Origin of the sequence: Streptomyces sp. NPDC057623 (assembly GCF_042800355.1) — a bacterium.
GTDB lineage: Bacteria > Actinomycetota > Actinomycetes > Streptomycetales > Streptomycetaceae > Streptomyces.
This window is the reverse complement of sequence record NZ_JBHVGZ010000055.1, coordinates 1-56,551: the sequence shown is the minus strand read 5'-3', so window position 1 is coordinate 56,551 and position 56,551 is coordinate 1. Positions and strand designations below refer to the sequence as shown.

At 71.1% G+C, this 56,551-nt stretch carries 54 protein-coding genes and 1 rRNA gene (1 of these 55 cut by a window edge); 19 read left to right on the top strand and 36 right to left on the bottom strand.

Translation table 11 applies throughout. The features are described 5' to 3' along the window. On the top strand, nt 1–461 hold the 3' portion of the coding sequence (locus tag ACFU95_RS37455; protein ID WP_383837713.1) for a TetR/AcrR family transcriptional regulator. It extends 142 nt beyond the left edge of the window; 461 of the gene's 603 nt are visible here — the last part of the coding sequence; its start codon lies off the left edge, out of view; the stop codon is at nt 459–461. On the opposite strand, the gene ACFU95_RS37450 is transcribed toward ACFU95_RS37455, so the two are convergent. The 7 genes from ACFU95_RS37450 to ACFU95_RS37420 form a co-directional block, all read right to left on the bottom strand. Further along, entirely contained in the window at nt 451–882 is a 432-nt protein-coding gene (locus ACFU95_RS37450; RefSeq protein WP_383837710.1) for an NAD(P)-dependent oxidoreductase, read from the bottom strand. The genes ACFU95_RS37455 and ACFU95_RS37450 overlap by 11 nt on opposite strands. Then, nucleotides 879–1,076 (bottom strand): NAD(P)H-binding protein, encoded by a 198-nt coding sequence (locus tag ACFU95_RS37445; protein ID WP_383837707.1) that lies wholly within the window; start codon nt 1,074–1,076, stop codon nt 879–881. The genes ACFU95_RS37450 and ACFU95_RS37445 overlap by 4 nt, the downstream gene beginning before the upstream one ends. A 121-nt stretch (nt 1,077–1,197) precedes the next feature. Beyond that, nucleotides 1,198–1,779: a TetR/AcrR family transcriptional regulator gene (locus ACFU95_RS37440; protein ID WP_383837704.1), complete on the bottom strand. Its 582-nt coding sequence runs from the start codon at nt 1,777–1,779 to the stop codon at nt 1,198–1,200. 71 nt (nt 1,780–1,850) lie between these two features. Next, nucleotides 1,851–2,327: a 4-oxalocrotonate tautomerase family protein gene (locus tag ACFU95_RS37435; protein ID WP_383837701.1), complete on the bottom strand. Its 477-nt coding sequence runs from the start codon at nt 2,325–2,327 to the stop codon at nt 1,851–1,853. A 344-nt stretch (nt 2,328–2,671) separates the two neighbouring features. Next, nucleotides 2,672–3,511: an FHA domain-containing protein gene (locus ACFU95_RS37430; RefSeq protein ID WP_383837698.1), complete on the bottom strand. Its 840-nt coding sequence runs from the start codon at nt 3,509–3,511 to the stop codon at nt 2,672–2,674. Continuing rightward, nucleotides 3,508–5,451 (bottom strand): protein kinase, encoded by a 1,944-nt coding sequence (locus ACFU95_RS37425; RefSeq protein ID WP_383837695.1) that lies wholly within the window; start codon nt 5,449–5,451, stop codon nt 3,508–3,510. The genes ACFU95_RS37430 and ACFU95_RS37425 overlap by 4 nt, the downstream gene beginning before the upstream one ends. Nucleotides 5,452–5,528: 77 nt before the next feature. After that, nucleotides 5,529–9,611, bottom strand: coding sequence for a hypothetical protein (locus tag ACFU95_RS37420; RefSeq protein ID WP_383837692.1), 4,083 nt, complete (start codon nt 9,609–9,611; stop codon nt 5,529–5,531). A 262-nt stretch (nt 9,612–9,873) separates the two neighbouring features. Here ACFU95_RS37420 and ACFU95_RS37415 point away from each other — a divergent pair, with 262 nt between their 5' ends. Then, nucleotides 9,874–10,029, top strand: a complete 156-nt coding sequence (locus ACFU95_RS37415) for a hypothetical protein (RefSeq protein ID WP_383837689.1) — start codon at nt 9,874–9,876, stop codon at nt 10,027–10,029. Between the two features lie 169 nt (nt 10,030–10,198). Next, a complete protein-coding gene (locus ACFU95_RS37410) occupies nt 10,199–10,369 on the top strand; it encodes a hypothetical protein (protein ID WP_383837686.1) in 171 nt (56 codons plus the stop codon). Between the two features lie 23 nt (nt 10,370–10,392). Here the strand turns inward: ACFU95_RS37410 and ACFU95_RS37405 are convergent, their stop codons facing one another. The 6 genes from ACFU95_RS37405 to ACFU95_RS37380 all read right to left on the bottom strand — a co-directional run bounded on the left by ACFU95_RS37405 (nt 10,393) and on the right by ACFU95_RS37380 (nt 16,603). After that, nucleotides 10,393–11,658 carry an ArgE/DapE family deacylase gene (locus ACFU95_RS37405; protein WP_383837758.1) on the bottom strand — a complete coding sequence of 422 codons (1,266 nt, stop codon included), beginning with the start codon at nt 11,656–11,658 and terminating at the stop codon, nt 10,393–10,395. Between the two features lie 96 nt (nt 11,659–11,754). Continuing rightward, a complete protein-coding gene (locus ACFU95_RS37400; protein WP_383837683.1) occupies nt 11,755–13,203 on the bottom strand; it encodes an ATP-binding protein in 1,449 nt (482 codons plus the stop codon). Next, nucleotides 13,204–13,929 (bottom strand): response regulator transcription factor, encoded by a 726-nt coding sequence (locus tag ACFU95_RS37395; RefSeq protein WP_383837680.1) that lies wholly within the window; start codon nt 13,927–13,929, stop codon nt 13,204–13,206. It abuts the gene before it with no gap. Between the two features lie 141 nt (nt 13,930–14,070). Continuing rightward, nucleotides 14,071–14,670, bottom strand: a complete 600-nt coding sequence (locus ACFU95_RS37390) for an FMN reductase (RefSeq protein WP_383837677.1) — start codon at nt 14,668–14,670, stop codon at nt 14,071–14,073. Next, nucleotides 14,667–15,752, bottom strand: a complete 1,086-nt coding sequence (locus ACFU95_RS37385) for an LLM class flavin-dependent oxidoreductase (RefSeq protein ID WP_383837674.1) — start codon at nt 15,750–15,752, stop codon at nt 14,667–14,669. The genes ACFU95_RS37390 and ACFU95_RS37385 overlap by 4 nt, the downstream gene beginning before the upstream one ends. Before the next feature lie 257 nt (nt 15,753–16,009). Next, a complete protein-coding gene (locus ACFU95_RS37380) occupies nt 16,010–16,603 on the bottom strand; it encodes a TIGR03086 family metal-binding protein (RefSeq protein WP_383837671.1) in 594 nt (197 codons plus the stop codon). 62 nt (nt 16,604–16,665) lie between these two features. On the opposite strand from ACFU95_RS37380, the gene ACFU95_RS37375 reads away from it, so the two are divergent. Continuing rightward, the gene (locus tag ACFU95_RS37375; RefSeq protein WP_383837668.1) at nt 16,666–17,484 is read left to right on the top strand and encodes a DUF6597 domain-containing transcriptional factor; all 819 of its coding nucleotides are present in this window, start codon (nt 16,666–16,668) and stop codon (nt 17,482–17,484) included. A 49-nt stretch (nt 17,485–17,533) separates the two neighbouring features. Here the strand turns inward: ACFU95_RS37375 and ACFU95_RS37370 are convergent, their stop codons facing one another. Then, nucleotides 17,534–18,424, bottom strand: a complete 891-nt coding sequence (locus ACFU95_RS37370; RefSeq protein ID WP_383837665.1) for an NADP-dependent oxidoreductase — start codon at nt 18,422–18,424, stop codon at nt 17,534–17,536. Nucleotides 18,425–18,549: 125 nt separating this feature from the next. Here ACFU95_RS37370 and ACFU95_RS37365 point away from each other — a divergent pair, with 125 nt between their 5' ends. Next, complete coding sequence (locus ACFU95_RS37365; RefSeq protein WP_383837662.1) at nt 18,550–18,957, top strand: winged helix-turn-helix transcriptional regulator; 408 nt, start codon at nt 18,550–18,552, stop codon at nt 18,955–18,957. Between the two features lie 22 nt (nt 18,958–18,979). On the opposite strand, the gene ACFU95_RS37360 is transcribed toward ACFU95_RS37365, so the two are convergent. Then, entirely contained in the window at nt 18,980–19,465 is a 486-nt protein-coding gene (locus tag ACFU95_RS37360; RefSeq protein WP_383837659.1) for a hypothetical protein, read from the bottom strand. Nucleotides 19,466–19,613: 148 nt separating this feature from the next. Here ACFU95_RS37360 and ACFU95_RS37355 point away from each other — a divergent pair, with 148 nt between their 5' ends. After that, complete coding sequence (locus ACFU95_RS37355) at nt 19,614–19,949, top strand: YnfA family protein (protein ID WP_383837656.1); 336 nt, start codon at nt 19,614–19,616, stop codon at nt 19,947–19,949. A gap of 19 nt (nt 19,950–19,968) precedes the next feature. Here ACFU95_RS37355 and ACFU95_RS37350 read toward each other — a convergent pair whose 3' ends face one another. Next, complete coding sequence (locus tag ACFU95_RS37350; RefSeq protein WP_383837653.1) at nt 19,969–20,397, bottom strand: ester cyclase; 429 nt, start codon at nt 20,395–20,397, stop codon at nt 19,969–19,971. 162 nt (nt 20,398–20,559) lie between these two features. Between ACFU95_RS37350 and ACFU95_RS37345 the strand changes: the two genes are divergently transcribed. Then, nucleotides 20,560–21,336, top strand: a complete 777-nt coding sequence (locus ACFU95_RS37345; RefSeq protein ID WP_383837650.1) for an SDR family NAD(P)-dependent oxidoreductase — start codon at nt 20,560–20,562, stop codon at nt 21,334–21,336. A gap of 318 nt (nt 21,337–21,654) precedes the next feature. Here ACFU95_RS37345 and ACFU95_RS37340 read toward each other — a convergent pair whose 3' ends face one another. Continuing rightward, nucleotides 21,655–22,848, bottom strand: a complete 1,194-nt coding sequence (locus ACFU95_RS37340; protein WP_383837647.1) for an RtcB family protein — start codon at nt 22,846–22,848, stop codon at nt 21,655–21,657. A gap of 215 nt (nt 22,849–23,063) precedes the next feature. On the opposite strand from ACFU95_RS37340, the gene ACFU95_RS37335 reads away from it, so the two are divergent. The 3 genes from ACFU95_RS37335 (at nt 23,064) to ACFU95_RS37325 (ending at nt 26,414) form a co-directional block, all read left to right on the top strand. After that, nucleotides 23,064–23,909: a DUF3558 domain-containing protein gene (locus ACFU95_RS37335; RefSeq protein WP_383837645.1), complete on the top strand. Its 846-nt coding sequence runs from the start codon at nt 23,064–23,066 to the stop codon at nt 23,907–23,909. 137 nt (nt 23,910–24,046) lie between these two features. Continuing rightward, nucleotides 24,047–24,946 (top strand): DUF3558 family protein, encoded by a 900-nt coding sequence (locus ACFU95_RS37330; RefSeq protein ID WP_383837642.1) that lies wholly within the window; start codon nt 24,047–24,049, stop codon nt 24,944–24,946. A 166-nt stretch (nt 24,947–25,112) separates the two neighbouring features. Beyond that, nucleotides 25,113–26,414, top strand: a complete 1,302-nt coding sequence (locus tag ACFU95_RS37325; protein ID WP_383837639.1) for a DUF2637 domain-containing protein — start codon at nt 25,113–25,115, stop codon at nt 26,412–26,414. A gap of 82 nt (nt 26,415–26,496) precedes the next feature. Here ACFU95_RS37325 and lysS read toward each other — a convergent pair whose 3' ends face one another. Continuing rightward, nucleotides 26,497–28,239, bottom strand: a complete 1,743-nt coding sequence (gene lysS / locus ACFU95_RS37320; protein ID WP_383837755.1) for a lysine--tRNA ligase — start codon at nt 28,237–28,239, stop codon at nt 26,497–26,499. Nucleotides 28,240–28,451: 212 nt separating this feature from the next. On the opposite strand from lysS, the gene argS reads away from it, so the two are divergent. Beyond that, entirely contained in the window at nt 28,452–30,206 is a 1,755-nt protein-coding gene (argS, locus tag ACFU95_RS37315) for an arginine--tRNA ligase (RefSeq protein WP_383837636.1), read from the top strand. A gap of 67 nt (nt 30,207–30,273) precedes the next feature. On the opposite strand, the gene ACFU95_RS37310 is transcribed toward argS, so the two are convergent. Continuing rightward, the gene (locus ACFU95_RS37310; protein ID WP_383837633.1) at nt 30,274–30,717 is read right to left on the bottom strand and encodes a peptidoglycan-binding protein; all 444 of its coding nucleotides are present in this window, start codon (nt 30,715–30,717) and stop codon (nt 30,274–30,276) included. 324 nt (nt 30,718–31,041) lie between these two features. Between ACFU95_RS37310 and ACFU95_RS37305 the strand changes: the two genes are divergently transcribed. The 3 genes from ACFU95_RS37305 to ACFU95_RS37295 are packed head-to-tail and all read left to right on the top strand — an operon-like array spanning nt 31,042 to nt 33,741. After that, complete coding sequence (locus ACFU95_RS37305) at nt 31,042–31,932, top strand: peptidoglycan-binding protein (protein WP_383837630.1); 891 nt, start codon at nt 31,042–31,044, stop codon at nt 31,930–31,932. Then, on the top strand, nt 31,929–32,921 hold the full coding sequence (locus ACFU95_RS37300; RefSeq protein WP_383837627.1) for a helix-turn-helix domain-containing protein: 993 nt from the start codon (nt 31,929–31,931) through the stop codon (nt 32,919–32,921). Before ACFU95_RS37305 ends, ACFU95_RS37300 begins: the two co-directional genes overlap by 4 nt. A gap of 46 nt (nt 32,922–32,967) precedes the next feature. Next, on the top strand, nt 32,968–33,741 hold the full coding sequence (locus ACFU95_RS37295) for a DUF4253 domain-containing protein (protein WP_383837624.1): 774 nt from the start codon (nt 32,968–32,970) through the stop codon (nt 33,739–33,741). Nucleotides 33,742–33,760: 19 nt separating this feature from the next. Here ACFU95_RS37295 and ACFU95_RS37290 read toward each other — a convergent pair whose 3' ends face one another. Together ACFU95_RS37290 and ACFU95_RS37285 are read right to left on the bottom strand one after the other, a co-directional pair. Continuing rightward, complete coding sequence (locus ACFU95_RS37290; protein ID WP_383837621.1) at nt 33,761–34,594, bottom strand: arylamine N-acetyltransferase; 834 nt, start codon at nt 34,592–34,594, stop codon at nt 33,761–33,763. 9 nt (nt 34,595–34,603) lie between these two features. Further along, nucleotides 34,604–35,923 carry a PLP-dependent aminotransferase family protein gene (locus ACFU95_RS37285; RefSeq protein WP_383837618.1) on the bottom strand — a complete coding sequence of 440 codons (1,320 nt, stop codon included), beginning with the start codon at nt 35,921–35,923 and terminating at the stop codon, nt 34,604–34,606. A gap of 381 nt (nt 35,924–36,304) precedes the next feature. On the opposite strand from ACFU95_RS37285, the gene ACFU95_RS37280 reads away from it, so the two are divergent. Next, nucleotides 36,305–36,499 (top strand): hypothetical protein, encoded by a 195-nt coding sequence (locus ACFU95_RS37280; protein ID WP_383837615.1) that lies wholly within the window; start codon nt 36,305–36,307, stop codon nt 36,497–36,499. A gap of 30 nt (nt 36,500–36,529) precedes the next feature. On the opposite strand, the gene hemB is transcribed toward ACFU95_RS37280, so the two are convergent. Further along, nucleotides 36,530–37,528 carry a porphobilinogen synthase gene (gene hemB / locus ACFU95_RS37275; protein WP_383837613.1) on the bottom strand — a complete coding sequence of 333 codons (999 nt, stop codon included), beginning with the start codon at nt 37,526–37,528 and terminating at the stop codon, nt 36,530–36,532. A gap of 266 nt (nt 37,529–37,794) precedes the next feature. Between hemB and ACFU95_RS37270 the strand changes: the two genes are divergently transcribed. Further along, entirely contained in the window at nt 37,795–39,189 is a 1,395-nt protein-coding gene (locus ACFU95_RS37270; RefSeq protein WP_383837610.1) for an FAD-binding oxidoreductase, read from the top strand. A gap of 195 nt (nt 39,190–39,384) precedes the next feature. Here ACFU95_RS37270 and ACFU95_RS37265 read toward each other — a convergent pair whose 3' ends face one another. The 5 genes from ACFU95_RS37265 to ACFU95_RS37245 all read right to left on the bottom strand — a co-directional run bounded on the left by ACFU95_RS37265 (nt 39,385) and on the right by ACFU95_RS37245 (nt 45,206). After that, nucleotides 39,385–41,112, bottom strand: a complete 1,728-nt coding sequence (locus tag ACFU95_RS37265) for a uroporphyrinogen-III synthase (RefSeq protein ID WP_383837607.1) — start codon at nt 41,110–41,112, stop codon at nt 39,385–39,387. Continuing rightward, entirely contained in the window at nt 41,109–42,104 is a 996-nt protein-coding gene (gene hemC / locus ACFU95_RS37260; protein ID WP_383837604.1) for a hydroxymethylbilane synthase, read from the bottom strand. The genes ACFU95_RS37265 and hemC overlap by 4 nt, the downstream gene beginning before the upstream one ends. Then, on the bottom strand, nt 42,101–43,861 hold the full coding sequence (locus ACFU95_RS37255; RefSeq protein ID WP_383837601.1) for a glutamyl-tRNA reductase: 1,761 nt from the start codon (nt 43,859–43,861) through the stop codon (nt 42,101–42,103). Before ACFU95_RS37255 ends, hemC begins: the two co-directional genes overlap by 4 nt. Beyond that, complete coding sequence (locus tag ACFU95_RS37250) at nt 43,858–44,625, bottom strand: redox-sensing transcriptional repressor Rex (RefSeq protein ID WP_383837598.1); 768 nt, start codon at nt 44,623–44,625, stop codon at nt 43,858–43,860. Before ACFU95_RS37250 ends, ACFU95_RS37255 begins: the two co-directional genes overlap by 4 nt. A 299-nt stretch (nt 44,626–44,924) precedes the next feature. After that, complete coding sequence (locus tag ACFU95_RS37245; protein ID WP_383837595.1) at nt 44,925–45,206, bottom strand: glutaredoxin family protein; 282 nt, start codon at nt 45,204–45,206, stop codon at nt 44,925–44,927. 140 nt (nt 45,207–45,346) lie between these two features. Between ACFU95_RS37245 and ACFU95_RS37240 the strand changes: the two genes are divergently transcribed. From ACFU95_RS37240 to ACFU95_RS37230, 3 genes are all read left to right on the top strand, one after another. Continuing rightward, the gene (locus tag ACFU95_RS37240) at nt 45,347–46,267 is read left to right on the top strand and encodes an HAD family hydrolase (RefSeq protein WP_383837592.1); all 921 of its coding nucleotides are present in this window, start codon (nt 45,347–45,349) and stop codon (nt 46,265–46,267) included. 523 nt (nt 46,268–46,790) lie between these two features. Further along, the gene (locus ACFU95_RS37235) at nt 46,791–47,564 is read left to right on the top strand and encodes an ECF subfamily RNA polymerase sigma factor, BldN family (RefSeq protein WP_383837589.1); all 774 of its coding nucleotides are present in this window, start codon (nt 46,791–46,793) and stop codon (nt 47,562–47,564) included. Between the two features lie 248 nt (nt 47,565–47,812). Further along, nucleotides 47,813–49,060, top strand: coding sequence for a DUF5667 domain-containing protein (locus tag ACFU95_RS37230; protein WP_383837586.1), 1,248 nt, complete (start codon nt 47,813–47,815; stop codon nt 49,058–49,060). Nucleotides 49,061–49,153: 93 nt separating this feature from the next. Here ACFU95_RS37230 and ACFU95_RS37225 read toward each other — a convergent pair whose 3' ends face one another. The 9 genes from ACFU95_RS37225 to rrf form a co-directional block, all read right to left on the bottom strand. Continuing rightward, nucleotides 49,154–50,206, bottom strand: coding sequence for a lysophospholipid acyltransferase family protein (locus ACFU95_RS37225; protein ID WP_383837583.1), 1,053 nt, complete (start codon nt 50,204–50,206; stop codon nt 49,154–49,156). Between the two features lie 14 nt (nt 50,207–50,220). Continuing rightward, complete coding sequence (locus ACFU95_RS37220; RefSeq protein WP_383837580.1) at nt 50,221–51,282, bottom strand: NAD-dependent epimerase/dehydratase family protein; 1,062 nt, start codon at nt 51,280–51,282, stop codon at nt 50,221–50,223. Nucleotides 51,283–51,548: 266 nt separating this feature from the next. After that, complete coding sequence (locus ACFU95_RS37215) at nt 51,549–51,647, bottom strand: 30S ribosomal protein bS22 (RefSeq protein WP_003948845.1); 99 nt, start codon at nt 51,645–51,647, stop codon at nt 51,549–51,551. A 156-nt stretch (nt 51,648–51,803) separates the two neighbouring features. Next, a complete protein-coding gene (locus ACFU95_RS37210) occupies nt 51,804–52,016 on the bottom strand; it encodes a helix-turn-helix domain-containing protein (RefSeq protein WP_004984898.1) in 213 nt (70 codons plus the stop codon). A 129-nt stretch (nt 52,017–52,145) separates the two neighbouring features. After that, the gene (locus ACFU95_RS37205; RefSeq protein WP_383837577.1) at nt 52,146–52,961 is read right to left on the bottom strand and encodes a phosphatase; all 816 of its coding nucleotides are present in this window, start codon (nt 52,959–52,961) and stop codon (nt 52,146–52,148) included. A gap of 334 nt (nt 52,962–53,295) precedes the next feature. Further along, nucleotides 53,296–54,468 carry an acetoin utilization protein AcuC gene (locus tag ACFU95_RS37200; RefSeq protein WP_383837574.1) on the bottom strand — a complete coding sequence of 391 codons (1,173 nt, stop codon included), beginning with the start codon at nt 54,466–54,468 and terminating at the stop codon, nt 53,296–53,298. Continuing rightward, nucleotides 54,419–55,651 (bottom strand): MFS transporter, encoded by a 1,233-nt coding sequence (locus ACFU95_RS37195; RefSeq protein ID WP_383837571.1) that lies wholly within the window; start codon nt 55,649–55,651, stop codon nt 54,419–54,421. Before ACFU95_RS37195 ends, ACFU95_RS37200 begins: the two co-directional genes overlap by 50 nt. A gap of 66 nt (nt 55,652–55,717) precedes the next feature. Continuing rightward, nucleotides 55,718–56,386: an HAD family hydrolase gene (locus ACFU95_RS37190; RefSeq protein WP_383837568.1), complete on the bottom strand. Its 669-nt coding sequence runs from the start codon at nt 56,384–56,386 to the stop codon at nt 55,718–55,720. Nucleotides 56,387–56,463: 77 nt separating this feature from the next. Continuing rightward, nucleotides 56,464–56,551, bottom strand: a 5S ribosomal RNA gene (rrf, locus tag ACFU95_RS37185); the annotation flags it as partial.

Genomic DNA, 56,551 nt, shown 5'->3' with positions numbered 1-56,551 from the left:
TCCCCGACGGCAAGCAGCAGTTGGCCACCGAGGCCGTCCGCTACACGGGTGCGTGGGTCGCCCGCGGCCTGCGCAAGGAACTCGACGCCGGCGGGCCGGTGGCCGGGTTGCGCGCGTTCCTCGACCTGTGGCGCAAGATCGTCGTCGACACCGACTTCCGGGCGGGCTGCCCGGTTCTCGCCGTCTCCATCGAGGAGCCCCCGGCCGACGAGACACCGGCCGCCCTGCTGGCCGCCGCCGAGGTGTTCGAAGAGTGGGAGGGCCTGCTGGCCGGCTCACTGCGCGCGCACGGCGCCGATCCCGGGCAGGCCGCCCAGGTCGCGACACTCGTCGTCGCGGCCGTCGAGGGGACGGTGGCGATGTGCCGGGCGAAGCGCAGCATCGAGCCTCTCGACCGGACCGCCGAGCAGTTGCGGGCGCTGATCCTCACCACGATCAAGGACCCGGCCGTCAGCCGGTGATCACAGGGCTGCGGTGGATCCACTCGTCCCCGTGCGCCGCCCGGAGCATGAAGGCGGCGACGTCCGCCCGGCTGATCGACGGGGCGCCCTTCATCGGCAGCCGGTCGTCCGCGAGGAACGTGCCCTTGGCCGGGCCGTTGGTCAGCTTGGTCGGGAGGACGACGGTCCAGTCCAGCCCGCTGGAGCGGATGCCGTCGTCCGCGATCGCCTTGTCCGCGTAGAGCGAGCGCAGCAGCGTGGTGTAGATCAGCTTCCGCGTCGCGCTCGACCAGTCGAAAGTGTGGCCGACGCCGAAGGACGACAACCACACCAGGCGGGACACCCCCGTCTGCGCCGCCGCCACCAGCACGGCCGCCGAGGCGCGCGTGAAGAGGCCGTCGGCGCGCACCGAGTTGCCCCTACCGAGGGCGGAGACGATCACGTCGCGTCCGGCAGCGGCGGCGGAGACGTCGCCGCGCGCGGTGGCGTCCCCGGTGACCGCGTGACCCGGTCGGCCAGGTCGCCCAGGCCCGCCGGGTTGCGCACGAGGGCCGTGGCGGAGTCGCCGGAACGCAGGGCCAGGTCGACGAGATGGCGACCAGTGGGACCGGTGGCGCCGAGGACGAGCAGCTTCATGGCAGGGGACCTCTTCCGAAGCGCGGGCAGGAAAGCGGATAGTTGTCCGCTACGATCAGGAATCGCATCGGACAACTGTCCGCTTAACAGGATGGTGCCGCCGCCGTCGGCACCGACGCCCTCACTCCCGCCCAGGCGCCCCCGCGCGCAGCCCGTCCATGACGAGGTCCAGCAGCCGGGTCGCCCGGGGCCGCCAGTCCCCCTCGGGGTCGAGCTGCCAGATACCGGCGATGGCGAGGACGAAGTCGTCAGCCGTCACGCCGGGCCGGATGGTGCCCGCCTCGTGGTTGGCGTCGAGCAGGAGGTCGATCGCCGCGACCACCAGCGAGTATCCGGGCCGGTCCGGACCGCCGGTCGCGCTCGTGGCCCGCCGCAGGGCGTCGGCCAGCCCGGACTTGGCCAGGGCGAAGTGGGTGAGAGCGTCCATCCAGGCCCGCAGCGCCTGGTCGGGCTCCCGCGACCTGACCAACTCGGCCGCGCTGTCGGTGAGTTGCCGCACCTCGCGCCAGTGAACCTCCAGGACGAGCGCCTCACGGCTCGGGAAGTTGCGGTAGAACGTGCCCTGCCCGACCCCCGCCTTCTTGGCGATCACGCTCAGCGGGGCGTCCGGCGAGCGCGACAGCTCCGCCAGCGCGACCTCCAGGATGCGCTCACGATTGCGCTGCGCGTCCGAGCGCTGCGGCGTACCGCTCCTCGACCCCACCGGCCCTCCCGCCGCACGCCCCCGATAGCGGACTACTGTCCGCCTGGGCCGGCTTAACGACGGGCGCCCCCTCACCCGCCCAGCGCGGCGCGCACCGCCTCGGCCCGCTCCTCGGTGAACACACCGCTGTCGAGCAGGGACAGGACGGACAGCGCACCGCCGGAGGAACCCCAGCTGCCCTCGTCGATCACACGGAAGTTGACCCACCACGCGGGCGACGGCTTCTCTACCCCGCAGGCCGCCACCAGCGCGGCCAGCACCCTCTCGATGACCTGGGCCCGGACGTCCGGCTGCCAGGCGGCGTCCATGACCGCCAGGTCGATCACCATCACGTCGAGTTCCTGCCCGGCGTCCGCCAGCAGCCGGCCGCCGATGGCCATCATGTCGCGCTCACGCTCGACGAAGTGCACCTGGATCCCGACCCGCGCGGCCGGCGCGAACCGGCCCACCTCGGGCACCAGCACGGCGTCCGTGAGCGTCTCGGCCAGCTCACGGCGCTGTTCGAGGCTCAGGCGTCCCGCGGGCGTGTTCACGGTGATGATCGTCATGGCAGTCCCTTATGACAGTCGTTATAGACAGCACCCACAAGCTACACCGCTCTATAACGACTGTCATACCGGATCCGTGGACTCACCTCGTTCCCGCCGACGTGCGCGGCGGTCGCACCGGGGGCCAGGCCGATGGCGGCGGTGCCGGTCACGGTGTGCTGTTCCGTACGGTGATGTCGTCGCCGGTGATCTCGATGCCGGGCGCATGCGGCGCGTCCACGGTGCAGCCCTCGACGATCACGTGGTGGGCATCGTGGTGGTCGTCGTCATGGCGGGGGAGCGTTGCGACGCGCCCGGGGAAGAGCCCCCGGGGGCCGGTGGCCGATGGGCTGGCGGCCGGGGCGTCACGCCCCGTCGATCAGGGCCAGGTCCATCGGCACGAGCGTCGTCGAGGCCAGCAGGGCGCGGATCAGATGGTCGTTGAGCGCGTTGCCGACCGGCTCGCCCACCTCCTCACGGGTCAGTCCGGGCACCCCGTCGCGGGACAACCGCAGGCGTACGGCGTTGACGAGGTGCTCGACGCGCTTGTCCGTCCAGCCCTCCCCCGGCCGCACCTCGGCGAGCTGCGCGGCCGTCTGCCGCCAGGTCAGGGGCTGCGGGCGCGGTTCGTGCAGCAGGTAGCGCCGGCCGAGGGCGACCAGGACGAGCCGCTCCTGTTCGGTGAACGTCCACACCCGGGGCGGCCGGGTGACGTCCGCGTGCCGTGGTGTCCGGTGCCCGCCCTCGGCATCGGTGACGAAGACCTCCAGCAGATGCTCGCGGCCCCGCGAACCGCCGGCGAACAGCGGGGTGTAGCCGGTGTCGAGAGGCAGCGGTTCCTCGCCCCGGAACAGCAGCCGGCCGGCCGCGCAACGGATCGGCAGCCGCCCGGTGTTGCTCACCCACCAGCGCCCCTCGCGGTGGGTGAGGGTGCCGTGGTGGCGGCTGACCTGGGGGTCGTCCTCGCCCAGACAGACGTGTACCTCGGGCCGGTTGCGCCCGAACAGCACCTCGCGGCCCTCCCCCGGGCCCAGGGTCATGCCGCCGCCGAGCGCGAGGACGAAGAGCGTGCCGGGGACGGGGGCGGCGGCGCCCCGGGCGAGGCTGCCGTGGGTGGGCGGCAGGGCGCGGGAGCCGGGGACGGTCCGTACCCGTCCCTCCTCGACGGGTCGGTGGGGTCGATGGGGTCGGTGGCCTGCGATCATGTCCCCTCCGGCAGCTGCTCGGCGATGTTCTTCAGCGCGGTGGCCGACAGCTCCTCGGCCAGGGCACAAGTCTTCCCGGTCGGCTGCCGCCCCCGCACGGTCAGCCGGAACAGCTCGGTCGTCCGGTCTCCGACGGCGTTGGTGTACGTACGGTGCGGTGCGTGGACCACGCAGCTGCGGTCGCCCTCCTCCTCCGGTGAGACGTAGCTCGTCGTCCCGGCGAGGGACGTCGGCCGCCCGTTGTCCTCCAGCCGGTTGTCCCGGGTGAACGTCAGCTGGACGAAGGCGCTGTCGCCGTCCGCGCTCGACCAGTCGCAGGCCCAGTCGGCGAATCCGTGGTCCGACGGCCGGGTCCGCAGGTCCGGCACCCGCTCCAGCGCGGTGGTGTCGAGCAGTGCGCAGGCGTCGAGCCGGGCGAGGGAGGTGGCGGGCCAGGACGGTGAGCGCCGGGGCACCGGGCCCCGGTCCAGCACCGTGACCGCGTGGTCGGTGGCGGCGTCGGCCAGGGCACAGGGGTCGGGCGCACCGGCGTCCCTCCGCGACCCGATGACCAGGATCCCCCGGTGGTCGGCGGTCGCGATGTACCGCTCGCAGTCGTCGCCGTCGCGCGTCATGCTCGCGACCTCGACGTTGCCGGCCCGCCGCACGGCCACGCTGCCGTCGAACTCCCTGGCCTCACTGGAGAAGTTGACCTCGACGCCGGCCAGCTCGTCCCCGTCGTCGTCCAGGACCAGCACGTCACAGCGGTCCAACTCGCCGTAGTCCGGATCGAGTTCGGTGTCGCCGAAGCGGCTCAGGGAGGTGGCGTCGAGCAGCTTGCAGGGATCTGCCGTGCGGGCGTCGCCGATGGCGCCCGCCCGCACGGTGACCGTGGCGGAGGGCGTCGCGCCGGGCGCCCGGCCCTGGTCGTCGTGGCCGCTGCCCGACGTGAGGAGGAGGATCCCGGCCGTGACCGCGGCCGCCGTCGCCAGCGCCCCCGCCCCGATCGCCAGGGGGCGGCGCCGACGGCGTACGGCACGCGGCAGGCGCAGCGTGAAAGAGACGAGGGGCAGGGTGTGGGTGTGGGTGTCCTGGTCGCGCAGTCTGCCCTGGACGTCCGGGGGCGGCGGGGCGGCCCGCGTCAGCAGCCGGTGCGCCTCGGCGGCGTCGGGGCGGCGCCGGGCGTCCAGCTCCAGCAACGCGGTCAGCAGGGCGGTGAGCCGACCGGCCCGCTCGGCGGGTTCGAGGTGCCCCTCGATGGCCCGGGCGACGTAGGCCATCGGGTGGTCGACCTCGCCGTACGGCGAGTGGCCCTCGACCGACGCGTACAGGCTGGCGCCGAGGGAGAACACGTCGGCCTTCTCGTCGGCGGGCCGCCCCTTGGCCAACTCGGGTGCGAGGTACTTGGGCTTGCCCCGCACCAGGCCCGTCGTCGTGTGCGTCTGGGTGACGTCGCTCCATAGGGCGCGGGCGATGCCGAAGTCGGTCAGCCGGGCGATGCCGTCCTCGGTGACCAGGATGTTCTCCGGCGTGACGTCGCCGTGCACGACGCCCGACGCGTGGGACTTCGCCAGCGCGGCCGCGATCTGGCAGCCGACGGACCCGGCGTCCTCGGGCGGGAGCGTGCCGCCGCTGTCGTCGACGAGCTGGGCGAGGCTGCGGGAGGGGACGTACTCCATGACGATCCAGCAGACGGCCTCACCGCCGGTCCTCCCGTCCGGCTCCTCCACGAAGTCGAAGACCGGCACGATGTTCGGATGGTGCAGCCGCGCCGCGTACTGCGCCTCCTTCTTGAGCCTCCTGGCGGCCTGCTCGTCGTCCGGACGCGCGCACTTGACCGCGACGGTCCGCTTCAGCGTCCCGTCCCACGCCAGCCACACGACCCCCATCCCGCCTCTGCCGATGGGTTCCCTGAGAAGGTAGCGACCGGCGACCTCATGCCCGGCCTGTAGCGTCAACACGGTCACGGAGTGTACGGAGCGGTGGCCCAACAGTGACCGCTTTCACGGGACTTCATACGGACGGACACAGGACCCTTTCACGGGCCCGACGGCTCCTCCGGCGCCATGACCAGACCGGGGACGTGCGGCAGAGCGGCGCGGACGGCTTCGGCCACGCGGGGCAGTTCCACGCCGAGGCGGGTGAGGCGCGACAGAAGGTCGCCCAGGGGGAGGCCGGCGAAGCGGACGATGCTGAGGAAGTCGAGGATCGGGTGGCCCAGCGTCAGGGGGAGGCGCGTGCTGACCCCGCCCTGCGCGTACTCCTCGACGCACAGGCGCCGGTCGGTCGCGTCCAGGCTGCCCAGCTCATGCTCGGGGATGCTCAGGCCGAAAGCGTCCAGCCGGGCAACGGCCTCGTCCTGCTCCATCATCAGCTGGTGCGGCACCGAGACGAGATGGTGGACCGGCACCGGCTTGCCCCATTCGAGCCAGGGCGCGGCGTGACCGAGCCCGGAGCTCAGGAGTTCCGTGTCGTCCCTGCCCGCCTTGGTCGGCAGCACTGTGGCGGGCACGGTGCGCAGGCCGTAACGGACGAGGCGATCCGCTGCGGTTTGCGGCGATATACGCAGTTTCTCCGCAGCCCGGATCACTGCGGGCACGGGCACGGGCTGGTCCCGACACAGCTTCGCCTCTTCCGGCAGGTCGTACCAGATCCGGCGGAGCAACTCGCCGTCATCCGGGGCGGCATGTTCGGGAAGGTCCACATCCGGTGGCAGCACACCGTAGGCGCGGAGCCGCGACGCCACCGCCGCCGGCGACAGTCCGGCCATCCGGGCGACGTCCAGCAGGGAGTGCAGGCCGACCTCCTCGTCGACCTCGTGCCAGTCGGTCTCGCCGTAGGCACTCAGGATCGCGGGATCCGCCGTGTGGACCCGCTCTGGCAGGGGTCCGGTGGCGAAGCCCAGTTCCCCGATGCGCCGGGCGACACCGAGCAGGGGGACGTCCGACACGAGCGACGCGCGAGCGACGAGGCCCGGCGGTACCGCCTCCCCGACTCCGAGGTAAGCGAGCTCGTTCTCGCCCCAGCCCCACTCCGTCGCCTGTCGCAGCAGTTCCTGGACGGACGACGCGTCCAGGGAGCCGAGGGCCGGACGGTACCCGTATGCCCGGAGCCACGCGACAACCTCAGGGAAGGCACGGCCCAGTTTCACGACCCCGCGCAGTATGTGTCCTGCCGTCACGGGCTCGTCGAGGTCCAGCCACGGAGCGGCGGCGTCCATGTCCCGGCTGAGGAGACTCACCACCCAGTCCTCGGGAGTCTCGTTCGGCATGTCCTGTTCGGGCGGTGGGGTGAAGCCGAAGGCCCTCATCCGCTCAACGGCCTCGTCGACCCCGATGTTCAGCGCCAGGCCCGCCTTGAGGAGATGCCCCGGCGGAATGGTCTCTCCGACGTCGCACCAGTCACCGCCCCCCAGTCGCTCGTCGAGCAGCGCCACTCCGGTCGCGTCGACCCTGACGGCGCCGCCGGGCCGCCCCGGGTGGGGAAGACCAAGCTGTTCCATGCGGGAGACAGCCGCCTCGTACGACATCCCACAGGACTCCGCCACGGCAAGGGCATGTCCGGGACGCACCATCAGGGCGGCGCGGTCTTCCGGGTCGGGCCAGCGCCGGCTGTTCCATACCCCCGAGCCAGTGGTGCGCAGCAGGAAATCCGACGGCCGGGCGGCGAGAACCGCCGTCACTCGCGAGAGTTCGGGCACGATTTCGGTCAGTGTCGACAGCTCCGCGTTCGGCCGGTGGGCGAGCAGTCGCCACAGCAGCGTGACGTCGTCCGGGCTGCCGTAGACCTCGCCTCCCGGCATGCCTGTCGATCCCACGCCAGGCTTCCGGGTACCCGAGTCCGCCTTGTGGACGAGGTGAGTGTCCACCGGGAAGAACCCGACCGTGGCGACGGATGCGGGGTGGCCGTGCAGTTCCAGTTGGACCCCGGCCTCTCCGGCCGCCTCGGTCACGATGTCCGCGAGCCGGGGACTGTGACCTGCGACTTCGGCCAGCCAACCGCCGCTCAGCAACGGGGGATCGGCGGAGAGCAGAGTGGGCAGGGCATCCCTGACGAGCCCCTCCACCGTTCGGCACACGTCGTCGTCCAGAATCTCGGTCCGGTCCACGGACAGATCGCGGGGGCGGGTCCTGCCGGTCAGGTTGACCACGACACCACGCGGGCGGCGTTCGCCCGCCGGATCGGTCAGCACCCCACGCCGCACCCTGGGCTCGGTGTAGATGCCGTCGACCAGGACACCGCCGCCCTCCTCACACCAGATCACCTGCCCGTCGGACCCGTAGCCCTCCTCCGGCCAGGCGACCGTGTGCCCGTGGGCCACGTGGCCGTCTACTCGGCCCGCGGGAGCCCTCCGGGGGCGCAGTTCTCCGCGGTTCCAGATCTCCTTCTGGCTGCCGTGCCTGGCGACGGTGCGGAACTCCGCGATGCCCAGGAGCCGGCGCAACTCCCGTACGCAGGAGGGCGCCTTGGCCTCGTCCCGGAGGTAGAGGCGCACCCGGGTGCCGACCCGGCCCGTGGGGCGGTCGGTCTTGCGGACCCTGAAGTAGTGGCCGGGTCCGGTGATCAGGACGGTCAGCTCCTCCAGTCGTCCGTTGTCGCCGCCGTCCATGGGGCAGGTCGTGACCCGGATCTCGTCCGCGATCATGAAGTAGCTGAGCACGCCGATACCGAACCTGCTGTTCGGGTGGACGGTGATGCCCTGCCTCTCCCAGTCCTGCTGCTCCTCCTGGAAGCGGGCGAGGTCCGTGAAGCGCACTCCGGCCCGGGAGAAGACGTCCGCCAGCACGGTCTCGTCCATGCCGATGCCGTTGTCCTCACACTCCAGGTAGTGGCGGCCCTCCGCCTCGTCGAAGTCCTGGACGAAGGTGATCTCGCCCTTGAAGGTGTCGTGTCCGTCGCGTGCGTGCTGGCGCGCCCTGCGGTAGCGGCAGGCGTCCAGGGCGTTCTGGTAGAGCTCGCGGATGGCGAGGCTGCGGTCGCGATAGAGGTTCTCGCCCATGAGCAGTTCCTGGATGCGTTCCTCGTCGAGACGGAAACGGATCACCTCGCCCGGCTTCCCCGGCCCGACCCCGTCGTCCGCCTCATGTGCCTCGTGCACCTCGTCGGCGTGGGCGTACACGGGCAGCGCGCCGACTCCTCCCTCCCCCACCAGCCTGGCCCGGCGCGCACCGCGCAGCAGGGTGTCCACGAGCTGGGCGTGCTCGGACAGCGCGGCCACGGCAGCCGGGTGATCACAGGTCGCGTCGAGCCCGAGAACGTCCCGGTGGACGGTCCAGGACGCCTCCCGCACGGTGGTGAAGAGGCGGCCGAGGTCCAGCGGGTCCGGAATGCCGACGTGGCGGACGGCCGCCGAGGGGAGTTCCGTGACCTCTGTCGCCAGGGCGTGGGCGATCGCGAACAGCGGTCCCACCAGCCATTCGCGCACCTTCTGCCAGTCCCGGCCGCCGAAGTCGAGCTGGAAGGGCTCGCCCCGCAACGTCGCCGTGCGGCCCTCCTCGTACAGCTTGCGCGGCGCCATGTGCGCGCAGGACAGCAACCGTGGCAGCAGTCTGGGATCAAGGACGGTGGCGATGTCCTTCCCGTCCTCGCCGTCGGCGGCGGCCAGCAGGGCACGAGTGTCCCCGGGCTGCCGTTTGGCCCACTGGTGGAACAGCCACCACCCGATCTCCCGGCGTCCGTCCAGACGGTCCCGCAACGTGTCACCGCGCATGGCCTGGCGGACGAGCCGCTTGTGGGCTCGCAGGAACATCCCGTACGCCAGGCGTTCGGGGCTGTCCTTGGCCGGGCTTTCCAGGTTCGTCGGGTCCACGTGTGCCAGTCCGGCCGCCGTGATCGTGCCGTGCGTCTGGTGCAGGAAGGGCAGCAGCGCGAGCAGGGCCGCCTCCGCGGGGGCAAGGACTCCCTGCTGGTGCTGGCGAAGGTGGTGCAGCAGAAAGTTGGTCCTGCGGGTGATGCGCCCGGCCAGGTCCGGGTCGTGCCACGGATCGTCGGTGAGGACGGCGCGTGAGCGTTCGTAGAGCTCGGCCAGCCGACGCACGGTGCCCCCGCACTGCTCCTTCAGGGCTTGGGCGCGTTCCGCACAGCCCCGCTCGACGAAGTCCCACGCCTGGGCATGGGTCACGTCGTCCAGCCACGCCTGCCCTCTCGCGGACGCCCCGACCGGTGCGACTGGGGGGCCGGGAGGCTCAGCCGAGCGCTTGTTGCGCGCTCGACGTGCCTCGGCGGCGAGGGCCTCCCACTGGTGCGCTGTGAGGGGCGACGGCCGGGCTCCGCGCCGACGACGCGCGATGCTCACCAGAGCGTTCAGAAAGGTGTGCAGGTCCTCGCGCTCCCGAGGGATTCTTCCCGCGCGCCAATCCCTGATCGAGGGCATCGAAGGGAGCTTGCCCGGCGCCCGCTCCTTCGCGATCTCCGCACGTAACTCGGCCGCGGTGGGGCTCCCGGCCGACTCGATCAGACTCGCCAGCGCCCTGTCGTACCGGAGTGGTCCCACCGTCACCGCCGCCCCCGCCTTCCGCACCGCACAGCGGCCCGAGTGAGCCGAGCTACGCGACTCGTACGACTCGTACGACTCGTGGCATCGCACACTACCGCTTTGACCTGCGATATCACCCGGAATCAAGCAAACCGGCCAGGACGCCGGCCCGTGCGGCCCGGGCACTGTCCTCCCTGTCGCCCCTGACCTTGTGTGCTCCGGAAGGAACCTGGATGGACCCCGTGCTCGTCGCCGCCGCCTGCGGCGTGCTGATGCTGCTGATCGTGGCCTGTGCGGCCGTTCTCGTCGTCCGGTCCGCCCTCGGCGGAGCCGAGTCGAAGGACCGCGCGCGGATCCTGGTGGCCGTCGCGGAGGTGCTCCGGGCGCTGCGCGGGAAGCGCTGACCGGGTACGTGGCCCACGGTGGCTCACCTCACCCCGACCGCCCGCACCACCGTCACCGCCAACGTCCGCGCCACCTGCACCACTTCGGCGAGCGCCACCTGCTCCCGCTCGCTGTGCGCCACCCTGATGTCCCCCGGCCCGAACTGCAGGGTCGCGATGCCCTCCCCGGCGTACAGCCGCAGATCGCTCCCGTACGGCGCCCCGCACTCCCGCAGCCCCGGCGCTCCCCCGGCGTCGGCGTGGGCGCCGCGGATCAGCTCCGGCAGCGGATGCCCTTCCGGCAGCCGCCCGCTGGCGAACCGTCCGCCCGGCCAGGTCACCGTCGCCGGATGCGCCCGCAGCCAGGGGTCGCCGTCACACGCCTCGGCGACGCACCGCTCGAAGGCGGCCCGCGCCTCGGCCGGGTTCTCGCCGAGCCGCACCCCCAGCCGCCCTTCCGCGACCAGCAGATCGGGCACGCTGCTCGCCCAGTCCCCGGCACGGGCCGTCCCCACCGACAGGGCGTACGGGATCGGGTGCTCGGCCATCAGGGGATGCACGTCCCGGTTGCGCTCGGCCTCCAGGCGGCCCAGCGCCCGGTGCAGCGGCACATACGCGTCGATCGCGCTCACGCCCTGGTCCCGCGAGCTGCCGTGCGCCGCCTTGCCGGGCACGGTGATCCGGAAGGTCAGCGCGCCGGCGTTGGCGGTGACGAGGGCGCCGCCCGTCGGCTCGGTGATGACGCAGACGTCTCCCCCGTGGCCGCGCCGCAGCGTGCCGAACGCGCCGAGGCCGCCGTCCTCCTCCCCCACGACGAAGTGCACGCCGACGCGTCCGCGCAGCCGCACCCCGGCGGCCCGTATCGCGGTGAGGGCGGCGAGGTGGGCCACCAGCCCGGCCTTCATGTCGCAGGCGCCCCGGCCGTGCACGACGTCCCCGGTCACCCTGGGCACGAACGGATCGCCGGCCCACGCGCCCGGATCCCCGGGCGGTACGACGTCGACATGGCCCTGGAGGACGAAGGCGGGTCCGTCGCCGCCGTCCTGCGTCACCCCGACCAGCCCCCAGGCCTCCTCGCGCTCGGCCTCCGTGCCCGGGAAGCCCGGGTCGGCGCGCAGGGCGTCCAGGTCCATGGACCACAGGTCGACGTCCAGGCCGAGCCGCTCCAGCCGTCCCGCCAGCAGATGCTGAAGCTCCGACTCGGCCGCGCTCCCGGTGACACTCGGCACCGAGATCAGCTCCAGCAACGTACGCCCGATCCCGGCCTCGTCGATCTCCGCCAGGACGGCACCCTCCACGTCACTCAGCACGATGACGTTCCTCCCCTCGACCGAGCCGCCGCGCGGCGGCAGGACAGTCACCCATACTCCGGGAGAACCAAGGCGAAGCCGCCCGGCCGAGGCCCGTCAACGGGCTCCTTCCGCCGGATCCGTTCCGGCAGAGCCCCCCACCGTGAACCCGATCGCCGTCCCGCCCCCGTCCCGCCGGAAGGCGAAGGGCGCTCCCCCGTGCGACAGCGCCACCTCCCGGACGATCGACAGACCCAGCCCCGACCCGGGCAGGGACCGCGCGTCGGCGGCACGGTAGAAGCGGTCGAAGACCCGGAACAGGTCGTCCTCGGCGATGCCCGGCCCCCGGTCCAGGACCTCGACGCGCACGGTCCCGGGACGGGCGGGCCCGGCGATGTTGATCTCGATCGGCGCGCTGCCGTCGCGGTCGAACTTCGCGGCGTTCTCGACGAGGTTGGTCAGCGCGCGCTGGAGCATCCCGGGCCGTCCCTCCGTAGTCGTGTCGCCGCTCGCGCGGACCACGATCCGACGTCCCGTACGCCGCCGGGTGAGCCCCGCGACCTCCTCGGCGATGTCGGCGAGGTCCACCCGCTGGGCCGGCTCGGTGTCGGACTGCCCGGCCGCCAGGTCGACCAACTCGTTGACCAGATCGGTCAGTTCGCGTGCCTCCTGCCCCAGGTCGGCCACCAGCTCGTCGCGGGTGGCGGGCGGCAGTTCGTCGATGCGGCGCAGCAGGGAGATGTTCGTACGCAGCGAGGTGAGCGGCGTCCGCAGTTCGTGGCCCGCGTCCTGCACCAGCCGCCGCTGGTCCTCCTCCGACTGGGCCAGCCGACCCAGCATCCGGTCGAAGGCGCGGCCCAGGCGGCCCACCTCGTCGTATCCGGTGACCGGCACCTGGGTGCCGAGCCGGCGGGTGCGGGCGACGTCCTCGGCGGCGGAGGTGAGGGCGACGAGCCGGCGCGTGATGCGCCGGGCCAGCCACCAGCCGAAGAGCCCGGCGAGCGTGACCACCGCCGCCATCAGCAGCAGCGTCCGCTGCTGCAGGGCCCGCAGCAGGTCCTCGGTGTCGCTGAACTCCTGGGCCACCTGCACCGCACCCCGCCCGCCGCCGAGCGCGACGGTCGCGATGCGGTAGACGTCGCTGTCGACGCCGACGTCCTTGTGCTGGACCATCCGCCCGGCCGTCCCGTCCGCCGCGATCCGCCGGTCGGCGGACGTGACCGGCAGCCCCGGGCGGCCCGGGTCGACGACGGCGCCGTCCGGGCCCAGCACCTGCACATCGGTACGGGCGGGCCGTACGAGATCGTGCCCCGGCGCGGAGGAGGAGAAGTCCTGCGGGGTCATCGGCCGCTGCCGCACCTCGCCCCGCAGGTCCTGCACGACCTCGTCGAACACCGATTCCTGGTCCACCCGCACCAGCCGGGCGGCGGCGGTGTACGACAGCAGCCCGACCAGGACCGTGACCACGGCGGTCACGGTCGCGAAGGACACTGCGAAGGTGGTGCCGAGCCCCGATCTGCGGCGCCCGGTGAGCAGTCTCCCGAGCCGGCGCCGGGCCGCGCCCACTCAGTCCTCCCGCAGCACGTAACCCACCCCGCGCACCGTGTGGATCAGCTGCGGGGCGCCCGGCTCGTCGAGCTTGCGGCGCAGGTAGCCGACGTAGACGGCGAGGTTCTTGGAGCCCGGCCCGAAGTCGTAGCCCCAGATGCGGTCGTAGATGGTGGAGTGGTCGAGGACGATGCCGGCGTTGCGGACCAGCAGCTCCAGCAGCTCGAACTCGGTCCGCGTCAGCTCCAGCTCCCGCGCGCCCCGCCACACCCGGCGTGCCTGCGGGTCCATCCGCAGCCCGGCCGCCTCGATCAGCCGGCCGGGCACCTCGGCGGGGGCCTGCTTCGGCACCTCGACGGGGGCGGCGCCGTTCGCCTCGCTGGTGCGGCGCAGCAGGGCGCGCAGCCGGGCGAAGACCTCCTCCACGTCGAAGGGCTTCACCACGTAGTCGTCGGCGCCCGCGTCCAGGCCGGCGATACGGTCCTGGGTCTCCACGAGCGCCGTCAGCATCAGGATCGGGGTGCGGTCGCCCTCGGCGCGCAGCACCCGGCAGACCTGGAGCCCGTCTATGCCGGGCATCATCACGTCGAGCACGAGCACGTCCGGTGGCGTGCGGTGGGCCTGCGCCAGCGCCTCGACACCGTCGGCGACCGCGGTGACCCGGTAGCCCTCCAGGGTCAGCGCGCGCTCCAGGGCGTGGCGGATGGCGCGGTCGTCTTCGGCGAGGAGAACAGTCTGGGACACGGGTTCAGTCTGCCAAGGCCTCCGGCGGTTCGGCCGTGTGAGGCAGCTTACGATCACCCTTCTTACTGGGCTCACACCCTCACACGGCCGCCTCCGAGGGCTCCGCCCACAGACCCCCTTTCGGCCTGAACGGCCTCGTCCTCAAGCGCCGGACGGACTGGAAAGGGCCGCCAGCTGCTCGGCGAAGGGCACCACCACGAGCTCGTCCGCGGCGGCCGTCCTGACTCCCGACAGACCCTGCATCAACCCCGCCAGCTCCCCCGCCGCCCGCTCGATCCGCCCGTCCAGCCCCTCCGCGCCCCAGTCCTCCGAGGCGGCGTACACGCCGGTCGGCACGACCACGGCCCTCAGGTGGGCGAAGAGCGGACGCAGGGCGTGCTCCAGGACCAGCGAGTGCCGGGCCGTGCCGCCGGTCGCGGCGATCAGCACGGGCATGCCCGCCAGCGCGTCCTTGTCGATCACGTCGAAGAAGGACTTGAACAGCCCGCTGTACGAGGCGGCGAAGACCGGCGTGACGACGATCAGCCCGTCCACCGAGGTCACCGCGTCGATCGCGGCGGCGAGCTTCCGCCCCGGGAACCCGTTCGTGAAGTTGTGCGCGATCTCGACGGCAAGGTCACGCAACTCAACGGCCGCCACCTCCACCGCGGCCCCCCGGCCTACGGCGGCCGCCAGCCGGTCACCCAGCAGCCGGGTGGAGGACGGCACGCTCAGCCCCGCGGACACCACGACGAGCTTCATACGGTGGTCACCTCCTGAGCGGCCTGGAGAGAAGCGTGGGTCGGCGCATCCGGCACCCCGGCGGGGCGCCCCGCCGCGAACTCCTCGCGCAGCACCGGCACGACCTCCTCGCCGAGCAGGTCGAGCTGCTCCAGCACGGTCTTGAGCGGCAGCCCGGCGTGGTCCATCAGGAACAGCTGGCGCTGGTAGTCACCGGCGTAGTCGCGGAAGGCGAGCGTCTTCTCGATGACCTGTTGCGGGGAGCCGACGGTCAGCGGGGTCTGGTCGGTGAAGTCCTCCAGCGACGGGCCGTGCCCGTACACCGGCGCGTTGTCGAAGTAGGGCCGGAACTCGCGGATCGCGTCCTGGGAGTTCCTCCGCATGAAGACCTGCCCGCCGAGGCCGACGATCGCCTGTTCGGGCGTGCCGTGCCCGTAGTGGGCGTAGCGGGTCCGGTACAGCTCGACCATCTGCTTGGTGTGGTCGGCAGGCCAGAAGATGTTGTTGTGGAAGAAGCCGTCGCCGTAGAACGCGGCCTGCTCGGCGATCTCCGGCGAGCGGATCGAACCGTGCCAGACGAACGGTGCCACGCCGTCCAGCGGGCGCGGCGTGGACGTGAAGCTCTGCAGGGGCGTACGGAACTTGCCCTCCCAGTTCACGACGTCCTCGCGCCACAACCGGTGCAGCAGGGCGTAGTTCTCGATGGCGAGGTTGATGCCCTGCCGGATGTCCTGGCCGAACCAGGGGTAGACCGGGCCGGTGTTGCCGCGGCCCATCATCAGGTCGACCCGGCCGTCGGCCAGGTGCTGGAGCATCGCGAAGTCCTCGGCGATCTTCACCGGGTCGTTGGTGGTGATGAGGGTGGTGGAGGTGGAGAGCACCAGCCTCTCGGTCCGCGCCGCGATGTAGCCGAGCATCGTCGTCGGCGACGACGGCACGAACGGCGGGTTGTGGTGCTCGCCGGTCGCGAAGACGTCGAGTCCGACCTCCTCCGCCTTCAGCGCGATGGCGACCATGGCCTTGATGCGGTCGCGTTCGGTCGGCGTACGGCCCGTCGTGGGGTCCGGCGTGACGTCGCCGACGCTGAAGATCCCGAACTGCATGGTCGCTCACCCTCCAGGTTGTTGACGGTTCAACTATACCCGGAGAACGGGGACCGGTCGGGGACTATTCCCGACGGGTCGGCGGCGGTCGCGGCGCGGATCGGATCTCCGCAGGTCTGCGACGCGACCATCCCGAGTTCGGGAGCGCCGCGGGTCCACGACCATCCCGAGTTCGGGTCCCCGCAGGCCCGCGGACTGCCCCGTAGCGATCCCACAAGGCCCACGACCACCCCCGTACCGACCCCTGCCCGTCCCCACTACCCCCAGTGCGGATCCCTGCCCGTCCGCGCCAGCAGTCGCTCGAAGGGCGACGCGTCCTCGGCCGCCGGCACCGGCTCCCCGAACACGCCCATCTTCCTGGCCGTCGGCGCCAGCTCGTCCACCGCGCCGGACAGCTCCGCCACGACCGCCTCGTCGACACCCGGGTACTCCTGGCCCGTCGCCCGCGCCAGGTCCCACACATGCACGGTCAGATCGAGCAGCGCCATCGAGCCCACCAGCCGAGCGGGCATGTTCATCCCGCCGGTCGTCCCCTCCTCGGCACCGGGCGCCGACCAGGCCGACACCAGCCGGTCCGCCTCGTCCATGAGCCGCTCCCGCCACCGCGGACTCCCGCCGACCTGGTCGGGCGGCGTCTCGCCGAAGTCCGACGTCTCCTTCGCGGCCAGCCGCTGGAACTGCACGACGACCTGGAAGACATGATTGACCAGGTCTTTCACGTCGTACTCGGCACAGGGCGTGGGAGCGCGGAGGGCGGCGTCCGAAATGCCCCGGACCACCGGGACCGCCCGCTCGCGCGCCATGCCCAGCAGCTCACCGATGCCGTACGTCCGCACAGGGTTCGTGTCCATGCCTCGACCGTAGGGACACCCGCCGCTGCCCCTCTTGAAGAAACGCGACGTACGATCCGGCCATGGAGGCACCCCGCCACGACACCCGCGGGATCGTCGACCCGGCCGCGCTGCTGAACCGCGTGCGGTTCCGCCGCCACGAGCCCGCCGAGCCGCTGCGCCGGTACGTCGAGTGGTACTGGCTCATCGACTGGGACCTGCCCGCCCCCTACGCCTCCCACGTCGTCCCGCACCCCTGCGTCAACCTCACCTTCCAGTGGGACGAGGCCGAAGGTCCGCCGCACGCCGAGATCACCGGCGTCGCCCTCGGCCTGTACACCCGGAAGCTGACCGGACGGGGCCGGGTCTGCGGGGCGAAGTTCCGCCCCGGCGGCTTCCGGCCGTACGCGCCCGAGGCCCCGGCGTCCCGGTGGACGGGCCGCGCGCTGCCCGCCGAGGAGGTGTTCCCGCAGGCCACGGGCGAAGCGGCCCGCACCATCGTCACCCCGGCCGACGACAGCGCCCGCGTGGCCGCCCTCGACGCCTTCCTCCTCGCCCTGCCCTGCGCCCCGGACCCGCAGGCCGACCTCGCCGTGGACCTCGTCCACCGCGTCCGCACCGACCGCACGGTGCGCCGCGTAGGCGACTTCGCCGAGGCCGCCGGCTTGTCGGTGCGGGCGCTGCAACGGCTCTTCTCGGCGTATGTCGGGGTGAGCCCGAAGTGGGTGATCCTCCGCTACCGCATCCACGAGGCCCTGGAACGCGCCGGCACCGACACCGACTGGGCCACCCTCGCCGCCGAGCTCGGCTATGCCGACCAGGCCCATCTGGTACGGGACTTCACGGCGACGGTGGGGGTGCCGCCGACGGCGTACGCGGCGGAGGCCGCGGCCGGGAGTTAGGGCGCGAACACGCCTCGCCGCCAATGCCGTCGACGCGGGCACGCCCTCGTCACGGCACCAGTACCAGCCGCCCGCGCACCCCGCCCTCGTCGAGCCGGGCATGCGCCTTGGCGGCCTCGTCCAGGGCGAACGTCTCGGCCACCCGGGTCGTCAGTACGCCCGCGTCCACCAGCCGCACCAGCTCCGCCAGCCGTGCCCCGTCGGGGTTCACCTCGACCGCACCGGTCCACACCCCCCGGACGGAGGCGGGCTGGGCCTGCGGAATGACACCGGCGTACCGGCCCCCGTCCCGCACCCACGCCAGCGCCGGCTCCCCGAGGACCGCGGCGTCCAGCACGGCGTCGAAGCCCGCCACGTCAACGGCACCGGCGGCGAACCGGGCCGCCCCCAGGGACCGTACGAACTCCTCGTCCCCCTCCCGCGCCAGTCCGGTCACCGAGATCCCCCGGCGCGCCGCGAGCTGGACGGCGTACGCCCCGACCGCACCCGCCGCGCCCGTCACCAGCAGCGACTGCCCCGGCGTCAACTCCAGCAGATCCAGGGCCTGTTCGGCGGTCAGCGCGTTCAGCGGCAGCGTCGCCGCGTGGACGGCGTCCACCGTGGCCGGTGCCTTGGCGACGGCGTCCGTGGGGACGACCACGTAGTCGGCGTGCGTGCCGAGCGGCTTGACCATGCCGTAGTCCAGGGCGACGACCTCGTCCCCGACCCGCCACGAAGTGGCCACCCCCACCGCGTCCACCGTCCCGGCCACGTCCCAGCCGAGCCCGATCCGCTTCCCCGCGCCCCCGAAGACACCGGCCCGCACGCCCGCGTCCACGGGGTTCAGCGCGGCCGCCGCGACCTTGATCCGTATCTCCCGCGCCCCCGGCTCCGGCACCTCGGCCTGCACGACCTCCACGTTCTCCGGCCCGCCGAACGCGTTCACCACAACAGCACGCATGACGTCTCTCCTCGGATTGTCAGCACCTGGGATGGTCTCCCGATCACTGCAAACAACCCTAGGAAGAGTTACTATCCCCTGGTAAGTAGTTACCTGAGAGTGCGTACGTACCCCGGAGGTGAGCCATGGCCACCACGACCGCCGCCCAGCGGCGCGAACAGGCCCGTATCGAGTACGACGCGTTCCTCAAGAGCTGCCCCACCAACCAGCTCCTGGACCGCATCAGCGACAAGTGGGTCAGCCTCGTCGTCTCCGCCCTCGCCCCCGGCCCCCTGCGCTACAGCGACCTCGGCCGCAAGATCGCCGGCGTCAGCCCCAAGATGCTGACCCAGACCGTGCGCTCACTGGAACGCGACGGCCTGCTCACCCGCACCGTCACCCCGTCCGTCCCGGTCCGCGTCGACTACGAGCTGACCCCCCTCGGCCGCAACCTGGCCCTGCTGCTGACGGCGGTGAAGGACTGGGCGGAGACCCACTTCGACGAGGTCCGAGAGGCCCGCGAACGCTACGACACCGAGACCCCCGACAACTGAGCGCACCCGGCGGACGCGGGCGTCAGAAGTGGTACGAGTCCCCCGTGTCCAGCACCAGCACCCGCTGCTGACCGCTCCCCAGCGTGCCGTCCACCGCCCCACCGGTCCACACGGTGGCGAACTCCAGCAGCACCTCCGAGGGCGCGCTCCGCAGCCGAACCCGCAGACCGAACGGCTCCCCGACCCCGCCCGCGTCCAGCACGCCGACCCGGCACGACACGAGCCGCTCGCCCGCCCGCGCACACCCCTGCGGCAGCTCCTGCCGGTCCGCCAGCGGCTCCGACCAGCGCAGCCGCACCGTCGCCGCCGCGTCCGGCACGGCGCCCGGCCCCTGATGGCGCGGCGTGAACCGCAGGTCGACCCGGCTGCCGGACAAGACCGCCGAACCGTGATAGGTGAGACCGGCCTCGGGGGCGCGAGCGCCCACCGCCCCGGCGACCGGAGCCACCCCACCGGCCACCGCCGCCACGGCCGCCCCGCACACCGCAGCAACCCGCATCCGCCGCATAACGCCCACTCCTCACTCCAGCGTGGTCGTACGGATGTATCCCACGCGGAGCGGCGGGCAGGCGCCGTCCAACAGGTGACACGGAGGTTCGGACAGTCGTGCACAGGGGCCGCGAAGGCGCCGCCGAGGGCGTGCCAAGCTGGCCGCCATGCTCATCCTCCGCTCCGCCGCCCTCTTCGTCGTCGCCGCGCTCTTCGAGATCGGCGGCGCCTGGCTGATCTGGCAGGGCGTACGCGAACACCGCGGCTGGCTGTGGATCGGCGCCGGCGTCATGGCCCTCGGCGCCTACGGCTTCGTCGCAACACTCCAGCCCGACGCCGACTTCGGCCGGATCCTCGCCGCCTACGGTGGTGTCTTCGTCGCCGGCTCACTGGCCTGGGGCATGGTCGCGGACGGCTACCGCCCGGACCGCTGGGATGTCACGGGCGCACTGATCTGCCTCGCGGGCATGGCCGTGATCATGTATGCGCCGCGCGGAAACTGAGCGGAGTGCGGGGCACGCCTCAGGTCGGCGGCAGCAGACCCAGCTGGTCCAGGAACTCCATCTCGTCGAAGTAGAGCCGGTAGTCGACGATGTGCCCGCTGTCGTCGACGGTGGCGAAGTCCACCCCGCGGATCTTGATCTCCTTCTGCGTCGGGGCCAGCGTCTCCCCCGTGGGCAACTGGATCGGCCCCGTGTTCCGGCCGCTGAAGATGCCCTCGTCGATGGCCGTGTTGCCGACCTCGTACGAGTGCACCGACTCGTACGAACCGTCGGGAACCGCCTGCGTCATCTGACGCCAGTACGTGGCGATGTCGTCCCGGCCGTGGAGCTCCCCGCCGTCGGGGGTCACGGCGACCGCGTCCGTCGCGTAGAGCTCGGCGATGGCCTTGGGGTCCGCCGTGGTGATCGCCGCCGTGAGCCGGTCCATGACCTCACGCGCCTGTCCCATGATCCACCTCCCATGGTGGAGGACCACCCCTGCCATTCTCCCACCGCCACCCCGGATCGGCCGCCCGCCTATCCTGGCCGGACAGTCGCAGGACTCCACGGACTGCCCGGCCCGCCCGGACCCGTCCGCACTCTCTGGAACCGACCCGCACGAGGAGCAGCCATGCCCACCGCCGCACCGTCCGCCGCCTCCCGCATCGCCGTCATCACCGGTGCGAGCAGCGGAATCGGCGCCGCCACGGCACGTCAGCTCGCCGCGGCCGGCTACCGGGTCGTCCTGACCGCGCGCCGCAAGGACCGCATCGAGGCACTGGCCGAGGAGATCAACGCGGCCGGCCACTCGGCGGCCGCCTACCAGCTGGACGTGACGGACCGCGCCGCGGTCGACGAGTTCGCCACGGCCTTCAGGACGATCGGCGTCCTCGTCAACAACGCGGGCGGCGCGCTGGGCGCCGACCCCGTGGCCACCGGCGACCCGGCCGACTGGCGCACGATGTACGAGACCAACGTCATCGGCACCCTGAACCTCACCCAGGCGCTGCTCCCCAAGCTGGAGGCGAGCGGCGACGGCACGGTGGTCGTGGTCTCCTCCACCGCCGGCCACGGCACCTACGAGGGCGGCGCCGGCTACGTCGCCGCCAAGCACGGCACCCACGTCCTCGCCGAGACCCTCCGCCTGGAGATCGTCGGCCGGCCCGTCCGCGTCATCGAGATCGCGCCCGGCATGGTCAAGACGGACGAGTTCGCCCTGACCCGCTTCGCCGGCGACAGCGACAAGGCGGAGAAGGTCTACCAGGGCGTCCCCGAGCCCCTCACGGCCGACGACGTGGCCGACACCATCACCTGGACGGTCACCCGCCCCAGCCACGTCAACATCGACCTCCTGGTCGTCCGCCCGCGCGCCCAGGCGTCCAACACGAAGGTCCACAGGGAGCTGTAGTGGCGGACGGCGCCAAGGACGGGAAGAAGGACACGGGCCCGCACGACGAACGCCAGATGTGGTGGTGGCTCGGTTACTTCCTCATGGCTGACTGCGAGCCTAGCGTCCACCAGTTCATGGACCTCACGGTCCCTGAGTCGAGATCAGCGCGCGGGACATCGACCTCCTACGCAAATTCCAGAACTGCCGAAGCGCTCGACAGAACCGTCCAGAGCTGCAGCCTCCGCCTCTGGCGCCTCCGCACCGACCAGGTGCCCATGCCCAGCGGCAAGTGACAAACCGAGCGAGGCCCCCGGTTCCCACCGGGGGCCTCTTACGTCAACCCTTCACGCAGACGACCTGCTTCAGCTTCGCCACGACCTCCACAAGGTCCCGCTGCTGATCGATGACCTGCTCGATCGGCTTGTAGGCTCCCGGGATCTCGTCCACGACACCGGAGTCCTTACGGCACTCCACGCCCCGTGTCTGCTCCTCCAGGTCCTTCGTCGAGAACCGCCGCTTGGCCGCGTTGCGGCTCATGCGCCGACCCGCGCCGTGCGAGGCCGAGTTGAAGGACTTCGGGTTCCCGAGGCCCTTCACGATGTACGAACCCGTGCCCATCGAGCCCGGGATGATGCCGTACTCGCCGGAGCCGGCCCGGATCGCCCCCTTGCGGGTCACGAGCAGGTCCATGCCGTCGTAGCGCTCCTCGGCCACGTAGTTGTGGTGGGCGCTGATCTCTGACTCGAAGGTGGGCTTCGCCTTCTTGAACTCCTTGCGGACCACGTCCTTCAGGAGCGCCATCATGATCGTGCGGTTGTACCTGGCGTACTCCTGCGCCCAGAACAGATCGTTGCGGTACGCCGCCATCTGCGGGGTGTCCGCCACGAAGACGGCGAGGTCACGGTCGACCAGGCCCTGGTTGTGCGGGAGCTTCTGGGCCACGCCGATGTGGTGCTCGGCCAGTTCCTTGCCGATGTTCCGGGAACCGGAGTGCAGCATCAGCCAGACAGAACCGGTCGTATCCGTGCAGACCTCGACGAAGTGGTTGCCCCCGCCGAGCGTTCCCATCTGCTTCCCGGCACGCTCCTGACGGAACTTGACCGCTTCCGCGACCCCGTCGAACCGCCCCCAGAAGTCGTCCCACCCGGCCGTGGCGAACCCGTGCATCCGCCCCGGCTCCACAGGGCTGTCATGCATCCCCCGCCCCACCGGAATCGCCTGCTCGATCTTCGACCGCAGCCGCGACAGGTCCCCCGGCAGGTCGTTGGCCGTGAGCGAGGTCCTCACCGCCGACATACCGCACCCGATGTCCACCCCCACCGCCGCGGGACACACGGCCCCCCGCATCGCGATGACGGACCCGACCGTCGCACCCTTCCCGTAGTGGACGTCCGGCATGACCGCCAGGCCCTTGATCCACGGCAGGGTCGCGACGTTCCGCAACTGCTGGAGCGCGCCGTCCTCGACGGTCGCCGGATCGGTCCACATCCGGATCGGAACCTTCGCGCCCGGCATCTCCACGTACGACATATCGCCCTCAATCCCCCGGAATACACATACAAGTCTGAAATCGCAAAACCGGCGCCAGGGTCGATGAAAAGGGACAACGGACCGGCGTCCACGGCTGTGCGTGCGATACACATTGTCTCCAGGTGGCGCCCTCGCGCGGCAAGCGATTAACCAGCGGGGACACTGAAAGACCGGCAACGGACCGAGCACAGAACACCGTCGAGAGGAGCCTGACCGTGCAGCGGAAGGCGTACGTATCCGGCGTCGCCGCGCTCCTCGCGGCGCTGCTGGCCGGCTGCACCGGCAGTTCCGACGACGGCGGCACGGCCGACGACTCCAACCCCGGCGACTCCGGTACGGCGACCGCGGCGGCCGAGCCCGGCCGGTACGCCACGTTGATCGAGCCGTGTGGCGCGGTCGGCCAGGAGACGCTCGACCTGCTGCTGCCCGGCATCGGGCAGGTCACGGACGAGGACCAGCGGGAGAAGGCGTACGAGGGCACGCCGACGATCACCTACGACACCGACCGCAAGGCCGGCTGCCGTTGGAAGTCCGAGTCGAGCGAGGCCACGAACCGGCTGTTCGTCGACTTCGCGCGCGTGGTGTCGTACGACACGTCGGTCAGCGACGACAGTGAGGCGGAGCAGCTCTTCGCGACCCGGCAGGAGGCGGCCGACCTTCCGGAGCCGACGGTTTCCGAGTCCGACGGCGATGCGGGCACCTCCTCCGCCGACCCGAGCGACTCACCTACCTCGTCGGCCTCGCCGTCGGTGTCGGCGTCGCCTTCGCCCTCTTCCTCGGCCTCCTCCGCCAGTCCTACGGACGGCGCGACGCCGGCCGAGCTCCAGCCGCGCCTTCTTGACGACCTCGGCGACGAGGCCTTCCTCGACGACGCGCTGAGCAGCTCCGGTTCGACGGCTCAGCAGCGCACGGTGACTGTGGCGTTCCGCACGTCCAACGTGATCGTGACGATCGAGTACGAGGAGCAGCCGACGACCGTCGGCGTGGTCCCGGACAGTGCGGAAATGCAGGACAGGGCCCAGAAACTGGCGGCACAACTGGCCGACGCGCTGGCCGAGTAGCGCCCCTCGTCGGCCGCGGTGCGCCTGAGTGCGACGTAACCGAAACGAGACCACACAGCTTCTTCACCGCGTACCGTGGCCCCTCGGACCCGATCCGACCGCAGGAACCACGAGTGTCAGTCATGAGTGAAGGAACCATGCAGCGAGCAGCAGAGCGAGACCCGCGTGACCGGCGTGACCAGGGCGAGCAGCGTGTGAGGGGTGGCCTTCACCGTGTCCTTGTCGGCGCGGCCGTCGTCCCGGTGATGCTGATCGCCGCGGGCTGTTCCTCGGACTCCGGTTCGGGCGAGGGGGCCGGTGACGGCGCGAAGGGCTCCTCGTCGTCGCCGTCCGCGTCCGCGAGTCCGTCACCGACGGTGCAGGCGGCCGTGTACAAGTCGCTTCCGCAGCCGTGCAAGGTGCTGTCGAAGAAGACGCTGGAGGACCTGGTCCCGAAGTCGAAGTCGGGCAAGGCGGGCACATCCGACGACGCGTCGACGCGTGGCACCTGCTCCTGGAGCAGTCTGGACAACAACGGTGTGAAGGGCTCGCAGTTCCGCTGGCTCAACACCTCCCTGCTGCGCTTCGAATCGAACGTGACGCGCGGGTCGGGCGAGAAGCTGGCGCGGGAGTACTACGAGACGCAGGTCCAGGACGCCCGTTCGGTGAGCGGTGCGAAGAACACGAAGTCCGAGCCGGCCGCCGGGGTCGGCGACGAGGCGACGGCGGTGCGCTACGACCTGAAGAAGAAGGAGGGTTCCTTCAAGCAGGTGACGGTGGTGGCCCGGGTCGAGAACGTCGTGGTCACGGTCGACTACAACGGCGCCGGTTTCGCGGGTGACAAGGCCCCGAGCGCGGACACCCTGAACAAGCTGGCGCAGAAGGCGGCCAAGGAGGCGGTGGCCGCGGTGGCGAAGGCCAACGGCAGCGGCAGTGCGGGCACGCCGAGCAGCGCCCCGTCGAAGTCGGCGTCGAAGTCTCCCTCGAAGTCCCCGTCCGAGGACTCCTCGAAGGCGGCGTCCAGCTCTCCTTCCAAGACAGCGTCGAAGAAGAGCTGACTGTCACACCTGCCCCACCCCTGCGTCACAACGCGCAGCTCAGCCACGCCTGTTGCACGAGCCCGGCCCCCTGAGGGGACCGGGCTCGCGGCGTACGTGAATCCGTACGCCGCACAGATGTGCCACCCTGTTGCGCGCAACAACACGCACTGGGAGGGGAGTACGAGTGGCCGGGCCACCGCAGCTGACTCGAACGCACCGCATTCTCATCGGTGTGGTCGTGTTCGGCGCCGTGATCATCGCCGGCATCGGCTTCGCCGGTTCCTACGCGGCTGTCCGCGAGCTGGCCATCCAGAAGGGGTTCGGGAACTTCAGTTATGTCTTCCCGATCGGCATCGACGCGGGCATCTGTGTGCTGCTCGCCCTCGACCTTCTCCTGACGTGGATCCGCATCCCGTTCCCGCTCCTGCGTCAGACGGCCTGGCTGCTGACGGCGGCGACGATCGCCTTCAACGGCGCGGCGGCCTGGCCGGACCCGCTGGGTGTCGGAATGCACGCCGTGATCCCGATCCTGTTCGTGGTGTCGGTGGAGGCGGCCCGGCACGCGATCGGTCGCATAGCGGACATCACGGCCGACAAGCACATGGAGGGCGTCCGCCTCACCCGCTGGCTGCTCTCCCCGGTCCCGACGTTCCTGCTGTGGCGCCGTATGAAGCTGTGGGAGCTGCGCTCGTACGAGCAGGTCATCAAGCTGGAGCAGGAGCGGCTGGTGTACCAGGCCCGGCTGCGGTCCCGCTTCGGCCGGGCGTGGCGGCGCAAGGCGCCGGTGGAGTCGTTGATGCCGCTGCGTCTGGCCCGGTACGGGGTCCCGCTGGCGGAGACGGCTCCGGCGGGCCTGGCGGCGGCGGGCATCGAGCCGGCGCTGCTGCCTCCGGCTCCTAAGCAGGCGCTGGACGTGGCGCCCGCCGCGGAGGTGGCGGCTCGGGCGCCCCAGCAGGCGGCGTCTCCCGGCGAGCAGCGCCCGCAGCTGGCCGCCCCTCCCCAAGCGGACCGGACGGAGTATGCGCAGGAGCAGTCGGAGTACGTGCAGGACTGGTTCAACACTCCCCGGAACGTGGAGTACCAGGGTGGCTACGACCCCTCGTTCAACACGCGGGAACAGTACGAGCAGTGGTACGAGGAGCAGGTCCAGGCCGAGGAGTACCAGGAGCAGTACCAGGAGGAGCCTCCTGTGCAGGAGCCGTCCCCCGAGGACACGGGCACTTTTCCGATCCCGGTGAGCCGGGGCCGCACCCGCCAGCTCGGCGAGGGCGGCGGCACGCCGGAGCCCGCGGATCCGACCGAGGACGACTACTACCTGGTCTTCAAGAAGTCGATAGGCGGCACCGGCTACCCGACGCCGCGCGAGTTCAGCGAGAACGTCGAGGCGGAGTTCGGCGCCGCGCTTCTGCCGGACGAGGCAAAGCGCCTGGTCAACCGGTTCACGAACCTCTACAACGCGGAGCTGGAAGAGAACCACATCGCCTGATGTGCGGCGCGTGGCAGCGGAAAGGGGCCCTCGACCGAGGGCCCCTTTCCCGTACCGCTATCCCGCAGCGCTCGTCGGCGGCCTACTCGCCGAGCAGGGCCCGTACCCGCTCCTGCCCCACCGCCAGCAGCAGCGTGGGCAGTCGCGGTCCCGTGTCCCGTCCGACCAGCAGGTGGTACAGCAGCGCGAAGAACGACCTCTGCGCGGTCTTGATCTCCGGCGGCAGCTCCTTGGGCGTGGCGTCCGCGGAGAACCCGGCCTGCACCTTGGGCACGCCGTAGACGAGGTGGGTCAGTCCGTCGAGCGACCAGTGCGTCTCCAGTCCGTCGAGGAGCAGCCGCAGTGACTGCCGGGACGCCTCGTCGAGGGACTTCAGCAGTTCGGCGTCGGGCTCCTGGCGCACGATGGTGCGCTGGTCGGCGGGCACCTGCGTGTTGATCCACGCCTCGGCCTTGTCGTACCGAGGACGAGCCTCGTCCAGGGCGCCCAACGGGTTCTCCGGGTCCAGCTCGGAGAGGATCCGCAGCGCCTGGTCCTGGTGCCCGGCGGTGATGTCGGCGACGGACGCGAGCGTCCGGTACGGCAGCGGTCGCGTCGTGCGCGCCAGTTCGCCGCCCGCCGTGCGCACCGCACGGGAGTGGGCGGCCACGTCGGCGGGCAGGGCGGACCCGTCGGCGACCTTCGCGTCGAGCTTGTCCCACTCGTCGTAGAGCCGCTGGATCTCCTGGTCGAAGGCGATCTTGAACGACTGGTTGGGCCTGCGGCGGGCGTAGAGCCAGCGCAGGAGCTGCGGCTCCATGATCTTCAGCGCGTCGGCGGGCGTGGGCACGCCGCCCCGCGAGGAGGACATCTTCGCCATGCCGGAGATGCCCACGAAGGCGTACATGGGTCCGATGGGCTGCTTGCCGCCGAAGATCCCGACGATCTGCCCGCCGACCTGGAAGCTGGAGCCCGGCGAGGAGTGGTCGACACCGCTGGGCTCGAAGACGACGCCCTCGTAGGCCCAGCGCATGGGCCAGTCGACCTTCCAGACCAGCTTGCCGCGGTTGAACTCGTTGAGCCGGACGGTCTCGGAGAAGCCGCACTCGTTGCAGGTGTACGACAGCTCGGTGGTGTCGTCGACGTAGGAGGTGACGGTGGTGAAATCCTTCTCGCAGTTGCCGCAGTACGGCTTGTACGGGAAGTACCCGGCGGAGCCGGAGCTGCCGTCGTCCTCGGCGGCCGCGCCGGAGCCCTCGGCGGCCTCCAGCTCGGCCTCGTCGACCGGCTTCTGCGACTTCTTGGCGCCGCCCTTGGCCTTGGTGCGGTACTGGGCGAGGACGGCGTCGATGTCGCCGCGGTGCCGCATGGCGTGCAGGATCTGCTCGCGGTACACGCCGGAGGTGTACTGCGCGGTCTGGCTGATCCCGTCGAACTCCACGCCCATCTCGGCGAGGGCCTCGACCATCGCCGCCTTGAAGTGCTCGGCCCAGTTGGGGTGGGCCGAGCCCTTGGGGGCCGGGACGGAGGTCAGCGGCTTGCCGATGTGCGCGGCCCACGTCTCGTCGACCCCGGTGACACCGGCCGGCACCTTGCGGTAGCGGTCGTAGTCGTCCCAGGAGATCAGATGCCGGACCTCGTGCCCGCGCCGCCGTACCTCGTCGGCGACGAGGTGCGGGGTCATGACCTCGCGCAGGTTGCCGAGGTGGATGGGTCCGGAGGGGGAGAGTCCGGACGCGACGACGACCGGTTTGCCCGGGGCCCGACGCTCCGACTCCTCGATGACCTCATCCGCGAAACGGGAGACCCAGTCGGTGGTCTCGGTGCTCTGAGCCACGATCGGCACGTCCTTCTTTCTCCAGGGCAGCCGTACGGTCAACGGCCGGCACCCCAGTTTAGGCGGCGCTGCCGCCTCCACGGGGCGCGGTCTGTATCGGTATGCGGCTCCGCCGCGTGGGCGCGACCAGCCCCCACCGGCTCGCAGCCGCAAAAACCCCTTTACCCCCCATGGGATACTGGCCGCGTCTACCAATCCACGAGGAGAACGGCTCCCACCCCATGGCTTCGGTCACGTCGCTCACCGCTCAAGTCCAGCAGCGTCTCGCGAACGCCCTCACGGCCACCCGGCCGGAGGCCGACGCCGACCCGCTCCTGCGCCGCAGCGACCGCGCCGACTTCCAGGCCAACGGGATCCTGGCGCTCGCCAAGAAGGCCAAGTCGAACCCGAGGGACCTGGCGACCGAGGTCGTCGGCAACATCGTCACCGGTGACGTCATCAAGGACGTCGAGGTCTCCGGCCCCGGCTTCCTCAACATCACCGTCGCCGACCGGGCGATCACCGAGAACCTCGCCGCGCGCCACGCGGACGGCGACCGTCTCGGCGTCCCCCTGAAGGACACCCCCGGCATCACCGTCGTCGACTACGCGCAGCCGAACGTCGCCAAGGAGATGCACGTCGGCCACCTGCGCTCCGCGGTGATCGGCGACGCCCTGCGCGGCATGCTCGACTTCACCGGCGAGCAGACGATCGGCCGGCACCACATCGGCGACTGGGGCACCCAGTTCGGCATGCTCATCCAGTACCTGTTCGAGAACCCCGGCGAGCTCGCCCCCGCGGCCGACGTCGACGGCGAGCAGGCGATGAGCAACCTGAACCGGGTGTACAAGGCGTCGCGTGCGGTGTTCGACGCGGACGAGGCGTTCAAGGAGCGGGCCCGTAAGCGGGTCGTGGCGCTCCAGTCCGGCGACAAGGACACCCTCGAACTGTGGCAGCAGTTCGTGGACGAGTCGAAGGTCTACTTCTACTCGGTCTTCGAGAAGCTGGACATGGAGATCCGCGACGAGGAGATCGTCGGCGAGTCCGCGTACAACGAGGGCATGCCCGAGACGGCCCGCCTCCTGGAGGAGTCGGGCGTCGCGGTCCGCTCCGAAGGCGCCCTGGTCGTCTTCTTCGACGAGATCCGCGGCAAGGACGACCAGCCGGTCCCGCTGATCGTGCAGAAGGCCGACGGCGGCTTCGGCTACGCGGCCTCCGACCTGACGGCGATCCGCAACCGGGTCCAGGACCTGCGCGCCACGTCGCTGATCTACGTCGTGGACGTACGTCAGTCGCTGCACTTCAAGATGGTCTTCGAGGCGGCGCGGCGCGCGGGCTGGCTGACCGACGAGGTCACCGCGCACAACATGGGCTACGGCACGGTGCTGGGCTCGGACGGCAAGCCGTTCAAGACGCGTGAGGGCGAGACCGTACGGCTGGAGGACCTGCTGGACGAGGCGGTGCAGCGGGCCGCCGAGGTCGTACGGGAGAAGGCGCGGGACCTCACCGAGGACGAGATCCAGGAGCGGGCCGCGCAGGTCGGCATCGGGGCCGTGAAGTACGCGGACCTGTCGACGTCGGCGAACCGGGACTACAAGTTCGACCTGGACCAGATGGTGTCGCTGAACGGCGACACGTCCGTCTACCTCCAGTACGCGTACGCCCGGATCCAGTCGATCCTGCGCAAGGCGGGCGAGACGAAGCCGACGGCGCACCCCGAGCTCGAACTCGCCCCGGCGGAGCGTGCGCTCGGGCTGCACCTGGACGCGTTCGGGGACACGGTCTTCGAGGCGGCCGCGGAGTACGCCCCGCACAAGCTGGCCGCGTACCTGTACCAGCTGGCGTCGCTGTACACGTCGTTCTACGACAAGTGCCCGGTGCTGAAGGCCGGGACGCCCGAGCAGGTGGAGAACCGCCTGTTCCTGTGCGACGTGACGGCGCGGACGCTGCACCAGGGCATGGCCCTGCTCGGCATCCGGACACCCGGGCGGCTCTGAGCCCTGACAGACGCGTACGGCCCGTCCTCTCCCCCACGAAGAGGACGGGCCGTCATGTTCGCTCGGCTCAGCAGCGGTTGGTGTTGTTGAAGGACGCGAACGCGGCCTTCGTCGCGGGACCGGCGACGCCGTCCACCGCGAGGTTGTAGCCCATGAGGTTCAGGTAGCGCTGCAGCGCCTTGATCGTGTTGGGTCCGACGACCCCGTCAACGGTTCCGGCGTTGTATCCCAGGTCGTTGAATTTCCGCTGCGCCGCCTTCCAGCTGTTGGTGCCCAGCTGCCCGTCGACGGTGCCCGGGTTGTATCCGGTGTCGCGCAGCCAGCACTGCCAGCTCTTGGCCTGGGTCGTGTTCAGGCCGAGGTTGTTCACGGCGAGGATGGTGACCTCGGAACTCACCGCCTGCCGGGCCGGCGCGGAGGCCGCGAGAGCGGTGCCGGCCCCGGCCAGCGTCCCCGCGGCGATCCCGACAGCGGCGGTGACACTGACGAGTGTCCTGGTCAGAGTTCGCATTCTGTTCCCCTCCGGTGTTGCTTGCCATGGGTGAGGCCGACCGCACCGGCCGGCTCGGCAACGAGACTGCTCGGCGGGCTGCGCGACTGGCCACAGATGCCGCGGAAGTGACGTCATGGTGGGACGTCCCACCCGTTGACCTGCGTGGACGCCGCCCGCCGGGACGGTTCGGCGGGACGCCTGTGAGGGGTTGGTGGCCGATTCCGCACCGGTGCGGGAACCTGCCCCCGGTGCGGGCCGTGGATGCTGATGCAGAATGCGCGGGGGCGGGGGCCGCTGACCGACGGACCGTACGCCCGGACCGTGAACGCGAGTGGGGGGAACATGTCGCGTTGGGCAGTGCTGCCCGCGGAACTGGATCCGCGCGTGCGGCAGTTGGTGGTGCGATTACGCCGGCTGAAGGATCACAGCGGGCTGAGCCTGCGGCAGCTGGCGGCGAGGACGGGGTACAGCCCGAAGTCGTGGGAACGGTATCTGGGCGGCAGGTCACTACCGCCTGCGGAGGCCGTCGAGGCGCTGGCCCGGGTGCTGGGCGAGGATCCGACACGCCTGCTGGCATGCCACGAGGTCGCCGCGGAGGCGTGGGGGAACAGGCGTGCCGAGGCGGCCGCGAGGACGGAGGCCCCCGCACCGGAACCGCCCGCGCCGGAGATCCTGTCCTCCGAGGTCACAGAGGCCACTGAAGTCACAAAGGCCACTGAGGTCACGGAGATATCCGGAGTCACCCGGGTCACCCGGGTCACCGGGGCACTCCCGCCGGGCCGTTCGCTCCGCGGCGCTGTGGTGGCGGGGGCCGTGGCCCTGGTGCTGGCGGTCTGCACGGCCGTCCTCCTCGTCGTACGGCTGGGGGGCGGCGAGGAGGAACGGCCTGCGCGCCCGCTCGCCGCGACCGCCCCATCGCCCTCGGCATCGACCTCGCCATCCACGTCGCCCCCGCGGTCGACACCCACGTACACGTGCCGCGTCGAGCGGATCGACGGCCGCTGGTACGCGGGCATCAGCCGCACCCGGGGCGCCATCCTGGCGAACGGCCACGCGGGGCCGGAGGTGGCCGAGGCGCAGTGTCTGCTGCGCCGGGCGGGCCTCTCGCCGGGCGACATCGACGGGATCTTCGGTCCGGTGACGCAACACGCGGTCGAGCGGGCGCAGGAGCGGGCCGGGCTGGTCGTGGACGGCATCATCGGCCCGCACACCTGGAAGGCCCTACGGCGATGACGACACCGTCGCCGGAGCGGGCCCGACTGGCCGCAGCGCTGCGGGAGTTGAGGGCACGGACCGGCCTGAGCCTGGTCGCCCTCGCGGCGAAGACCGCGTTCAGCAAGTCGTCCTGGGGCCGCTATCTCAACGCCGGGACGCTCCCGCCGCGCGACGCGGTGCGGGAGCTGTGCCGCCTCGCCGGTGAGCCGGAGGGGCGCTGTCTGGCCCTGTGGGAGATCGCGGAGTCGGAGGGGAGCGGGCGGGCGGCGACGGACGGCCCACGGTCCCCGTCTCCGGCCTCGTGCCCCCCTTCACCGCCTCCCCCTCCTTCCCCGACTTCCCCTCCTTCCCCGCCTTCCCCGCCTGCACCGCCTGCACCGCCTTCCCTGGCTGCCTCGCCGCCCCTGACGGCCTCGTCGTCTCCTCCGCCGCCGGAAGAGGCACTGCCCCTCGACGGCACCGCCCCCGGCTCCGCCCACCGCGGTGCGGCGATCGTGGCGGTGCTCGCGTCGGTGTGCGCCCTGGTCCTCGGTGGCATCGCGGCAGTGGCACTTCTGCTGCCGCACCGGGACGGCGAACGCCGGGCGTCCCTGCCCCCGCCCTCGTCCGCGGCGGGGCCGCGCTGCCGGGGAGCGGTCTGCGAGGGCCAGAGCCCGATGCGCATGAAGTGCGCCGCCGCGCCGGCCACCCTGGCCGCGTTCCGCACCGCCACCGGTGCCTGGATGGAGCTGCGCTACAGCGAGGAGTGCGGCACGAGTTGGGCCCGGATGTGGGGGACGCGCGTCGGCGACCGGATCGAGATGACGGCGGGCAGCCGGGACCGCCGTGACGATCGCGGCAGCCGTGACGGGCGCGTCCGCAGCGCCGAGGTCCAGGACGACGTCGACGCGGACGCCTATGTCTACACGCCCATGACGGCGGCCCGTCCAGGAGCGGTCGTGCGGGCCTGTTTCCGGCCTGCCGCGGGGGGCGCGGGGGAGTGCTTCGACAGCCGCGTGGCGAGGTGAGTCGGGGCCGGTCGCGTTGTCAGTGCCGACCTCTACAGTCACTGACATGGCGACTCTTCCGAACCCTCTGCCGAGGCTCGCTTCCCTCGGTCTGCACCTTCCGCCCGGCGGCCTGGTCGACGCGACCGACGACGGGCCGTGGCACGAGCCGCTGCTGTGGCTGGCGGACGGGCCGGCGGCTCCCGGCGACTGGGCCGTGCTCCGGCGGACCGCACCGGCCGTCGGCCTGCTCCCGGTCGTCCTCGACGTCGGCGCCGGTCATGGCGGGCCGGAGCTGTGGGAGCTGATGCCCGGCGAGATGTCGTACCCGGGGGATCACGACGCCGAAGAGGTGCTGGAGGAGTTCTGGGACGAGTGCGCGGAGGAGGACGCGGACTGGCCCGGCCTGGCCGCCGAGGGCGCCGACGCCGCCCAGGACCCCGAATCCGTCGCCTCCGACGTCGTGGACTCCCTCCTCGACGGCCGCGGCCCCCTCAAGGACCCCCGTCTCGCCCTCGTCCCGGCCCGCCGCAGCGCCGACGTGCCCACGTCGATCGGCTGGATGGGTCCGGCGAACCACGAGAACGACACCGGCCGGCTGTCCGCGGTGCTGCGCTCCTGGGAGGACCGCTTCGGTATACGGACCGTGGCCCTCGGCTTCGACACCCTGCTGGTGTCCGTCGCCGCCCCGCCCACCACCCTCGCCGAGGCGGAGGACCTGGCCGCCGAGCACTTCGCGTTCTGCCCGGACAACATCTGGCAGGGCAGCGACAGCACCCTGGGCGCCTACGCCGAACACCAGCTCCTCAACCAGCCGGCGTGGCACTTCTGGTGGGACTGACCGCCTGCCGGACCCGGCGTCACCCCGCCGGCAGCGTGACACCGTCCGGCACGTCGATCCCGAACTCCTCGTCCAACAGCCGCCGCGCCTCGGCCTCCCCGGTCACCTCCCGCTCGACGACCGTCCCGTCCACCCGCGTGTCCGTGAGGAGCCGGCCGTTGAGGAGGAGGTGGCGCTCGGCGGTGACGCTCTGGACGTAGACGCGCTGGGTGAAGGGCGAGCGCGGGTTGGTGCCGATGTGCCAGTTGATGACCTCGAAGTCGGGCTCCTCGAACGGCTCCAGCGTGAAGGCGTACTGGTCCTGCCAGTCGTCCTTCGCCCGGTCGAGGGCCTGGAGCACCCACAGCTCCAGCGGCCCGCCGTGCGGGGCGTGGACGAGCCGGTGCAGGCGTTCGGCGTCCCGGAACTCGACGCCGGCCGTCAGCGGCACCGGCTCGAGAAGGGCACCGATCGCGCCGAAGCCGACGTCGGCGAGATACGGCTGAGGGTCGCCCGGGGCCTCGACGAGCAGCGCCATATGGGTGCGCGGGCGGCTCTCGATGCGGTCCGCCCCGACGACGACACGCGCGGTCAGCCGGGTCACCTCGAAGCCGAGCGCCGTCAGCGCGCACGCGAACAGCGTGTTGTGCTCGTAGCAGTAGCCTCCGCGTCGGCTGTGGACCAACTTGCCCATCAGCTCGCCCGGTTCGAGGGACGGGGCGATGCGCCGCAGGGCGTCCAGGTTCTCGAAGGGGATGCCCCTCATGTGCGCCAGATGCACACCCCGCAGCGTGGCCGGGTCGGCCCGCCGCTCGCCCTCCCAGCCGATCCGCCGGAGGTACTGATCGAGATCGAAGCGCGAGGTGTCGGACATGGCTTCACCCTAGGAGCGCGGCCCGGCCCCGTCTGCCGTCCCCGGGCCGACCCGTCCTGCGTCTTTGGTCCTAGGCGTCGTTGGTCCTGGGCCGGACAACAGAGCCTGGGACCGCAGGGCCTGGGACCGCAGCCCCCGGCCCAGCCGCCGCAGTCCCTCCCCGATCTCCTGCGGCGTCTGCGTCACGAAGCACAGCCGCAGCGTCGACCGGTCGGGCTCACCGGCGTAGAAGGGCGCCCCGGGCACGTAGGCGACGTCGTGCCGCACCACCTCGGGCAGCAGGGCCGTCGTGTCGTACGGCTCCGGCAGGCGGACCCAGAGGAACATGCCGCCCTCGGGACGGTTCCACGCCGAGCCCTCCGGCAGCGCTTCGGCCAGTCCCGCCAGCATGGCGTCGCGGCGCTCGCGGTAGACGTCCCGGACGCGGGCCACATGGGTGTCGAGGCCGGTCAGGTAGCGGGCGGCGGCGAGCTGGTTGACGGTCGGGGTGTGCAGGTCGGCGGCCTGCTTGGCGACCGTGCAGGCCCGCCGCAGGGCTGCGGGCGCGCGCAGCCAGCCCAGCCGCAGCCCCGGTGCCATCACCTTGGAGAAGGAGCCGAGCAGCACCGTACGGTCCTGCGCACCCGGGTAGGTCGCGATCCACGGCACGCGCTCGCCCTCGTACCGGAGCTCGCCGTACGGGTCGTCCTCGACGATCCACACCCCGCTGCGGGCGGCGACCTCGGCGACGGCCGCCCTGCGCTCGGCGGGCAGGGTTCTGCCGGTCGGGTTCTGGAAGGTGGGCACCGTGTAGAAGAGCTTCGGCCGCTCGCTCGCCACCAGTTCCTCCAGCGCCCGCGCGTCCACGCCGTCCGCGTCGCCCGGCACGGCGACGACGCGCGCTCCCGCGAGCCCGAACGCCTGGAGCGCCGCCAGATAGCAGGGGTCTTCGACGAGGACCGTGTCACCGGGCTCCAGCAGTGCGGTGGCCAGCAGTGACAGGCCCTGCTGGGAGCCGGTGGTGATGAGCAGGTCGTCGGCGTCGGTAGGGAGCTCGCGGGCCGACATGCGCGCGGCGAGCCCGGTACGCAGGCTCGGCTCGCCCTCGGTCGTGGAGTACTGGAGCGCCTGCGCCGGTGTCTCGGCGAGCACGTCCCGGAAGGCGGCCGCGATGCCGTCCCGGTCGAACAGCTCCGGCGCCGGCAGTCCGCCGGCGAAGTTGATGACCTCGGGGCGCGCGGTGACGGCGAGGATGTCCCGCACGGGCGAGCCGCCGACCGACGTGGTCCGCGCCGCGAGCGGCGGCACGGCGGCTGGGGCGTGGTGGGGCGCGGGCTCGATGACGGTCATGACACGGCTCCTTCGGCTGGCCGACGAGGGTGACGGCTCGTGCCGGGCAGCCTAGAGAACTACGTGCCGCCTACATGCAGCTTTTCGGCACGCGGACGCGGCAGCTCCCGCCCACGGCCCCGACCCCCGGCGACACCGAGGGCGACAAGCCCACCAGGGGCAGGACTTTGATGGCTCGTAAGCTCGCAGACACCTGCAGCCGCCGCGTTTCACGGGGTTCCCGCGTCCCGTACCGAGCCGTTGGGACATGACATCCCCGCAGGTCAGGGGCGGTCCTGTCGGACGGGCGTCCCGAATTCCACGCCGATGGTGGCGGCCGGGGCGGATGATCACGCAGGCTGAGGCCCGACCCCGACCCCCACGGATGGAGAGGGCCGCGCCATGTCCGCGTCCGCACACCCCACTCGCACCCGCGCCGGGCTGCTCGCCGCCACGCTGGCGACGGTCGTCGCGCTCACGCTCAGCGGGTGCGAGGACGGCGAGGGCCTGCGCGACGAGGGCCCGTCGACCCCGACCAGCCCCACCGCCACGGCACCCGAGGCACTCACGCCGCCCCCGGCGTCCGACCGCCCCTGACCGGGACGCCGTACGCCCGGCAGCGCGGCGTCAGCCGCGGGCCAGCTTCTGCGCGGCCTCCGTGGCCCAGTACGTGAGGATGTTGCGCGCGCCGGCCCGCTTGATGCCGGTCAGCGTCTCGAAGATCGCCCGGTCCCGGTCGATCCAGCCCTTCTCGGCGGCGGCCTCGACCATCGAGTACTCGCCGGAGATCTGGTAGGCGGCGACCGGCACGTCCACCGCGTCGGCGACCCGCGCCAGGATGTCGAGGTAGGGCCCGGCCGGCTTGACCATCACCATGTCGGCCCCCTCCTCCAGGTCGAGGGCCAGCTCGCGCAGGGACTCGCGCGCATTCGCCGGATCCTGCTGATACGTCTTGCGGTCCCCCTGCAACGACGAGCCGACCGCCTCCCGGAAGGGCCCGTAGAAGGCGGAGGCGTACTTGGCGGTGTAGGCGAGGATCGCGACGTCCTCGCGCCCGATCTGGTCGAGCGCGTCGCGAATGACGCCGATCTGGCCGTCCATCATCCCGCTGGGCCCGACGACATGCGCGCCCGCGTCGGCCTGCACCTGCGCCATCTCGGCGTACCGCTCCAGGGTGGCGTCGTTGTCGACGCGCCCTTCGGCGTCCAGCACCCCGCAGTGCCCGTGGTCGATGGTCTCGTCGAGGCACACGTCGGACATGACGAGCAGTTCGTCCCCCACCTCGGCCCGCACGTCCCGGATGGCGACCTGGAGAATCCCGTCGGGATCGGTACCGGGCGTCCCGAGGGCGTCCTTCTTCTCCTCCTCGGGCACCCCGAACAGCATGATCCCGGAGACCCCTGCCTCCACCGCCTCCAGCGCGGCCTTCTTCAGGCTGTCCCGGGTGTGCTGGACGACCCCCGGCATGGCGGCGATCGGCACCGGCTCGCTGACGCCCTCGCGCACGAAGGCCGGAAGAATGAAGTCGGCGGGGTGCAGCCTGGTCTCGGCGACCATGCGCCGCATGACGGGGCTGGTCCGCAGACGCCGCGGCCGCGTGCCGGGGAAGGATCCGTACGTCGTCATGCCACCTACGCTACGCCCGCCCCGGCAGCACCTTTGCCGACGTGGCGTCGGAACGGCCACGGGCCCGAGCGGACCCGGCATGCGGCCCCCGCCCCCACGGGTCCATCCTGAAAAGGACCCCGAAAAACCCCGAATACCCCAATACCTCGATCCCCCGCCCGCAAGGACCCCGACGGCCCACCCGACGGCTCCGCCCCCCTACCCCCAGCGCCTCCGCCTCGCCGCCGCCGTCCCTCCGCACGTACGCGCGCACCACGGAGGACGCGATGACCGCCATCCACCACAACACCCCCGACCTCTTCGCGCTCTCCGAGATCCACGGCCCGGTCCTGCGCCCCGGCGACGACGGCTACGCCGACGAGGTGACCGGCTTCAACCTGGCCGCGCTGCACACCCCCGACGTGGTCGTGGGCGCGACGGGCGCCGACGACATCGTGACGGCGCTGCGCTGGGCGTCGGCGACCGGCACACCGGTCGCGGTCCAGTCGACGGGCCACGGCGCGAACTTCCCCATCGACCACGGCCTGCTGATCAGCACGGCCCGCATGACGGACGTCCGCGTGGACCCGGACCAGCGCCTGGCGACGGTCGCGGCGGGCGCGAAGTGGCGACACGTCCTGGCGGCGACCGCCCCGCACGGCCTCGCCGCACTGTGCGGCACCTCCACCGACGCGGGAGCGGTCGGCTACACACTCGGCGGCGGACTCCCGGTCCTGGGCCGGGCCTACGGCTACGCGGCCGACCTGGTCCGCTCCCTCCAGGTCGCCACCCCCGACGGCACGCTCCGCGAGAGCGACCCCGACCATGAACCGGAGCTGTTCTGGGCGCTGCGCGGCGGCAAGGGCAACGTGGGCGTGGTGACGTCCATGGTCTGCGAGCTGCTGCCGCTCCCCACGGTCCTCGGCGGGGGCGTCTACTGCGCCGGCGAACACACCGAGGCCCTGCTCCGCACCTGGACCGACTGGGCCGGCACCCTCCCGGACGACATGTGCAGCACGTTCACGCTGCTGCGCCTGCCCCCGATCCCGGAGATCCCCGAACCGCTGCGTGGCGGCTTCTGGGCCCGCGTCGCGATCGCCTGGCCAGGAGACCCGGCCGAAGGCGAAGACCTCCTCGCCCCGATCCGCGCGGCGGCCCCGGTGACGGTCGACACGGTGGAGGTCATGCCGTACGCGGCCCTGGACCGCATCCACATGGAGCCGCAGGACCCGCTGCCCGCCCGCGAGTCGTGCGCCCTGCTGCGCGACCTCACCCCCGAGGCCATCGACACGTTCCTGTCCCAGGTCGGCCCGGAGGTCCCCGACTGCCCCCTGCTCATGGTGGAGTTCCGCCACATGGGCGGCGCCCTCTCCCGCCCGGCCCGCCGGGAGGACGCGATCTGCTCCCGGGACGCGAACTACCTCATGGAAACGGTGGGCGTCCTCGCCGCCCCAACGGCAGCCGAGGCCATAGAACAGGCCACCCGCTCCCTGCACACCGCCATGGCCCCCTACGGCACAGGCCACACCATGGTCAACATCCACGGCACCCCAGGCAACGAATCCGACCGGGCCCGAGCCTGGACCCCAGAGGTCTACACCCGCCTACGCCAGGACAAATCAACCTACGACCCAGCCAACCTGCTCCGCTTCGGCCACACCATCAGCCCGTCCGGCGTTTGAGGACGAGCAAGGCGACCGCCCTTCAGCGCCGGCACAGGCACCTCCAGCCCGTCCGGCGTTTGAGGACGAGGCCCTTCGGGCCGAAGCGGGGGTCCAGGGGGCGGCAGCCCCCTGGCCGGGGTTGAAGGGGCAGCGCCCCTTCAAGGGATGGGACGGGTAGGGGCGGCGGGGGCGAAAACCCACCCCGCCCCCCACCTACGTGGTGGACCGCCTCCGCCGAGCCCCCGGCCGCCGCTCACTCGGCCGAGTAACCGGATCCCCAGCCTCCACAGCAGCGGCCCGCCGCCGCATCCCGAACTCGGCCAACGCCTCGGCCAACTTGTGCACGGACGGCTCCGGAGCCATCACATCCACCCGAAGCCCATGCTCCTCAGCGGTCTTCGCGGTGGCAGGCCCGATACACGCGATCACCGTCACGTTGTGCGGCTTCCCGGCAATCCCCACCAGATTCCGCACGGTCGACGACGACGTGAAGAGAACGGCATCGAAGCCACCCCCCTTGATCGCCTCCCGCGTCTCGGCCGGCGGCGGCGAAGCCCGCACGGTCCGGTAGGCCGTGACGTCATCGACCTCCCAGCCCAGCTCGATGAGCCCGGCCACCAAGGTCTCCGTGGCGATGTCCGCCCGCGGCAGGAACACCCGGTCGATCGGATCGAACACGGGGTCGTACGGCGGCCAGTCCTCCAGCAGCCCCGCGGCCGACTGCTCCCCACTGGGCACCAGATCCGGCTTCACACCAAAGGCGATCAGCGCCTTCGCGGTCTGCTCCCCCACCGCCGCGACCTTGATCCCGGCGAACGCCCGCGCGTCGAGCCCGTACTCCTCGAACTTCTCCCGCACGGCCTTGACCGCGTTCACCGAGGTGAACGCGATCCACTCGTACCGCCCGGTCACCAGCCCCTTGACCGCCCGCTCCATCTGCTGAGGCGTCCGCGGCGGCTCGACGGCGATCGTCGGCACCTCGTGCGGCACGGCCCCGTACGACCGCAGCTGGTCGGAGAGCGAAGCAGCCTGCTCCTTCGTCCGCGGCACGAGCACCCGCCACCCGAAGAGCGGCTTGGACTCGAACCACGACAACTGATCACGCTGAGCAGCGGCAGAACGCTCACCGACCACGGCTATCACCGGCCGCCCGCCTTCGGGCGAGGGCAGCACCTTGGCCTGCTTCAGCGTCTGCGCGATGGTCCCGAGCGTCGCGGTCCACGTCCGCTGCCGCGTCGTCGTACCGGCGACGGTGACCGTCATCGGCGTGTCGGGCTTGCGCCCCGCCGACACCAGCTCACCCGCGGCCGCGCCGACGGCGTCCAGCGTCGTCGACACGACAACCGTCCCGTCCGACGCCCCGACCTCGGTCCAGCACCGGTCGGACGCCGTCCGCGCGTCCACGAACCGCACGTCCGCGCCCTGCGCGTCCCGCAACGGCACACCGGCATACGCCGGCACACCGACGGCCGCGGCCACACCGGGCACGACCTCGAACGGCACGCCCGCGGCGGCGCACGCCAGCATCTCCTCGGCGGCGTACGTGTCGAGCCCGGGATCCCCGGACACCGCACGCACGACCCGCCTGCCGCCCCGCGCGGCCTCCATGACAAGATGTGCGGCATCCCGCACCGCGGGTAGCGCAGCGGTCGTTGACGCGCCGTCAACAACCGTTAGCTGAGGCGCGCCTGTGCCCGGACCCGGGTTCGAAGAAGAACCCGCGGAGTCCCCTGAGGGCCCCGTGTCCGTGTGCACTTCGGCGACGCCGTGCCTGGCGTGCACGCGTACCACGTCGAGCACTTCGTGCTCGGCGACGAGTACGTCCGCGTTCGCCAGCGCCTCCACGGCGCGCAGAGTCAGTAGCCCCGGATCCCCGGGTCCGGCACCGAGGAAGGTGACGTGCCCGTGTTCAAGGCCGGCGGGAAGGGTGGTGGGGCTCACTGTGCTCGCTCCCCCATCAGACCGGCCGCGCCCTGCGCGAGCATCTCGGTAGCGAGTTCGCGACCGAGCGCCAGCGCTTGGTCGTGCGTCTCGGGCACGGGACCGGTGGTGGACAGCTGCACCATCCGCGTGCCGTCGGTCGTGCCGACGACGCCGCGCAGGCGCATTTCCTTGACAATCTGCCTGTCGGCCTGGGGGTCCCCCCGCTCGAGCGGATTCGAGAGTGGGGGAAGGTCGGCCAGCGCGCCCACAGGGGCGGAGCAGCCGGCCTCCAGGGCGGCGAGCAGTGATCGCTCGGCGGTCACGGCGACCCGGGTGAACGGGTCGTCGAGCTCGCCGAGCGCGGCGACGAGGTCCGCGTTGTCCGCGGTGCACTCGATCGCCAGTGCCCCCTGGCCGGGGGCGGGCAAAACGGTGTCGACCGACAGGAAGTCGGTCACTTCATCGATCCGGCCGATGCGCTGCAACCCGGCCGCGGCAAGGACCACCGCGTCCAGCTCGCCCTCACGCACGTACTCGATGCGCGTATCCACGTTCCCGCGGATCGGGACCGTCTCGATGTCCAGGCCGTGGCTGCGCCCGTACGCGTTCAGCTGCGCCATCCGGCGCGGTGAACCCGTACCGATGCGCGCCCCGCGCGGCAGGTCGGTGAGCTTCAGGGCATCGCGCGCGACGATCACATCGCGCGGGTCCTCCCGCTCGGGAAGGGCCGCGAGGGTCAGTTCCTCGGGCTGCGAGGTCGGCAGGTCCTTGAGGGAGTGCACCGCGAAGTCGACCTCGCCCCTGAGGAGCGCGTCGCGCAGGGCGGTGACGAACACACCCGTGCCGCCGATCTGCGTGAGGGCCTCGCGCGAGACGTCGCCGTACGTGGTGATCTCGACGAGTTCGACGGGCCGTCCGGTCACCTGGCTCACCGCGTCGGCGACCTGCCTGGACTGGGCCATGGCGAGTCTGCTGCGCCTGGTGCCGAGCCGTAGTGGCTGATGGGTCATCGTGGGCCTCGGTTCTTCTCGGTGCTGTCCTCGGCCCGCGAGACGGAGGCCACCGTCTCCTGGTCGAGGTCGAACAGGGTCCTCAGGGCATCCGCGTACCCCGCGCCGCCCGGCTCTGCCGCGAGCTGCTTGACCCGGACGGTCGGCGCGTGCAGCAGCTTGTCCACGACACGCCGTACGGTCTGCGTGATCTCGCTGCGGTGCTTGTCGTCGAGGCCCGGCAGGCGGCCCTCCAGACGGGCGATCTCGTTCGCCACGACATCGGCGGCCATCGTGCGCAGGGCGACGACGGTGGGCGTGATGTGCGCGGCCCGCTGCGCCGCCCCGAAGGCCGCGACCTCGTCGGCGACGATACGGCGGACCTGGTCGACGTCGGCCGCCATCGGGGCGTCGGCGGAGGCTTCCGCCAGCGACTCGATGTCCACCAGCCGCACTCCGGCCAGCCGGTGCACGGCCGCGTCGATGTCACGCGGCATGGCGAGGTCGAGCAGACAGAGCACCGGGGCGGGGCGAGGCACCTCGACGACCGGCTCGGGCCGCCGACGCTCCGGGATACGGCCGACGGTGGCCACGGTCGCGGCGAGCGCGGTGATCAGCTCGGCGTCGGCCTCGGGGCTGCGCCGGGCGGCCTCGCGCCGGTCGACGGCACTGCCCGCGGCCCAGCTGGCGTGCTGCTCCAGCGTGGCCGCGTCCATACCGGCGACGGCGGCCTCCCCGAGCACGGAAAAACCTCCCTGCACGGCGGTCATGTCCAGCGGACAGCCCTCGTCGGTGCCGACGCTGGTGGGCGGCAGCGGGGTCTGGCGTACGTCGGAGGCGTCGGCGTTCGTCCTGGCGGGCGCCTTGGCCGCCGTACGACCGCTGTCACCGGGCCGCTCGAACGCGACGGGCTGACCGGTACGGCCTTCCACCGCCGCGGCGACCTCTTCGGCCGTGAGGACGATCCCGGTCGCGCCGGTGCAGGAGACGACGACGTCGGCACGTGTCAGCTCGACCGGCACCGCATCCATCGGTACCGCGCGGGCCGACACGTCCGTTCCGTCGGTCAGGCCCTGTCCGTACTGCTCTACGAGCAGGGCGGCGAGCCGCTCGGCGCGGTCGGGGGTGCGGTTGGCGACGACGATCTCGCCGACGCCGAGGCGCGCGAGCGTGGCCGCGGCCAGGGAGGACATCGATCCCGCGCCGATGACCAGGGCCTTCTTGGCGCGGGCCCAGTCCTCGACGGCCGCGGTGGCGGACAGCTGCTCCAGGCCGAAGGTGACCAGGGACTGCCCGGCCCGGTCGATGCCGGTCTCGGAGTGGGCGCGCTTGCCGACGCGCAGGGCCTGCTGGAACAGGTCGTTCAGCAGCCGCCCGGCGCTGTGCAGCTCCTGCGCCTTGGCGAGGGAGTCCTTGATCTGCCCGAGGATCTGCCCTTCCCCGACGACCATGGAGTCGAGCCCGCAGGCCACGGAGAACAGGTGATGGACGGCCCGGTCCTCGTAGTGCACGTACAGGTAGGGCGTGAGCTCCTCCAGCCCCACTCCGCTGTGCTGGGCGAGCAGCGTGGACAGCTCGGCGACACCGGCGTGGAACTTGTCCACGTCGGCGTACAGCTCGATGCGGTTGCAGGTGGCCAGCACGGCGGCCTCGGTGGCCGGCTCGGCGGCGACCGTGTCCTGCAACAGCTTGATCTGGGCGTCGGCGCTCAGCGCCGCCCGCTCGAGAACGCTGACCGGGGCGCTGCGGTGACTCAGCCCCACGACGAGGAGACTCATGCCGGCATCACGGCGGGTACGTCCCCGTCGGGCCCCTGGTCGGTGGATCGGTCGGACTCGCGGCTGACGGCGGCCGGTCCGGCACCGTCGGCGTGGGCCTCCTCGCCGGCCTTGCGCTGCTCGTGGAAGGCGAGGATCTGCAGCTCGATGGAGAGGTCGACCTTGCGCACGTCGACGCCGTCCGGGACGGTCAGCACGGTCGGCGCGAAGTTCAGGATGGACGTGACTCCGGCGGCCACGAGCCGGTCACAGACCGGCTGGGCGGCACCGGCGGGGGTGGCGATGACACCGATCGACACGCCGTTGTCCTGGATGATCTTTTCCAGGTCGTCGGAGTGCTGCACGGGAATCCCGGCCACGGGCTTGCCGGCCATCGCGGGGTCGGCGTCGATGAGCGCGGCGACCCGGAAGCCACGGGAGGCGAACCCGCCGTAGTTGGCGAGCGCGGCGCCGAGGTTACCGATACCGACGATCACAACCGGCCAGTCCTGGGTGAGCCCCAGCTCACGGGAGATCTGGTAGACGAGATACTCGACGTCGTAGCCGACACCGCGCGTTCCGTAGGAACCCAGGTAAGAGAAGTCCTTGCGCAGCTTGGCGGAGTTGACCCCCGCCGCGGCCGCGAGCTCCTCGGAGGAGACCGTGGGTACCGAGCGCTCCGACAGTGCGGTCAGGGCTCGGAGGTACAGCGGAAGCCGGGCGACGGTGGCCTCGGGAATCCCTCGGCTACGGGTCGCCGGTCGGTGAGTTCGGCCAGTTGCCACGGTGCTCCTGCGGGTAGAGCGGGACTGCCGGCGGTCAGTCGTCCCCAGACCGCCCCGTCGAATGCAGGCTATGTCTTTGTGAACGCGTGCACAAAGATGGTGTCCGATTTGCCCGCCCAACGTGACCGGGCTCACGCACGCCCGGCGCACTGATGTGGAACCGGCGCACACGCACCACCGTTCCTCAACTCTTGAGGGCAAAACCGCACACTCTCCTCAACGATCCCCGCCCCCGAGACCCAGTCGCCGTCGATCCTAAGCCGTTTCCGGCGTAGTTGGACTACCCGGTCAGTACTCGGTCACCGCCCGGTCAGTGCTTTGCGGAGGCGATCTTCGTTCACGCGCCAGAACGTGTGCTGGTCCCCGTCGACCAGGACGACGGGGATCTGTTCCCAGTACCGGTCGTGGAGTTGGGGATCCTGACTGATGTCCTTCACCTCCCACGGAACCCCCAGTTCGGCACACACCTTCCCGACGACGATCTGTGCCTCATCACACAGATGGCAGTCGGGCTTTCCGATCAGGGTGACGAGCCGGTCCTGCGGGGACTTGGCTGCGGCACGACGAAAGAGGGGGCTCATGCCAGCCATTCTCCCGCGACGCCACGCGGATGCCGCGACGCCGTTCCACCACGCTGTTTAACTGGGCGGTCGCGGAGAGTTCACAACCTTCAAACCTCTCGACTCCGGAAGCACCGAACAAACTGGCTATGCTCACGGTCATGGCCGCTCTTGGATGGCTCACTCCCCGTAGGCGCTCCGCCACGGCGCGGAGCGTGTTGGCTGGCGAGGCTTCGGCGGAGGCAGCGCGCAAGTCGTCGCAGGAAGCGACGGAGGTCTCCGACGTCGAGCCGGAGTTCCCGGTACTCGGCGACGAGCAGGCCGCCGCCTTCTTCGACCTGGACAACACCGTGATGCAAGGTGCCGCCCTCTTCCACTTCGGGCGGGGCCTGTACAAGCGGAAGTTCTTCGAGACACGCGACCTGGCCAAGTTCGCCTGGCAGCAGGCGTGGTTCAGGCTGGCCGGCGTCGAGGACCCCGAGCACATGCAGGAGGCCCGCGACTCGGCACTGTCGATCGTGAAGGGCCACCGCGTCGCCGAGCTCCAGTCGATCGGCGAGGAGATCTACGACGAGTACATGGCCGAGCGCATCTGGCCCGGCACCCGGGCCCTGGCCCAGGCCCACCTGGACGCGGGCCAGAAGGTGTGGCTGGTGACCGCGGCCCCGGTCGAGATCGCCACGGTGATCGCCCGCCGCCTGGGCCTGACCGGCGCGCTGGGCACAGTGGCCGAATCCGTGGACGGCGTCTACACGGGCAAGCTGGTCGGCGAGCCCCTGCACGGCCCCGCCAAGGCGGAAGCGGTCCGCGCCCTGGCCGCCGCGGAGGGCCTGGACCTCTCCCGCTGCGCCGCGTACAGCGACTCGCACAACGACATCCCGATGCTCTCCCTCGTCGGCCACCCCTACGCCATCAACCCCGACACCAAGCTCCGCAAACACGCCCGCAAGCTGGACTGGCGCCTACGCGACTACCGCACCGGCCGCAAGGCGGCGAAGGTCGGCATCCCAGCGGCCGCCGGCGTCGGCGCGGTGGCCGGCGGAACAGCAGCGGCAATCGCCCTGCACCGCCGCCGCCGCTAGCAGGACCCGGGGGCACCCCTACGCGACCGCGGGCTGGTGAGAACACCCAGCCCCAGCGGCCGCCGATGCACGGCGCCCAACGGTCACTCTCCCGTCCAGCCACCTCGCAACGCCGGTGCGGGCATCTCAGCCCGTCCGGCGTTTGAGGACGAGGCCCTTCGGGCCGAAGCGGCGAGAAAAAGCTCACGTAGGCGCCGAGTTGACCACGCCCGGCCGCACAAGCCAATCCGCACCCCCTACCCCCACAACCCCCTGTCCAGTCCCCTTGGCTGCACACGACCACAACACGCCCCGGAGACAGCCGGAACACGGACGAATTCGATCAACAAGCGATCACTCTGCGGCACTTGACCGGCCGCCAAACGGTTACAGAAGAGACGCAATCGATGATTTGAGCAACTGGGCGTAGCAGTGCCTGCACGAAGCGTTATTCTCCTCAGACGCAAACCGGTACCCCTCCGTCGCTACGACGGGTGAACGGTCCCGCACTGCACGTGATGGAAGCTCTGCCTCTGGGAGTCCCGTGTACCCACACGTCGGGGTTGACGCCTCGGGCCTGGCTACGCTGCGCGCAACGGTCCATGACCTGTTGCGCGGCTTCGTCCCCACCGCGTACGCCGTCCCCGTCTTCGCCGTAACCACCGCGCCCGTAGGCCCGTGCTATGCACTCGCCGACGGCACCGCCGCCGTCGGCAGACGGGGACGCTCGGCCGGTGCGGCAACCGCTCGTCGACCTGCCGCGGACAGCGACAGCGCTCGAATGATGGATCTCGTGGAACGCGCACAGGCCGGCGAGGCCGACGCGTTCGGAAGGCTCTACGACCAGTACAGCGACACCGTGTACCGCTACATCTATTACCGGGTCGGAGGAAAGGCCACCGCCGAGGACCTCACAAGCGAGACCTTTCTGCGGGCGCTCCGCCGCATCGGCACCTTCACCTGGCAGGGCCGCGACTTCGGCGCCTGGCTCGTCACCATCGCCCGCAACCTCGTCGCCGACCACTTCAAGTCCAGCCGCTTCCGGCTGGAGGTGACCACCGGCGAGATGCTCGACGCCAACGAGGTCGAGCGCTCCCCCGAGGACTCCGTCCTCGAGTCCCTCTCCAATGCCGCCCTCCTCGACGCCGTACGGCGACTCAACCCACAGCAGCAGGAGTGCGTCACCCTCCGCTTCCTCCAGGGCCTCTCCGTCGCCGAGACGGCCCGTGTCATGGGCAAGAACGAGGGCGCCATCAAGACCCTCCAGTACCGCGCCGTCCGCACCCTCGCCCGGCTCCTCCCGGACGACGCACGCTGAGCGCACCCCTACCGAACCGACACACTCCGCAACCATCAACTAACCCTCAGTGAAAGTCCGTTGACTTCGCGTTCCGTTCATCCTCCGTCCGTAACCCAAGTGCCAAGCCGCTCGTTGTGCGGGATGCAGGCTCCCTGTGGTCACTCCCTGGCCGACTTCGATCACTCGATCGTGTGGATTCGGTCAGGGCGTGCAACCCTCAGGACCCCCTGGGGAGTCGACCGTCATGACGAGAGGAGGTGCCGCCAGTGATCGCGAACGTATCGGCGCACCGGCGGGCGAACGCCTTCGCCCAGGCCCTGGAGGAGCTGACCGACCGGGACTCGGCGGCCGAGCAGGCCGAGCAGCCCGATGGATCGGCACCGGCGCCCACTGCCGCGGAACACAGCGAGCAGGGGCGCCTGTTGGCTCTCACCACGAGTCTCGGCGAGCTGCCCAAGCCCGTACTCGACCCCGAGGTCAAGGTCGTCCAGCGCGCCCAGCTCGTGGCCGCGATGGAGGCCATGCTCCAGGAGGGCACCGCGGGAGGCGAGGCGGGACCCGTCCTGCCCGAGCAGCGTTCCGAGCGGGCACGGGGCGCGCATCGGGCCTCACCGCTGGGGAAGCTGCGACCGCGTTCACGGCTCGCCAAGGGCCTCACCGCGGGCGGGCTCAGCGTCGGTGTGGCCGCAGGAGCCTTCGGCGGAGTCGCCGCCGCGAGTTCGGACGCCCTACCGGGTGACTCTCTCTACGGCCTGAAGCGCGGCATAGAGGACTTCAAGCTCAACGTCCTGGCCGACGGCGAGGACGAGCGCGGACGAACGTATCTCGACCAGGCATCCACCCGGCTCAACGAGGCCAGGCGGCTGATGGAGCGCGGTCGCGGCGGACAACTCGACCACGAGTCGCTCGGCGAGATCCGCCGCGCCCTGTCCGGCATGCGCCACGACGCCTCGGAGGGCCACCGCCTGCTCCGCGAGGCGTACCAGCGCGACCCCCAGTCCCTGGGCCCCATCCAGGCCCTCTCCGCCTTCTCCCGCTCGCACCGCGAGGCGTGGGGCAACCTCCGACAGCGGCTTCCCCTCCAGCTGGGGGACGTCAGCGACCAGGTGTCGTCGGTGTTCGACGCCATAGACGACGAGGTCGCCCCGCTGGAGTCGCTCCTCCCACCGACCCCGTCAAAGGGCGGCGACGGCAAGGGACGTGGCGGTTCCGGGTCGGCGTCCAGCGGTACGTCCGGCTCCGACCGGTCGGCCCGCCCCAGCGCCGGCGGCAGCGGCTCCTCCGACGGCAACCGGTCCAGCAGCCCCAGCAAGTCGGCCGAGGGCTCCGCCGGCGAGGGCGAAGGCCTGCTCGGCGGCAACACCGGCGGCCTGCTGGACCCGCCGAAGGACACCGGTAGCACCGGTGCCTCACCGTCCACCTCGACACCGAGCACCGAACCCGCCGTCACCCTCCCGCCGCTACTCCCGGGCCTCCTGCCCGGCCTGGGCATCGAGGGCGAGGACGCGCACTAGCGTCCGCTGAGCCAGTCATACGGCGATGGGGGCGCCCCTCTCAGGAGGGGCGCCCCCATCGCCGTACAAACGAAGCCAGAGGAAGCCGGCCGGTCAGAAGAAGACCGACCGCCGCTGCACCAGCAGCTTGTAGAGCGTGTGCTGGATCTGCTCCCTGACCTGGTCGGTCAGGTTGAACATCAGCATCGGGTCCTCGGCGGCCTCCGGCGGATAGCCGTCCGTGGGGATCGGCTCGCCGAACTGGATCGTCCACTTGGTGGGGAGCGGGATCGCTCCCAGCGGGCCCAGCCACGGGAACGTCGGCGTCAGCGGGAAATACGGGAACCCCAGGAGACGGGCCAGGGTCTTCGCGTTGCCGATCATCGGGTAGATCTCCTCGGCCCCGACGATCGAGCACGGGATGATCGGGGTGCCCTGGCGCAGGGCGGTGGAGACGAAGCCGCCGCGGCCGAAGCGCTGGAGCTTGTAGCGCTCACTGAAGGGCTTGCCGATGCCCTTGAAGCCCTCCGGCATCACGCCGACCAACTCACCCTGGCCCAGCAGCCGCTCGGCGTCCTCGGCGCAGGCCAGGGTGTGGCCCAGCTTGCGGGCGAGTTCGTTGACCACGGGCAGCATGAAGACCAGGTCGGCCGCGAGCAGGCGCAGATGGCGGCCCGCCGGGTGGTGGTCGTGCACGGCGACCTGCATCATCAGGCCGTCCAGCGGCAGTGTCCCGGAGTGGTTGGCGACGATCAGCGCGCCGCCCTCGGACGGGATGTTCTCCACGCCCTTCACCTCGACCCGGAAGTAGTTCTCGTACACCGGGCGCAGCAGGGACATCAGGACCTGGTCGGTGAGCTCCTCGTCGTACCCGAAGTCGTCGACCTCGTAGTCCCCGGTGAGGCGGCGGCGCAGGAAGGCCAGGCCGCTCGCGATGCGCCGCTCCAGGCCGCCGTCGTCCTGGGGCTTCTGGGGCGGCTGTTCCTCACGTGTCACAGGAACATCATCCTGCGCGAAGGACCGTCCGGGGAGGGGCTGGACTTCACCTACCAGCGCGGATTCACCGCTCTTGCGCCGGCTGCCCGCGCTCCGGCGCCGCTGCGGCCGCTGCACGGCACTCCCGCGGGACCGGTCGTCGTCGAACGGAATGACCTTGGCGTCCGCCATCGTTGATGCGCTCCTCAGTTGGCGCTCTGCGTCGGAAGGTGGCCGCCGCCCAGAGCGGGCAGCGCGGCGATCCGGTCGACGGCCCCCGAAAGGGCCTCCGGCGGCAGGAGTCCGGGACCGCGGCTCTTCGCGAAGTCCGCGAACGTCCCCGCCGTCGTGTACTTCGGCTTGAATCCGAGCGTCTCTCGCATCTGGACCGTCGACACCACCCGGCCGTGCGTGAGCAGCCGGATCTGCTCGGGCGAGAAGTCCGACATACCCAGCGTACGCACCAGGGAACCCGCCCACGTCACCGCGGGAAGCAGGAGCGGCACAGTGGGGCGGCCCAGCCGCCTGGAGCACTGCGAGAGCAGCAGGACGCCGTCGCCGGCGATGTTGAAGGTGCCGCTGTTGAGCGTGCCCCGCTCCGGCTCGTGCGAGCCGATGCGCAGCACCTCGATCACGTCGTCCTCGTGCACGAACTGGAGCCGCGGGTCGTAGCCGAACACGGTCGGCAGGACCGGCAGCGAGAAGTACGAGGCGAGCGGCGTGTCCGCGGTCGGACCGAGGATGTTGGCGAACCGCAGCACGCACACCGCGACGTCCGGCCGCCGCCGCGCGAACCCGCGCACATAGCCCTCGACCTCGACGGCGTCCTTGGCGAAGCCGCCGCTGGGCAGGGACTTGGGCGGGGTCGTCTCGGTGAAGACGGCCGGGTCGCGGGGCGCGGATCCGTACACGTTCGTACTGGACTTGATCACGAGCCGTTTGACGTTGGGGGACTTCTGGCAGGCGCCGAGCAGCTGCATGGTCCCGATGACGTTGGTTTCCTTGACCGTGGTCCGGCTGCCGCTGCCGAGCGCGGTTCCGGTCACGTCCATGTGTACGACGGTGTCGGCGCCGCTTTCGGCCAGCACCCGCGCGATGGTGGGCTGCCGGATGTCGGCCTGGATGAAGTCGGCACCGCCCAGATGGTGCTCGGGCGGGACCGCGTCCACGGCGACCACCCGGTCCACCTGTGGGTCACGCTGGATCCGACGTACGAACCGGCCCCCCAGTTGACGGGCCACTCCGGTCACGAGCACGACCTTGCCCAAGATCAGCGCCTTCCTTCCAGCACTCGTACCCCTGCCGCGTTCCCCGTGTGCCGCCAACTTAGCGGTTCGGTGTTGCGCTGTGATGACCGCCCAATGCATGAAGTGACGAGAATTCCTTGCGTACGACCAGACGGCCCAGGCAGTCGTCCAGGCGCACGCACGGAGTTCGGCCCCTCGCACGCGACCGCGATACAAGTGTGGCCCCCCACCGGATCTCGGATCTGGTGGGGGGCCACAAAGCGCGCCACTTCAGCGGCGCGCCGCGCTTACTTCTTGTTGCGACGCTGAACGCGCGTGCGCTTGAGCAGCTTGCGGTGCTTCTTCTTCGCCATCCGCTTGCGCCGCTTCTTGATAACAGAGCCCACGACTACCCTCGCTCACTTCTCATCACTCGGCGTTGGGCGCCATGGGCCCATACGACCTACAAGGGGCCAGCCTACCCGCCCGAGCGCTGAGGTCGTAATCGAGGGGGTGAGGGGGAATCCGGAACAGCCCCGAGGATCCCCCCTCACCCACTGCCGTCAGGCGGTTTCCACCCCCACATAACTCTCGCGGAGGTACTCGTGAACCGCTTGCTCGGGGACGCGGAAGGACCGCCCCACCCGGATCGCGGGCAGATGACCGCTGTGCACCAGCCGGTACACGGTCATCTTCGACACTCGCATCACCGAGGCGACTTCCGCCACGGTAAGGAACTGAACCTCGTTCAGAGGCCTCTCGCCAGCTGCAGCCATGACACACCTGAACCTTCCGCACTCGACGGCCACCGGCTTCCCCTTCCGGTGACTCTTCGTCGCTGCGTGCTCACTCCCCAGACTAGGGGCGGGTGATGCGAGTGGGGAAGAGGTGCAGCCATCGGCGACCTACTGTGACAGACACGCTCGATTGAGTACGTAGCGGGTAAGCGGCCGGTAGTAATCAGACCGCACAGCGTCATCAAGTGGAACGACGACGGACACGACCCCCTCGGCCTCCCCCACAAAGAGCGCGGGGTCATTCGTATCGGCGAGCCCAATGGCCTCAAACCCCAGCTGACCTGCCCCGCAGACCCAACCGTGATCCCCGATCACCAGCTCCGGCAACGGCCCGCCGACCTCCGCCGCGCCGGCCAGCGCGGTACGAACCGGGAGCGGTGAGTGCGTGTGTGCGCCGGTCTCACGCCGGGGGCTCGGAGCGCCGGCTTCCCGCACCAACGCGACTCCTCGTACGTAGTCAAGGTTGTACGTGCGTAGGCCGAACCGGGTCGTTATGTCGACACAGCGACCATGCGCAGGGGTGAGAACGGCACATCCCGCCGCCGACAACGCGTCCGCCAAGGCGGCGTAGAAGCCGAGCAGACGATGCGGATGCCCGGTACCGAGCAACACGGGTGCCCTGCGCTGCGCGGCCTCACCGACGCGATCGGCAAAGGCGTTCAGACCACTCAGAGTCCGTTCCGGATCGATCACATCCAGCCCAGACACACAATCCGGATCGGCCGAAACCCCACACCGATCCGCCATCAACTCGATCAAATCCCGCTGCCCCCAAGCCCGCACAGGATCGAGCCCGATGCGCACCCGTGGATCACGAGCCGCGAAAAGCCGATAACTCCTGAGACTCGCCTCCCGAGAAGTGGCCACACTCCCAGCAAGCCGAGCAGCCAGGAGATGAGCGCGAAGAGCTCCGGTACTCACCACGAGAGCGATCGTGACGGACCAGGCAGCACAGAAGCGTGGGAACGGGAAAACACCGCACAGTTGGGCTAACGAAGGACACCCCGGCCACTCGCAGGGGGCTTGACCTCACGATCGGAGGCGGCCACTTCTCAGCGCCGGCCCAGGCACTTTCAGCCCGTCCGGCGTTTGAGGACGAGGCCCTTCGGGCCGACAGCGGGGGTCCAGGGGGCGGCAGCCCCTTGGCGGCAGCCCCTTGGCGGGGTCGAAGGGGCGGAGCCCCTTCAAGGGATGGGACGGGTAGGGGCGGCGGGGGCGAGGAAACCTCGGCACCACGCCCGCGGGCCCCAGCCCCCACCTAAGCCAACAACCCCCGCAACGGAAACACAGCCCTCCGCGTCGCCAACACCGCCTGGTCCAACCGATCCGCAGGGTCATACCCCGCATCCCAGCCAACCCACGAAATCGGCCACCGCCCATCAGTCATCCGCGCCGGCCCCAACTGCCGAGTCCGCGCAAAGACCTCCTGCCGCCACCCCTCCGGAATCATCGCCTCGGGCTCAATCGCCCGCCCCGCCGCAATCCCCACCAGATGCGTCCACGACCGCGGCACAACCTCCACCACGGCATATCCACCCCCACCCAGCGCCACCCACTTCCCGTCGGCGTACTCGTGCGCCAGGTCGTGACAGGCCACCTGCACGGCCCGCTGCGCATCCAGCGAAACAGCGAGATGCGCCAGCGGATCCTCAAAGTGCGTATCGGCCCCGTGCTGCGTCACCAGCACCTGCGGCCGAAACTCAGCGATCACCTCCGGCACCACGGCATGGAACGCCCGCAGCCACCCCGCATCCCCGGTCCCGGCCGGCAACGCCACATTCACGGCCGTCCCCTCCGCGGACTCGGCCCCGGTCTCCTCCGGCCACCCGGTCTGCGGGAACAACGTACGAGGATGCTCGTGCAACGAGATCGTCAGAACCCGCGGATCCTCCCAGAACGCCGCCTGCACCCCGTCCCCGTGATGCACATCCACATCGATGTAGGCGACCCGCTCGGCCCCCAGTTCCAACAGCCGAGCGATGGCCAGCGAGGCATCGTTGTAGATGCAGAACCCCGACGCGCCCCCCGGCATCGCATGGTGCAGCCCACCCGCGAAGTTCACCGCATGCAGCGCCTCCCCCCGCCACACGGTCTCCGCCGCCCCCACCGACTGCCCCGCGATCAGCGCGGACACCTCGTGCATACCCACGAAGGCAGGGTCATCCAGCGTCCCGATCCCATACGACTGGTCCGCGGCGGCCGGATCCACCGAGGCCGCCTTCACGGCCTCGATGTAGTCCTCCCGATGGACCAGCCGCAACGTCGACTCACCGGCCGGCTGCGCCGCGACGACGTCCACGTCCTTGTCCAGCCCGAAGGCATCGACGAGTCTCCTGGTCAGGGCGAGCCGGACCGGGTCCATCGGATGGTCCCGACCGAAGTCATAGCCCGTTACTGCCTCGTCCCACATCAGCTGTGCGCGGCCGCTCATGCCCGTCACCGTATCGGTCCGGTTGAGCGGCGAACGACCGGGCGTACACAAGCGTCACCAGCACCAACACCATCGGCACCAACATCGCCCCGCGGTAGCTCCACGCATCACCGAGCGCCCCCACCAGGGGCGAACCGATCAAAAACCCCACGTAATTGAACACATTGAGCCGCGCAATAGCCGCATCCGAGGCTCCCGGCCCGTACTTCTCAGAAGCGAGCCGCCCGGCCGCCGCGAAGGTCTGCGGCACCAGCACACACAATCCCAGCCCGAGCAGCGTGAACCCCAGCATCCCGACCCACGCCCCCGGCGCCCCCGCCACCACCGCGAACCCACCGGCCGCCACCACCGCCCCCGTCCGCACGACCGCGACAGCCCCGAACTTCCGCACTCCGAAGTCCCCGATGGCCCGCCCCAGCAGCGTGGTCACCATGTAGACGTTGTACGGCACGGTCGCCAGCTGCTCCGAGCTCCCCAGCACGTCCTGGAGATACTTCGCACTCCAGTTGGAGACGGTCGAGTCCCCGATGTACGCGAAGGTCATCACCAGACACAGCGGCAGCAGCACCTTGAAGGCAACGGCCCCCCTCTCGCCCGCCTCCTCCACCACCACACCGCCACCGACGCCACCATCGACATACCACCGGCTCCCCACCAGCGCGGCCGGCAACAGCACCGCCACGACGGGCAGATACGACACGACCAGCGCCAGATCCCAGTGCGCCCCCACCCAGGCCAGCGAGGCCCCCACGATCCCACCCAGGCTGTACACCGCATGGAAGCTGAGCATGATGCTGCGCCCGTACGACCGCTGGAGGCTCACCCCGAGCATGTTCATCGAGGCGTCAAGCACACCCACGGCCGACCCGAACACGGCAAGCGCGAGCCCGAGCTCCACCATCCGCTCCCCGGCCCCGACCCCGAGCAGCGCCAGGAGCACGACGGGTTGGGACCACCGCAACAACCGGCTCGGCGGTATCCGTGTCACCAGCCGCTCGGTGGTCACGCTTCCGACGCCGGCCAGGATCGGCACGGCGGCGAGAAAGGCGGGCAGCAACGCGTCGGAGACCCCGTACCGGTCCTGCATGGCCGGAATCCGGGTCACCAGAAGGGCAAAGGCGACCCCCTGAGCGAAGAAACTGAACGCCAACGAGGCCCTACCGCGCCGCAGCACATCCGTCATGGCGGCGAGCGTAAGGCCCCGGGATACTGGTGGGTAGATCCAGCCAAAGATGAATTTCCCTCAAGTTCAGCGGCCGCCAGGTCCGGAGGCAGAGAGAAGCAGGTCAACCAACTCCCCCATCGCGGCGAAGAGTCGAGTCGCCCCGGCCAACCTCCCGGCAGGCGTCATCGCGGTGAACCCGTACACGTCCATCCTCGCCGCCAGGGCCGCCTGGACCCCCAGCGGGCTGTCCTCGACGACGACACACCGCTCCGGGACGACCCCCATGCGCTCGGCCGCGTACAGAAACAGGTCCGGCGCCGGCTTCCCGCGCCCCACATCCTCAGAACTGAAGATCCGCCCCTCATCGAAGAACCGCTCAAGCCCCGTCGCCCGATGCCCCACCCGAATCCGCTCATGGCTCCCGGACGACGCCACGCAGTACGGCACCCGATCCCCGGCCAGCTTCTCAAGCACGTCGACGACGCCGACCACCGCCTTCAACTCCCGCTCGAACGCGGCGAACACGCGCCCATGGAAGACATCGTCAAAGCCCTCGGGCAGCCGCTCCCCCGTCCGCTCCAGCACCAGCTCATGAACCCGATGCATCGCCGAGCCCATGTAGTCCCGTATGGAGTCCTCGTACGAGGTCGGGTACCCCAGTTCGGTGAGATACCCGGCAAGGAGCCGATTGGAAATGGGCTCACTGTCGACGAGCACACCGTCGTTGTCGAAGATGACGAGGTCATAGCGCATGCCCACGAGCCTAATGGCGTACAAATACAGAAAGCCCCCGGACCGGTATCCCCGGCCGGGGGCTCTCTCAAAAATTTGTTCGGCGGCGTCCTACTCTCCCACAGGGTCCCCCCTGCAGTACCATCGGCGCTGTAAGGCTTAGCTTCCGGGTTCGGAATGTAACCG

Coding starts and splice junctions, on each gene's coding strand:
- ACFU95_RS37445 (WP_383837707.1), bottom strand. CDS start 1,076: ATGAAGCTGCTCGTCCTCGGCGCCACCGGTCCCACTGGTCGCCATCTC.
- ACFU95_RS37435 (WP_383837701.1), bottom strand. CDS start 2,327: ATGACGATCATCACCGTGAACACGCCCGCGGGACGCCTGAGCCTCGAA.
- ACFU95_RS37430 (WP_383837698.1), bottom strand. CDS start 3,511: ATGATCGCAGGCCACCGACCCCATCGACCCCACCGACCCGTCGAGGAG.
- ACFU95_RS37410 (WP_383837686.1), top strand. CDS start 10,199: ATGGACCCCGTGCTCGTCGCCGCCGCCTGCGGCGTGCTGATGCTGCTG.
- ACFU95_RS37390 (WP_383837677.1), bottom strand. CDS start 14,670: ATGAAGCTCGTCGTGGTGTCCGCGGGGCTGAGCGTGCCGTCCTCCACC.
- ACFU95_RS37385 (WP_383837674.1), bottom strand. CDS start 15,752: ATGCAGTTCGGGATCTTCAGCGTCGGCGACGTCACGCCGGACCCCACG.
- ACFU95_RS37380 (WP_383837671.1), bottom strand. CDS start 16,603: ATGGACACGAACCCTGTGCGGACGTACGGCATCGGTGAGCTGCTGGGC.
- ACFU95_RS37375 (WP_383837668.1), top strand. CDS start 16,666: ATGGAGGCACCCCGCCACGACACCCGCGGGATCGTCGACCCGGCCGCG.
- ACFU95_RS37370 (WP_383837665.1), bottom strand. CDS start 18,424: ATGCGTGCTGTTGTGGTGAACGCGTTCGGCGGGCCGGAGAACGTGGAG.
- ACFU95_RS37365 (WP_383837662.1), top strand. CDS start 18,550: ATGGCCACCACGACCGCCGCCCAGCGGCGCGAACAGGCCCGTATCGAG.
- ACFU95_RS37360 (WP_383837659.1), bottom strand. CDS start 19,465: ATGCGGCGGATGCGGGTTGCTGCGGTGTGCGGGGCGGCCGTGGCGGCG.
- ACFU95_RS37355 (WP_383837656.1), top strand. CDS start 19,614: ATGCTCATCCTCCGCTCCGCCGCCCTCTTCGTCGTCGCCGCGCTCTTC.
- ACFU95_RS37350 (WP_383837653.1), bottom strand. CDS start 20,397: ATGGGACAGGCGCGTGAGGTCATGGACCGGCTCACGGCGGCGATCACC.
- ACFU95_RS37345 (WP_383837650.1), top strand. CDS start 20,560: ATGCCCACCGCCGCACCGTCCGCCGCCTCCCGCATCGCCGTCATCACC.
- ACFU95_RS37340 (WP_383837647.1), bottom strand. CDS start 22,848: ATGTCGTACGTGGAGATGCCGGGCGCGAAGGTTCCGATCCGGATGTGG.
- ACFU95_RS37330 (WP_383837642.1), top strand. CDS start 24,047: ATGCAGCGAGCAGCAGAGCGAGACCCGCGTGACCGGCGTGACCAGGGC.
- argS (WP_383837636.1), top strand. CDS start 28,452: ATGGCTTCGGTCACGTCGCTCACCGCTCAAGTCCAGCAGCGTCTCGCG.
- ACFU95_RS37310 (WP_383837633.1), bottom strand. CDS start 30,717: ATGCGAACTCTGACCAGGACACTCGTCAGTGTCACCGCCGCTGTCGGG.
- ACFU95_RS37305 (WP_383837630.1), top strand. CDS start 31,042: ATGTCGCGTTGGGCAGTGCTGCCCGCGGAACTGGATCCGCGCGTGCGG.
- ACFU95_RS37300 (WP_383837627.1), top strand. CDS start 31,929: ATGACGACACCGTCGCCGGAGCGGGCCCGACTGGCCGCAGCGCTGCGG.
- ACFU95_RS37295 (WP_383837624.1), top strand. CDS start 32,968: ATGGCGACTCTTCCGAACCCTCTGCCGAGGCTCGCTTCCCTCGGTCTG.
- ACFU95_RS37290 (WP_383837621.1), bottom strand. CDS start 34,594: ATGTCCGACACCTCGCGCTTCGATCTCGATCAGTACCTCCGGCGGATC.
- ACFU95_RS37285 (WP_383837618.1), bottom strand. CDS start 35,923: ATGACCGTCATCGAGCCCGCGCCCCACCACGCCCCAGCCGCCGTGCCG.
- ACFU95_RS37280 (WP_383837615.1), top strand. CDS start 36,305: ATGTCCGCGTCCGCACACCCCACTCGCACCCGCGCCGGGCTGCTCGCC.
- hemB (WP_383837613.1), bottom strand. CDS start 37,528: ATGACGACGTACGGATCCTTCCCCGGCACGCGGCCGCGGCGTCTGCGG.
- ACFU95_RS37270 (WP_383837610.1), top strand. CDS start 37,795: ATGACCGCCATCCACCACAACACCCCCGACCTCTTCGCGCTCTCCGAG.
- hemC (WP_383837604.1), bottom strand. CDS start 42,104: ATGACCCATCAGCCACTACGGCTCGGCACCAGGCGCAGCAGACTCGCC.
- ACFU95_RS37255 (WP_383837601.1), bottom strand. CDS start 43,861: ATGAGTCTCCTCGTCGTGGGGCTGAGTCACCGCAGCGCCCCGGTCAGC.
- ACFU95_RS37245 (WP_383837595.1), bottom strand. CDS start 45,206: ATGAGCCCCCTCTTTCGTCGTGCCGCAGCCAAGTCCCCGCAGGACCGG.
- ACFU95_RS37240 (WP_383837592.1), top strand. CDS start 45,347: ATGGCCGCTCTTGGATGGCTCACTCCCCGTAGGCGCTCCGCCACGGCG.
- ACFU95_RS37225 (WP_383837583.1), bottom strand. CDS start 50,206: ATGGCGGACGCCAAGGTCATTCCGTTCGACGACGACCGGTCCCGCGGG.
- ACFU95_RS37210 (WP_004984898.1), bottom strand. CDS start 52,016: ATGGCTGCAGCTGGCGAGAGGCCTCTGAACGAGGTTCAGTTCCTTACC.
- ACFU95_RS37200 (WP_383837574.1), bottom strand. CDS start 54,468: ATGAGCGGCCGCGCACAGCTGATGTGGGACGAGGCAGTAACGGGCTAT.
- ACFU95_RS37195 (WP_383837571.1), bottom strand. CDS start 55,651: ATGACGGATGTGCTGCGGCGCGGTAGGGCCTCGTTGGCGTTCAGTTTC.
- ACFU95_RS37190 (WP_383837568.1), bottom strand. CDS start 56,386: ATGCGCTATGACCTCGTCATCTTCGACAACGACGGTGTGCTCGTCGAC.